The organism is Streptomyces sp. NPDC053474, assembly GCF_044544845.1.
GTDB lineage: Bacteria > Actinomycetota > Actinomycetes > Streptomycetales > Streptomycetaceae > Streptomyces.
Map to the genome: position 1 here is coordinate 111,467 of NZ_JBITXV010000002.1, position 57,671 is coordinate 169,137.

At 73.3% G+C, this 57,671-nt stretch carries 44 protein-coding genes, 1 tRNA gene and 1 pseudogene (1 of these 46 cut by a window edge); 17 read left to right on the forward strand and 29 right to left on the reverse strand.

Annotation, left to right across the window (positions count from 1 at the left end):
- Positions 1 to 2,349, reverse strand: the 5' portion of a protein-coding gene (locus ACIG3E_RS04135; RefSeq protein WP_399610991.1) for a BTAD domain-containing putative transcriptional regulator. Its footprint begins 1,461 nt before the window's first position; only the first 2,349 of its 3,810 coding nucleotides appear in the window; its start codon is at positions 2,347 to 2,349; the stop codon falls past the left edge of the window.
- Positions 2,350 to 2,469: 120 nt separating this feature from the next.
- Between ACIG3E_RS04135 and ACIG3E_RS04140 the strand changes: the two genes are divergently transcribed.
- The 4 genes from ACIG3E_RS04140 (at position 2,470) to ACIG3E_RS04155 (ending at position 6,975) form a co-directional block, all read left to right on the forward strand.
- Entirely contained in the window at positions 2,470 to 3,405 is a 936-nt protein-coding gene (locus tag ACIG3E_RS04140) for an alpha/beta fold hydrolase (RefSeq protein ID WP_399610994.1), read from the forward strand.
- A gap of 99 nt (positions 3,406 to 3,504) precedes the next feature.
- Positions 3,505 to 4,758: a histidine kinase gene (locus ACIG3E_RS04145; RefSeq protein ID WP_399610997.1), complete on the forward strand. Its 1,254-nt coding sequence runs from the start codon at positions 3,505 to 3,507 to the stop codon at positions 4,756 to 4,758.
- On the forward strand, positions 4,722 to 5,366 hold the full coding sequence (locus ACIG3E_RS04150) for a LuxR C-terminal-related transcriptional regulator (RefSeq protein ID WP_399611000.1): 645 nt from the start codon (positions 4,722 to 4,724) through the stop codon (positions 5,364 to 5,366). The genes ACIG3E_RS04145 and ACIG3E_RS04150 overlap by 37 nt, the downstream gene beginning before the upstream one ends.
- A gap of 394 nt (positions 5,367 to 5,760) precedes the next feature.
- Positions 5,761 to 6,975 (forward strand): RICIN domain-containing protein, encoded by a 1,215-nt coding sequence (locus ACIG3E_RS04155; protein ID WP_399611001.1) that lies wholly within the window; start codon positions 5,761 to 5,763, stop codon positions 6,973 to 6,975.
- Here ACIG3E_RS04155 and ACIG3E_RS04160 read toward each other — a convergent pair.
- Both ACIG3E_RS04160 and ACIG3E_RS04165 read right to left on the reverse strand, forming a co-directional pair.
- Positions 6,945 to 7,649, reverse strand: coding sequence for a methyltransferase domain-containing protein (locus tag ACIG3E_RS04160; protein ID WP_399611004.1), 705 nt, complete (start codon positions 7,647 to 7,649; stop codon positions 6,945 to 6,947). The genes ACIG3E_RS04155 and ACIG3E_RS04160 overlap by 31 nt on opposite strands.
- Before the next feature lie 56 nt (positions 7,650 to 7,705).
- A complete protein-coding gene (locus ACIG3E_RS04165; protein WP_399611006.1) occupies positions 7,706 to 8,470 on the reverse strand; it encodes a hypothetical protein in 765 nt (254 codons plus the stop codon).
- Between the two features lie 130 nt (positions 8,471 to 8,600).
- On the opposite strand from ACIG3E_RS04165, the gene ACIG3E_RS04170 reads away from it, so the two are divergent.
- Positions 8,601 to 9,392: a TetR/AcrR family transcriptional regulator gene (locus ACIG3E_RS04170; protein WP_399611008.1), complete on the forward strand. Its 792-nt coding sequence runs from the start codon at positions 8,601 to 8,603 to the stop codon at positions 9,390 to 9,392.
- Between the two features lie 13 nt (positions 9,393 to 9,405).
- Here the strand turns inward: ACIG3E_RS04170 and ACIG3E_RS04175 are convergent, their stop codons facing one another.
- The 9 genes from ACIG3E_RS04175 to ACIG3E_RS04215 all read right to left on the reverse strand — a co-directional run bounded on the left by ACIG3E_RS04175 (position 9,406) and on the right by ACIG3E_RS04215 (position 23,861).
- Positions 9,406 to 10,977 (reverse strand): AMP-binding protein, encoded by a 1,572-nt coding sequence (locus ACIG3E_RS04175; RefSeq protein WP_399611010.1) that lies wholly within the window; start codon positions 10,975 to 10,977, stop codon positions 9,406 to 9,408.
- A gap of 195 nt (positions 10,978 to 11,172) precedes the next feature.
- Positions 11,173 to 11,249 (reverse strand) — tRNA-Thr (locus tag ACIG3E_RS04180).
- A 109-nt stretch (positions 11,250 to 11,358) separates the two neighbouring features.
- Positions 11,359 to 12,966 (reverse strand): alpha/beta hydrolase, encoded by a 1,608-nt coding sequence (locus ACIG3E_RS04185; protein ID WP_399611012.1) that lies wholly within the window; start codon positions 12,964 to 12,966, stop codon positions 11,359 to 11,361.
- 119 nt (positions 12,967 to 13,085) lie between these two features.
- Complete coding sequence (locus ACIG3E_RS04190; protein ID WP_399611015.1) at positions 13,086 to 14,291, reverse strand: DNA polymerase III subunit delta'; 1,206 nt, start codon at positions 14,289 to 14,291, stop codon at positions 13,086 to 13,088.
- Between the two features lie 172 nt (positions 14,292 to 14,463).
- Positions 14,464 to 17,727 carry a dTMP kinase gene (gene tmk, locus ACIG3E_RS04195; protein ID WP_399611018.1) on the reverse strand — a complete coding sequence of 1,088 codons (3,264 nt, stop codon included), beginning with the start codon at positions 17,725 to 17,727 and terminating at the stop codon, positions 14,464 to 14,466.
- Between the two features lie 290 nt (positions 17,728 to 18,017).
- Positions 18,018 to 20,855, reverse strand: coding sequence for a type I DNA topoisomerase (topA, locus tag ACIG3E_RS04200; RefSeq protein WP_399611021.1), 2,838 nt, complete (start codon positions 20,853 to 20,855; stop codon positions 18,018 to 18,020).
- Positions 20,856 to 21,236: 381 nt separating this feature from the next.
- Positions 21,237 to 21,434, reverse strand: a complete 198-nt coding sequence (locus ACIG3E_RS04205; protein ID WP_242720461.1) for a hypothetical protein — start codon at positions 21,432 to 21,434, stop codon at positions 21,237 to 21,239.
- Between the two features lie 286 nt (positions 21,435 to 21,720).
- Positions 21,721 to 23,229 (reverse strand): methyltransferase, encoded by a 1,509-nt coding sequence (locus ACIG3E_RS04210; protein WP_399612156.1) that lies wholly within the window; start codon positions 23,227 to 23,229, stop codon positions 21,721 to 21,723.
- A gap of 32 nt (positions 23,230 to 23,261) precedes the next feature.
- A complete protein-coding gene (locus ACIG3E_RS04215; protein WP_399611024.1) occupies positions 23,262 to 23,861 on the reverse strand; it encodes a TetR/AcrR family transcriptional regulator in 600 nt (199 codons plus the stop codon).
- A gap of 100 nt (positions 23,862 to 23,961) precedes the next feature.
- Here ACIG3E_RS04215 and ACIG3E_RS04220 point away from each other — a divergent pair, with 100 nt between their 5' ends.
- Positions 23,962 to 24,789: a class I SAM-dependent methyltransferase gene (locus ACIG3E_RS04220; protein WP_399611027.1), complete on the forward strand. Its 828-nt coding sequence runs from the start codon at positions 23,962 to 23,964 to the stop codon at positions 24,787 to 24,789.
- A gap of 76 nt (positions 24,790 to 24,865) precedes the next feature.
- Here the strand turns inward: ACIG3E_RS04220 and ACIG3E_RS04225 are convergent, their stop codons facing one another.
- From ACIG3E_RS04225 to bldG, 4 genes are all read right to left on the reverse strand, one after another.
- Positions 24,866 to 25,450 (reverse strand): small secreted protein, encoded by a 585-nt coding sequence (locus ACIG3E_RS04225; RefSeq protein ID WP_366792187.1) that lies wholly within the window; start codon positions 25,448 to 25,450, stop codon positions 24,866 to 24,868.
- Positions 25,451 to 25,658: 208 nt separating this feature from the next.
- Positions 25,659 to 28,061: a sodium-translocating pyrophosphatase gene (locus ACIG3E_RS04230; RefSeq protein WP_242720455.1), complete on the reverse strand. Its 2,403-nt coding sequence runs from the start codon at positions 28,059 to 28,061 to the stop codon at positions 25,659 to 25,661.
- A 638-nt stretch (positions 28,062 to 28,699) separates the two neighbouring features.
- Positions 28,700 to 29,119: an ATP-binding protein gene (locus ACIG3E_RS04235; RefSeq protein WP_242720453.1), complete on the reverse strand. Its 420-nt coding sequence runs from the start codon at positions 29,117 to 29,119 to the stop codon at positions 28,700 to 28,702.
- Between the two features lie 118 nt (positions 29,120 to 29,237).
- Entirely contained in the window at positions 29,238 to 29,579 is a 342-nt protein-coding gene (gene bldG, locus ACIG3E_RS04240; RefSeq protein ID WP_030677886.1) for an anti-sigma factor antagonist BldG, read from the reverse strand.
- 81 nt (positions 29,580 to 29,660) lie between these two features.
- Between bldG and ACIG3E_RS04245 the strand changes: the two genes are divergently transcribed.
- Entirely contained in the window at positions 29,661 to 32,114 is a 2,454-nt protein-coding gene (locus ACIG3E_RS04245) for a DEAD/DEAH box helicase (protein WP_399611030.1), read from the forward strand.
- A gap of 357 nt (positions 32,115 to 32,471) precedes the next feature.
- On the opposite strand, the pseudogene ACIG3E_RS04250 reads toward ACIG3E_RS04245, so the two are convergent.
- From ACIG3E_RS04250 to ssd, 7 genes and pseudogenes are all read right to left on the reverse strand, one after another.
- Positions 32,472 to 32,858, reverse strand: a pseudogene (locus ACIG3E_RS04250) (Rv3654c family TadE-like protein); the annotation flags it as partial.
- Entirely contained in the window at positions 32,855 to 33,205 is a 351-nt protein-coding gene (locus ACIG3E_RS04255; RefSeq protein ID WP_399611032.1) for a TadE family type IV pilus minor pilin, read from the reverse strand. The gene ACIG3E_RS04255 and the pseudogene ACIG3E_RS04250, both read right to left, overlap by 4 nt.
- A 100-nt stretch (positions 33,206 to 33,305) precedes the next feature.
- Positions 33,306 to 33,443 carry a DUF4244 domain-containing protein gene (locus ACIG3E_RS04260; protein WP_249401845.1) on the reverse strand — a complete coding sequence of 46 codons (138 nt, stop codon included), beginning with the start codon at positions 33,441 to 33,443 and terminating at the stop codon, positions 33,306 to 33,308.
- 256 nt (positions 33,444 to 33,699) lie between these two features.
- Positions 33,700 to 34,515 (reverse strand): type II secretion system F family protein, encoded by an 816-nt coding sequence (locus ACIG3E_RS04265; protein WP_399611035.1) that lies wholly within the window; start codon positions 34,513 to 34,515, stop codon positions 33,700 to 33,702.
- Positions 34,515 to 35,426: a type II secretion system F family protein gene (locus ACIG3E_RS04270; protein ID WP_399612158.1), complete on the reverse strand. Its 912-nt coding sequence runs from the start codon at positions 35,424 to 35,426 to the stop codon at positions 34,515 to 34,517. The genes ACIG3E_RS04265 and ACIG3E_RS04270 overlap by 1 nt, the downstream gene beginning before the upstream one ends.
- Before the next feature lie 8 nt (positions 35,427 to 35,434).
- Positions 35,435 to 36,604: a TadA family conjugal transfer-associated ATPase gene (locus ACIG3E_RS04275; RefSeq protein ID WP_399611038.1), complete on the reverse strand. Its 1,170-nt coding sequence runs from the start codon at positions 36,602 to 36,604 to the stop codon at positions 35,435 to 35,437.
- Positions 36,601 to 37,743: a septum site-determining protein Ssd gene (gene ssd, locus ACIG3E_RS04280; RefSeq protein WP_399611040.1), complete on the reverse strand. Its 1,143-nt coding sequence runs from the start codon at positions 37,741 to 37,743 to the stop codon at positions 36,601 to 36,603. Before ssd ends, ACIG3E_RS04275 begins: the two co-directional genes overlap by 4 nt.
- Before the next feature lie 525 nt (positions 37,744 to 38,268).
- On the opposite strand from ssd, the gene ACIG3E_RS04285 reads away from it, so the two are divergent.
- Complete coding sequence (locus ACIG3E_RS04285; protein WP_399611043.1) at positions 38,269 to 39,096, forward strand: HAD family hydrolase; 828 nt, start codon at positions 38,269 to 38,271, stop codon at positions 39,094 to 39,096.
- Between the two features lie 389 nt (positions 39,097 to 39,485).
- Here ACIG3E_RS04285 and ACIG3E_RS04290 read toward each other — a convergent pair whose 3' ends face one another.
- Entirely contained in the window at positions 39,486 to 40,313 is an 828-nt protein-coding gene (locus ACIG3E_RS04290) for an oxidoreductase (RefSeq protein WP_399611045.1), read from the reverse strand.
- Between the two features lie 101 nt (positions 40,314 to 40,414).
- Here ACIG3E_RS04290 and ACIG3E_RS04295 point away from each other — a divergent pair, with 101 nt between their 5' ends.
- Complete coding sequence (locus ACIG3E_RS04295; RefSeq protein ID WP_399611047.1) at positions 40,415 to 41,395, forward strand: ATP-binding protein; 981 nt, start codon at positions 40,415 to 40,417, stop codon at positions 41,393 to 41,395.
- A gap of 66 nt (positions 41,396 to 41,461) precedes the next feature.
- On the opposite strand, the gene ACIG3E_RS04300 is transcribed toward ACIG3E_RS04295, so the two are convergent.
- On the reverse strand, positions 41,462 to 42,751 hold the full coding sequence (locus ACIG3E_RS04300; protein ID WP_399611049.1) for a hypothetical protein: 1,290 nt from the start codon (positions 42,749 to 42,751) through the stop codon (positions 41,462 to 41,464).
- A 294-nt stretch (positions 42,752 to 43,045) separates the two neighbouring features.
- Here ACIG3E_RS04300 and ACIG3E_RS04305 point away from each other — a divergent pair, with 294 nt between their 5' ends.
- From ACIG3E_RS04305 to ACIG3E_RS04330, 6 genes are all read left to right on the forward strand, one after another.
- Positions 43,046 to 45,478, forward strand: coding sequence for a bifunctional SulP family inorganic anion transporter/carbonic anhydrase (locus tag ACIG3E_RS04305; RefSeq protein WP_399611051.1), 2,433 nt, complete (start codon positions 43,046 to 43,048; stop codon positions 45,476 to 45,478).
- A gap of 194 nt (positions 45,479 to 45,672) precedes the next feature.
- On the forward strand, positions 45,673 to 47,673 hold the full coding sequence (gene acs / locus ACIG3E_RS04310) for an acetate--CoA ligase (protein WP_399611053.1): 2,001 nt from the start codon (positions 45,673 to 45,675) through the stop codon (positions 47,671 to 47,673).
- Positions 47,674 to 47,944: 271 nt separating this feature from the next.
- Positions 47,945 to 49,342, forward strand: coding sequence for a Na+/H+ antiporter NhaA (gene nhaA / locus ACIG3E_RS04315; protein WP_399611056.1), 1,398 nt, complete (start codon positions 47,945 to 47,947; stop codon positions 49,340 to 49,342).
- 87 nt (positions 49,343 to 49,429) lie between these two features.
- Entirely contained in the window at positions 49,430 to 49,930 is a 501-nt protein-coding gene (locus tag ACIG3E_RS04320) for a phage holin family protein (protein ID WP_138961037.1), read from the forward strand.
- Complete coding sequence (locus ACIG3E_RS04325) at positions 49,927 to 50,874, forward strand: alpha/beta fold hydrolase (protein ID WP_399611060.1); 948 nt, start codon at positions 49,927 to 49,929, stop codon at positions 50,872 to 50,874. The genes ACIG3E_RS04320 and ACIG3E_RS04325 overlap by 4 nt, the downstream gene beginning before the upstream one ends.
- Positions 50,875 to 51,005: 131 nt before the next feature.
- Positions 51,006 to 51,206 carry a hypothetical protein gene (locus ACIG3E_RS04330; protein ID WP_399611062.1) on the forward strand — a complete coding sequence of 67 codons (201 nt, stop codon included), beginning with the start codon at positions 51,006 to 51,008 and terminating at the stop codon, positions 51,204 to 51,206.
- Positions 51,207 to 51,224: 18 nt separating this feature from the next.
- On the opposite strand, the gene ACIG3E_RS04335 is transcribed toward ACIG3E_RS04330, so the two are convergent.
- From ACIG3E_RS04335 to nth, 3 genes are all read right to left on the reverse strand, one after another.
- On the reverse strand, positions 51,225 to 52,427 hold the full coding sequence (locus tag ACIG3E_RS04335) for a MarP family serine protease (RefSeq protein ID WP_399611065.1): 1,203 nt from the start codon (positions 52,425 to 52,427) through the stop codon (positions 51,225 to 51,227).
- 108 nt (positions 52,428 to 52,535) lie between these two features.
- Positions 52,536 to 53,177 (reverse strand): NUDIX hydrolase, encoded by a 642-nt coding sequence (locus ACIG3E_RS04340; protein ID WP_399612160.1) that lies wholly within the window; start codon positions 53,175 to 53,177, stop codon positions 52,536 to 52,538.
- 393 nt (positions 53,178 to 53,570) lie between these two features.
- On the reverse strand, positions 53,571 to 54,773 hold the full coding sequence (nth, locus tag ACIG3E_RS04345; RefSeq protein WP_399611066.1) for an endonuclease III: 1,203 nt from the start codon (positions 54,771 to 54,773) through the stop codon (positions 53,571 to 53,573).
- A gap of 440 nt (positions 54,774 to 55,213) precedes the next feature.
- Between nth and ACIG3E_RS04350 the strand changes: the two genes are divergently transcribed.
- Positions 55,214 to 55,888: a Crp/Fnr family transcriptional regulator gene (locus ACIG3E_RS04350; protein ID WP_006382668.1), complete on the forward strand. Its 675-nt coding sequence runs from the start codon at positions 55,214 to 55,216 to the stop codon at positions 55,886 to 55,888.
- 118 nt (positions 55,889 to 56,006) lie between these two features.
- Positions 56,007 to 56,831: a nucleotidyltransferase domain-containing protein gene (locus tag ACIG3E_RS04355; RefSeq protein ID WP_399611069.1), complete on the forward strand. Its 825-nt coding sequence runs from the start codon at positions 56,007 to 56,009 to the stop codon at positions 56,829 to 56,831.
- Here ACIG3E_RS04355 and ACIG3E_RS04360 read toward each other — a convergent pair.
- Positions 56,828 to 57,658, reverse strand: a complete 831-nt coding sequence (locus ACIG3E_RS04360) for an MBL fold metallo-hydrolase (RefSeq protein WP_399611072.1) — start codon at positions 57,656 to 57,658, stop codon at positions 56,828 to 56,830. The genes ACIG3E_RS04355 and ACIG3E_RS04360 overlap by 4 nt on opposite strands.
- Positions 57,659 to 57,671 lie beyond the last annotated feature (13 nt).

Consider the following 57,671-nt stretch of genomic DNA (forward strand, 5'->3'; position numbering starts at 1 on the left):
CCGCACCTGTTCGGCGGCCTCTTCGGGCGCGGCGAGGAACCCGGCCGCGGCCGCCGCCTCCACCGCGTCCAGGACGAGCTCCTCGTCACCGGTGAGCGCGCACAGCACGTCCAGGTCGGCCTCGGCCCCGACGACGGCGGCGAGCCGCAGCACCGTGCGCGCCTCCTGCGGAAGCGTGCCGAGGCGGGCGCGGACGACGTCCCGTACGCCGACGGGGACTCCGGAGAGGGCCGCGGCGCCGTCGGCGGCGTAGAGCCGGGCCAGTTCGCGGACGAAGAAGGGGTTGCCGCCGCTGCGGCGGCGCACGGCGCGGGCGGTCGCGGCGTCGACGTCCCGCCCGGAGACGGCCGCCACCAGGTCCCGTACGGGGCCTTCGGCGAGGCCGCCCACGCGCACCCGCACCGGCTCGGCGCGCGCCGCACGCCCCAGGAACTCGCCGAGCGCGGGCGGGACTTCGGTGTCGCGGTAGGTGCCGACGGCGAGCACGGGCGCGGCGGGCGGCGCCGTCGCGAGCCCGGCGAGGAGGTCGAGGGACTCCTCGTCGGCCCAGTGCAGATCGTCGAGGACGAGCAGCAGCGGCCGCCCGCGCGCGGCCAGGGAGGCGAGCCGCTCGCCCACCCACCGGCGCCGCCGCAGCCGCGGCGCGACGGGGTCGCCGCCCCCGGGCCGGGCGAACTCCCCTACCGGAAGGCCGAGTTCCGTCAGCGCCTCCGTCCAGGGCCACCCCGCCGGGACGGCCTCCCCTTCCGGCACCCGCCCCCAGGCCACTGTCCAGCCCGCCGCGCCGAGGCGTCCCGCGAGCTCCCCCGCCAGCGCGGTCTTGCCCGCGCCCGCCTCGCCGGAGAGCAGGGCGAGGGTGAACCGGCCCGCGCGCAGGGCGGCGTGCGCGGCGGCTTCGAGGACAGCGGTCTCGGCACCCCGACCGAACAGCCCGGCGACGCCCGCCGCACCCGGAGCCGCCGCGCCGCGGGCGTCCGGGGCCGCCGCGTCCCGGGCGTCCGGGGCCGCCGCTTCCCGCGCGACCGGGGTCGTCGCGCCCCGTACGGCTGGGACCGCAGGGTCCCGCACGACCGGAGCCGCTGCGTCTACGGCTGGGACCTCAGCGTCCCGCGCGACCGGAGCGACCGCGCCCGGCACGGCGGCGGACGACGCGTCGTGGGATCCGCCGGGGACCGCCCCGTCCCCCACGCCGGAGACCGCCGCGCCCCGCGCGACTGGGGCCGCCGCGTCCCGCGCGCCCGGGGCCATCGCTTCCCGCGAGACCGAGGCCGCCGCACCCCGTACGGCTGGCACCTCAGCATCCCGTACAGCTGGCACCTCAGCATCCCGCGCGCCCGGAGCGACCACGCCCGGCACGGCGGCAGACGGCACAGCGGCGGACGACGTGTCGGCGGACAGCACGGCGGCGGACGGCACGGCGGGCCCGCCTGCGACCGCCCCGTCCTCGGACCCGCCGGGGACCGCCCCGTCCCCCACGCCGGGGAGCGCCGCAGTGCCCGGGACCTCCCCGGAGCCGCCCTCCCCTGGCCCAGGCACCGCCTGGGCCAGGATTTCCGCCTCCGCGCGCCGCAGCCCCTCCCCCGGGTCCACGCCCAGCTCCCCCGCGAGGGTCGCGCGTGCCCGGCGCAGCACGGTGAGGGCGTCCCCCTGGCGTCCCGCCCGGTACAGGGCGCGGGCGAGCAGTTCCCACGCCTCCTCCCGCCAGGGGTGGGCCTCGGCGTGGGACTCCAGGTCCAGGACCGCCTCGGCGGCCCGGCCGACGGCGAGGGCGAGGCGGGCGCGGCGCTCGACGGCGAGCAGGCGAAGGCCGTCCAGGCGGGCCACCTCCGCGCGGGCCCAGTCGGCGTCGGCCCACTCGGCGTAGGCGGGGCCGCGCCACAGGGCGAGCGCGTCGTCCAGGGCGGCGAGCGCGGCCAGGGGCACCGGGCCGCCGCCGTCGAGGAGCCGCCCCGCGTCCCGTACGGCCGACTCGAACCGCCACGCGTCCACCGCGTCCGGCGCGGCGAGCAGCGCGTAGCCCGGTCCCGCCGTCACCAGGAGGCGGGCGGGCGCCCGCTTGGCCCGCCCCGGTTCGAGGGCCTTGCGCAGGGCCCCCACGAACGTGCGGATCGTGCCGACGGCGGTCGGCGGCGGCTCGTCCCACAGGTCGTCGACGAGCCAGCTCACGGGCACGGTCCTGCGCCGGGCGACGATCAGCCGGGCGAGCACGGCGCGGTGCCGCGGGCCCTTCAGGCCGAGGGCGCGCCCCTGGCCGTCACGGGCGCCGAACGGCCCGAGCACCTGGAACGCCACGGCGTCGGGCACGGGCCCCGGCACCGCCTCCGACGTCGCCTTTTCCTCCTCCGGCACCCCTTCAACGTACCCGCAGGAACCCGGTGGCTCAGCGCGCACCGGCACACCCCCAGAGCCAGGCCCCTCGCCGGATCCCTCGCTGATCCAGTGCTGATTCGCGCCCCGCACGCTGGCCGCATGACATCCAGCACCCGCGACACGCACCGCGACCACGCATCCACCGCCCCCGGGCCCCGCATCGAAGGCTTCGCCGAGCACCGCGTACCGGTCGCCGACGGCGTCCACCTGAGCGTGGCCGTCGGCGGCGACCCGGCAGGACCGGCCGTCGTCCTCCTGCACGGCTTCCCGCAGACCCGCCTCATGTGGCGCCACGTGGCGGCGGACCTCGCGGCCGACCACGCCGTCATCGTCCCCGACCTGCGCGGCTACGGCGCCAGCGACAAACCGGCCGAGGCCGCCGACGGACAGACGTACGCCAAGCGCACCATGGCGGCGGACGTCGTGGCGCTGGCCCGGGCGCTCGGGCACGAGCGGTTCGCGCTCGCGGGCCACGACCGGGGCGCCCTCGTGGCGATCCGGGCGGGGCTCGACCACCCGGAGGCGGTCACGCACCTCGCGTCCCTGGACGTGCTGCCGACGCTCGACATGTGGGACGTGCTGCGCGGCACGAGCGCGGCCGTCGGCTTCCACCTGTATCTGATGGCGCAGCCGCCGGGGCTTCCGGAGCGGATGATCGCGGCGGACCCGGACGGGTTCTTCGGGCACTTCCTCGACCTGTGGGCCAAGGACCCGGACGCGCTCCCCGCCGACGCACGGGCCGCGTATCTGGCGGCGTGCCGAGAGGCCGTCCCCTCCATCGTGGCCGACTTCCGGGCGTCGTCCTTCGCGGACGTCGAGCACGACGCGGCCGACCGCGCCGCCGGGCGGCGGCTGCGGATGCCGGTGACGGTCCTCCAGCAGGACTGGGGCGCGGCGCTCGGCTTCGACGCGGCGGGCCGATGGCGCGCGTGGGCGCCGGACCTCGTGCACCGAACGGTGCCCTGCGGCCACTTCATGGCGGAGGAGTCCCCGGCGACGGTCACGGAGGCGATCCGCGCCCTGCTACGACGCTGACCTCCACCCACGGCCGCCCTCCACCCCTGTGACGTACGGCCCGAAGAGGGGAGTTTTCACCACCGACTCCGGGCCGCCCGGCCTTCGATAATGGCCGCCATGACCCCGATAGGCCTCACCGGCTTCCGCCGCTCCCTGACCCTCTGGCGCCTGTCGCTGCGCGCCTTCTGGCTGTCGCTGTGGCTCGGCTTCGTGTACGCCACGCTCACCACCGGGCTCGGCGCGCGGCTGCTCCCCGGCGCCGTGCGCGCCACCCGCGCGCTCGCCGACCGCCAGCGCGCGCTGGCGAAGGAGTGGTCGGACGTCGACGTCCCCGTGGCGTACGCGCGGGCCGAGACCGCCGCGGACCTGCGCGCCCAACTGCTCGACCGGGGCAGCCAGGTCCGCCGGGACTGGCGCTGGGTCACCGTCGACCCGTACGTCGGCGGGGTGTTGGCCTTCGTGCCGACGCTGTTCCTGCTCAGCGGGGTGTGGGGGATGTGCACCGCCGTGTTCGGACCGCGTCTCGCCGACGACTGGGGCAGCCTCTGGTACCTCTTCATCCCCGTCTACGACACGGCCACGGCGGTCCTCGCGGGCGTGCTGGCCGCGCTCGCCTTCCCCCTGGCCCTGTTCTGGGCGGGCCCGCGGGTCGTCCGGCAGCACGCCCGCTATCTGCGCGTGCTGCTCGCGCCCGACGAGGCCGCGCTGCTCGCGGCCCGCGTCGAGCACCTGCGGACGACCCGGTCCGACGCCGCCGACACACAGCTCGCCGAGATCCGCCGCATCGAACGGGACCTCCACGACGGCGCGCAGGCCCGCCTGGTCGCGATGGGCATGACCCTCGACGCCGCCGAGCACCTCCTGGAGTCCGACCCCGACGCCGTGCGCGACCTGCTCGCGGAGGCCCGGCAGTCCTCCACGGCCGCCCTCAAGGAGCTGCGCGACCTGGTCAAGGGCATCCACCCGCCGGTCCTCGCCGACCGGGGCCTCGCCGATGCCGTACGCTCCCTGGCGATGATCAGCCCGTTGCGGACCGAGGTGGTGACCGGCCTGCCCGCCCGCCCCGAGCCCCCGGTCGAGTCCGCCGTCTACTTCGCGGTCTCCGAGCTGCTCGCCAACGCCGCCAAGCACGCGGGGGCCGAGCGCGCCTGGATCGACCTGCGGCACGAGGACGGCTCCCTGCGGGTCACGGTCACCGACGACGGCCGCGGCGGCGCGGACCCCGCCCGCGGCACCGGCCTGCGCGGCATCGAGCGCCGCCTCGCCCACTTCGACGGCGTCCTCGCCGTGAGCAGCCCCGTCGGCGGCCCCACCCTGATGACCCTGGAGGTCCCGTGCGCGTTGTCCTCGCCGAAGACCACTTCCTGCTGAGGGACGGCGTCGCCCGGCTCCTGCGGGCCTTCGGCCACGAGGTCGTCGCCGCCGTCGACAACGGCCCCGACCTGCTCGGCGCGCTCACCGGGCTGCGGCCCGACGTGGCGGTGGTGGACGTCCGCCTCCCGCCCACGTTCTCCGACGAGGGCCTGCGGGCCGCCGTCGCCGCCCGCACCGAGGTCCCGGGCCTGCCGGTGCTGCTCCTCTCCCAGTACGTGGAGCCTTTGTACGCCCACGAGTTGCTGACGACGGGCTCCGAAGGGGTCGGCTACATCCTCAAGGAACGGGTCTCCAACGGCGCCGAGTTCGTCGCCACGATCGAGCGCGTCGCGGGCGGCGGCACCGCGATGGACCCCGAGGTCGTCGCCGAGCTCGTCACGGGCAGGTCCCGCGACGAGCCCTTCGGCACGCTCACCCCGCGCGAACGCGAGGTCCTGGAAAACCTGGCCCAGGGCCTGTCCAACGCGGGCATCGCGGAGGCCCTGTTCATCACGGAGAAGGCCGTCGCCAAACACATCGGCAACATCTTCACCAAGCTGACCCTGCCCCCCTCAGAAACAGCCAACCGCCGCGTCCTGGCCGTCCTGGCCTACCTGAACCGCTGACGCGGAGCCTCGCCGTTCATCGCGCTGGCGCGCTCGTCCTCAAACGCCGGACGGGCTGGATGGTGCCGGTGCGGACCGTATCTCGTCTGCGGACCCGCGGAATGTATCCGGCCCGCACCGGAGACTTTCAGCCCGTCGAGGGGGTACCCCCTGCTCCTTAAGAGCTTGGGGGAGTTTGAGGACGAGGCGCGGAGCGCCGACAAACGGGGGCACGGGGGCGGAGCCCCCGGATCGGGAAGGGGCGGGTCTGGGGCGCACCCGCGAGGGACGAGGGTCGCCTCGTTGCAGGGTCAATAACGTCCGAAACCCTGCCGTATCGGGATCACGGCCCCCACTCCTAGGCTGACCCCCGCACCCTGCCCGACCCACCAGCCCTACGTACCAGGAGGCCGACGTGGCAGCGTTATCCGAGGGCATCTACCTCATCAGGAACGAGGCGAGCGGGATGTACGCGACCGTGCAGCCCGGCGCCGGGGCGAAGCAGAGCGCCAAGGTCGTACTGGAGGACCTGCACGGCGAAGGCGCGGCACGGCACGGCCAGCTGTGGCACGCGCGGCCGCACAGCGCGCGCGAGGGCGCGTGGACGCTGCGGAACGTGCACAGCACGTACTTGATGGACGTCATGGCGGGCCGCGGCCGCGCGGGCGCGGCGGTGCAGCAGTGCGCCGCGGAGTCGCGCGACGACCTGCTGGCCTCACAGCTGTGGCGCCCCCGGAAGCTCGACGAGGACGTGTACACGCTGACGAACGGCTACAGCGACAAGGCGCTCGCCGTGAAGGGCGGGAGCCACGAGGCGAACGCGCCCCTGGAGCAGGCGGACCCGGCCCTCGGCGAGGACCTCGGCACCCAGGCGTGGCGCCTGGAACGGGTGCCCGCGCGCGGCGAGTCGAAGGGCTTCGACGCCCTGACCGCGTCGGTCGTCTCCGGCCACGGCGGCCCCATCGGCGCCACCCTCAGCGGCCTTACGGGACTAGCCAAGGGCGTCCTGGACGCGGGCGGCGGCGTCTTCGAGACGATGGCGAAGGTCGTGACCGACCCCAAGGCGCCGTACCTGCGGTTCGACGGCTTCCGCGGGGACGAGTTCATCCGCTTCTCGCAGCGCCACGGCATCGAGGCGGGCCCGAAGAAGATCAGCGAGCAGTTCACCCGGCCGCCCCGGGGCTTCCGCGCCGACTACGAGGACGTCCTGACCGCGCGCAGGGGCAGCGGCCACACCCACGCGGCCCTCATCCGCGACGAACTCCTGGAGTTCTCCGAGCGGTCGGCCAGCGACACGCCGCGGATCCTGCCGCGGGAGCTGCGCGAGCAGCTGCCGGTGAAGGCGGCCACCGTCGCCGACGCCAAGGGCGAGACGGTGGCGTTCTTCACCGGCGGGGCCATCGTGGTCACCGACGGCTCGCTGCGCCCCACCGGCGAACTCCGCCTGCCGCACGCCCCTGACGCCTTCCGGACGGACCTCGACACCGCCACCGCCGTCTCCGTCGACGACGAGATGCACTACTTCCTCGTCAGGGGCGAGGAGTTCGTCATCGTGAGCGAGGGCAAGCTGGTGCAGGGCCCGGCCAGGCTGACCGACGCCTACCCCTTCCTGACCGGGGTGTGGATGTAGGGCTCGCGGGCGGCGAGCACGTACGCCTGCGGGGTCCGCTCCCCCTCGTACGGTTCGCGGACCAGCTGCCCGGTCGCGACGAGACCGGCCTCCCCCAGCTGGTCCGCGATCCTCTCGGGCCGCCAGCGATGGAAGTCGAGGTCCACCGCGTGCCCGAACGCCTCGTCGTAGTGGCGGGGTTCGTCACCGACCTGGAAGCCGAGCAGGAGCGGGGCGCCCGGGGCGAGCACGCGGTGGAACTCGGCGAAGACGCCGGGCAGGTCGCGCGGCGGCACGTGGATCGTCGAGTACCACGCGACCACCCCGCCCGCCGCCCCGTCCGGCAGGTCGAGCGCGGTCATCGAGCCCTCGTCGAACCGCAGGTGGGGGTAGGTGGCGCGGGCGAGCGCCAGCATGCCCGGCGACAGGTCGATGCCCCGCGTCGCCACCCCCAGGCCGTCCAGGTACGCGCTCACCTTCCCGGTCCCGCACCCCACGTCGAGGACCTCCCCCTTCGCCAGCTCCGCGAACGCGGTGAGCATGGCCCGGGACAGCGGACAGGAGTCCAGCGCGTCGCGCCACTCCTCGTGGACGACGCCCGCGATGGCGTCGTAGGAGGTACGGGTCCTGTCGAGGTACGCGGCTTCGGTCGTCTCGGTCACGGCGGCTTCGGTCGTGTCAGTCACATGGGTCACGGGAACGGACCGTAGCCGCCCCCACTGACAACGCGGGCCCTCGCCGGGACCGGCGCTCACACCTCCTGCGGAGCCACCGTCGGCAGCGGCAGCGGCGGCGACATCGGGTACGCCGAGGGCGCGCCGCCCGCGCGCCGCGACCTCGGCAGCCACAGCGAGAGGAGCGCGCTGGTCCGGTCGAAGACGGGCTCGGTCCGCAGCGCGGCGGGCAGCAGCGGGGCGAGCCAGGAGGCGCCCGCGAGCTCGTCGGCCGCCGCGGCGATCGTGTGCAGGCCGATCAGCCGGTGCTCCGGCTGGTGCAGGAGCCAGGCGCCGCCCAGGCCCCGCGCCTCGGCCTCGTCGCGCACGCGCCCCCAGGCGCGGTCGAGCGCGGCCTCGGCGTCGCCCTCGTACCGCAGCCGCTCGAAGCGGCTGACGCGGTGCGCGTCGAGCGGCGTGAAGTGGTGGGCCCCGGCGACCCGCCATATGTACCGCTCGACGTTCAGGAAGAACGGGCGGCTCCAGAACTTCACCCCCGGCTCGAACTCCAGCTCCTGGCTGGTGAAGCGCTCGTAGTCGAGCACGTCGGCCCACGTCTCGAAGAGGTAGCGGCCACCGGTGTGGTGCCGCCCGCCGAAGGCGTCGAACCGGCTCGGCATGTACTTCGCGTACATGCCGGGCCGCGCGTCCATCACACGCCGTTCGATCTCCTGCTTGTCGACGATCTCCTGTACGCCGACGCCGTCCGCGAGCGGGAAGTCCGAGGTGAACGCGGCCTCCATGGGGAGGGGGCCGACGTCGTAGCCCTTGATCGGGCCGGATCCATACGCATGCGTGGTCATGACATTCCTCGGAGCAGGGGTGGGTGGCGCCCGGCGCGGGTCGCGCCGCCGCCGTACGCCACGACCGTATGTCGAACACCGACCAAACTCCAAACAGTGTTCAATCTTTGCCCGCCGTACCATGGTGCGTATGACCAGCCCGAAGGAAGGCGCGAGCAGACGCGCGCGCCACCGCGCCCAGACCACCGCCGAGATCAAGGCCACCGCGCTGAAACACCTGGTGGAGGGCGGTACCGACGCCGTCGCGCTGCGCGGGATCGCGCGGGACATGGGCATGGCGCCCGGCACCTTCTACAGCTACTTCGACACCCGCGAGGCCCTCCTCGCGGCACTCGCGGCCGACGCGTACCGCGCCCTCGCCGCACATCTGCGCACGGCCCGCGACGGCGCGCGGGAGCCCGCGGACCGCGCCCTGGAACACGGCCTCGCCTACCGCGCGTGGGCCCTCGCGCACCCGCAGGAGTTCCGCCTGCTCTTCAGCGGCCGCAGCCCGCACGCACGGACGCCGGACAGCACCGAGGCGGAGTACGAACTGTGCCTGGGCATAGTGGAGATCGCGGCGACGGCGCCGCGACCGGGTGCGGGATCCACGAGGGAGCGGCCCGACGCCGGATCCACGAGGGCGCGACCTGACGCCGGATCTACGAGGGGGCGGCCCGACGCCGGATCCACGACGGGGCGGCCGGGCGACGAATCCCCGTACTCCTGGGGGGACTTCGACGCGGCCTTCACGGAGGTGGCGCGCGCGGCCTTCCCGGCGCTCACCCCCGCGACGCTCGCCCGCTCCCTGCGCCTGTGGGGACGGCTGCACGGCCTGGTCACCCTGGAGATCGACGGCCTGCTCCGCCCCCAGATCGCGGATCCGGAACGGCTGTACCGCGACGAACTCGCGGACGTCACCGCGTGGTTGAGGGTCTCCTGACCCCGATCCGGGGCTACGCGCCCGTGATGCGGATCTCCCGCCGCAGCACCTTCCCGGCCTCCGACCGGGGCACCTCCGCGCGCAGCTCGATCACGCGCGGCACCTTGAACCCCGCGAGCGCGCCCCGGCAGTGCGCGACGAGCCGCTCCACGAGCCCGTCGGCGGCGTCCGCGCCCGCCTCGGGCCGCACGACGGCGCCGACCCGCTGCCCCCACTCCTCGTCCGGCACACCCACGACGGCCGCGTCGGCGACCTCGGGGTGCGCGAGGAGCACGGCCTCGACCTCGGCCGGGTACACGTTCACGCCCCCGGAGACGATGAGGTCGGTGCGCCGGTCACGCAGGAAGAGCCAGCCGTCGGCGTCGAGATACCCGTGGTCGCCAGCGGTGAAGTACCCGTCACACATGGCCCGTCGGGTCTTCTCGACGTCTTGGTGGTACTCAAAGGGAATCACCGGCCGGAAGAACACCGCACCGGTCTCGCCCGGGGGCAGCGGCCGCCCGTCCTCGTCGAGGACGCGGACGGCGACCTCGGCCAGCGGCAGGCCGACCGTGCCGGGCCTGGCCAGCCAGTCCGCGCTGTCCACGGCGGTCACCCCGCCCTCCGTGGCCGCATAGAACTCGTACAGGACGGGCCCGAACCAGTCGATGGCGCGCCGCTTCACGTCCGGTGGGCACGGCGCGGCCCCGTGCACGACGGCGCGCAGGCTCGACGTGTCGTAGCGCGCGCGGACCTCGGCGGGCAGGCGCAGCAGCCGGTGCAGGACGGTGGGCACGGTGAACAGGAAATCGACGGCGTGCTGGTCGACGAGGTGCAGCCAGTCCTCCGTGCGCGGGCGCTCCGCGAGGACGACGGTGTGACCGAGCTGGAGCGCCATGTTCGCGAACAGGCCGGGGGCCGCGTGGTAGAGCGGCGCCGCGCACAACTGGGTGAAGGGCCCAGGCCCGACGCCGCACCGGGCCATGAAGTCCAGCTCGTACGGGCTCGGCCCGGGGGGCGCCGCAGGCAGCCGCCTGCGGACGGCCTTGGGCCGCCCGGTCGTACCGGAGGTGTAGAGCATGACACCGCCCGCGCGCGGTTCGGCCGGTGGCGTGGCGGGCTCGGCGGCGAGCAGTTCCTCGTACGCCACCCAGCCGGGCGCGCCGCCGCCCCACACGACCCGCCGCTCGACCGGCACCCCCGCGGCATCGAGCGCGGGCCCGGCGACCTCGACGAGCCCCACGTCCACCACGACGACCCGGGCCCCGCTGTCAACGAGCACGTGCTCCACCTCGGGCGGGGTGAAGTGGTGGCTGAAGGGTGTGAAGTACAGCCCCGCCTGCCCGGTGGCCAGCCGCAGTTCGAAGAAGGCCCGGCTGTTGGGAAGCATGGCGGCCACGCACTCCCCCGGCCGCACCCCGAGCCGCGCGAGCGCCCGCGTCAGCCGATGAACCCGCCCCGCCAGCTCCCCATACGTCACCTCACCCCCATCCCCCTCAACCACCGCAACCCGCCCCGGCCAGACCCCAGCCACAGCCCCAAACCCAACGGGCTCCCCCTCCCCCCGCCCGACGGACTCCCTCTCCCCAAACCCACCCACACCCATCCGCACACCCCTCTCACCGTCCACGCATCGTAGGCAGCCCCCCACCAACCCCGTACATAACGCCTCAGCACGAGGATCCCCCCACGAATCTGTGCACCACCCACAGCCCACCGCACCCCCCACCTGCAGTAGGGCCCGCGCCCCTGGAGACACAGAAAGACCCCAGGCCGTGATCTACACGACCTGGGGTCCCAGTGGAGCCGCCTTCGGGATTCGAACCCGAGACCTACGCATTACGAGTGCGTTGCTCTGGCCATCTGAGCTAAGGCGGCGCGCGTCCCGCACCTATGGTGCGATCAGCAACGTCAGCAAGTCTACACAGTTTCCGGGGGTGCTCCGTACACCCCTCCGCGCGGGCGCGCGGAGGGGTGTGAGCTGGGGTTACGCGCAGCGCTTGGTCGTGCGGGGGGCGCGGCCCTCCAGGAGGTAGGTGTTGATCGTGTCGTCGACGCAGCGGCTGCCCCGGCCGTACGCCGTGTGGCCGTCGCCCTCGTAGGTGAGGAGGCGGCCCGAGGAGAGCTGGGAGGCGAGGGCCTTGGCCCAGCGGTAGGGGGTGGCGGGGTCGCGGGTGGTGCCGACGACGAGGATCGGGGCGGCGCCCTTGGCCTCGATGCGGTGGGGCTCTCCGGTGGCCTTCACGGGCCAGTACGCGCAGTTCAGGGCCGACCACGCGAGGCCCTCGCCGAAGACGGGCGAGGCCTTCCTGAAGGCGGGGAGCGCGGCCTTCACGTCTTGGGGGGAGGCGAAGGACGGGGGGAGGTCCAGACAGTTCACGGCGGCGTTGGCGTACATCAGGTTCGAGTACGCGCCGTCGCCGTCCCGCTCGTAGTAGCTGTCGGAGAGCGCCAGCAGGGCCGAGCCGTCGCGATCGCGCATCGCCGCGTCCAGGGCGTCGCGCAGCTGGGGCCACGCCGACTCGTCGTACATCGCGGCGATCACGCCCGTGGTGGCGAGCGCCTCGCCGAGCGCGCGGCCACCGGCCGGGCCCGGGTCGCCCGCGGGGATCGGGGCGCGGTCCAGGTCCGTGAAGAAGGCCTTCAGGCGGCGGCCCGCGTCCGCGGGGCTCTTGCGGCCGAGGGGGCAGTCCGCCCGCCGCACGCAGTCCTTCGCGAACGACTGGAAGGCCGTCTCGAAGCCCGCCGTCTGGTCCTCGTTCATCCGGCGGGCCGAAAGGGAGGGGTCCATCGCGCCGTCCAGGACCAGGCGCCCCACCCGGTCGGGGAAGAGCCCGGCGTACGTCGCGCCGAGGAACGTGCCGTACGACGCCCCGACGTACGTCAGCTTCTTGTCGCCGAGGGCCGCCCGCAGGACGTCCATGTCCCGGGCCGTCTCGACGGTGGAGACGTGCTTCAGGAGGCCCCCCGCACGCCGCTCGCAGCCCGCCGTGAACTTCCGGTAGGACGCGGTGAGTCCCTTCGTCTCGGCCGCGTCGTCGGGTGTCACGTCCGTCTGCGTGTACGTGTCCATCTCGCGGTCGTTCAGGCACGTGACGGGCTCGCTGCGGGCCACGCCGCGCGGGTCGACGGCCACCATGTCGTAGCGGGCGCGGATCTTGCCGGGGTAGCCGAGCGCCGCGTACGACTGGAGGTAGTCGATCGCCGAGCCGCCGGGGCCGCCCGGGTTGACCAGGAGCGAGCCCAGGCGGTCGCTCGCCTTGCCCGTCGCCTTCTTGCGGGACACGGCGAGGCGCAGGTCACCCGCGTCCGGGGCGGCGTAGTCGCGCGGCACGCGCAGCGTCGCGCACTCGAAGTCGGGCACTCCGCAGGCCCGCCAGCGCGGCTTCTGGTCGTAGTACGGCGTCAGGTGTTCCGGCGTGGCCCGGGGCAGCGCGGCCAGCGCGACGTTCGCCGAGGGATCTTCCGAACCGCCCGACGAGCAGCCGGGGATGAGCAGCGCGGCGGCCAGCAGCGCGAGGACGCCCCGGCGGGGGCGGGACGCCCTGGGGCGGCCTGGGGGGCGGGGGCGTCGGGCGCGGCTGGTGGTTCCCATCCGGCGAGAGTAACCCTCCGGCGTCACACGATCACCATGCGTGCCCTTTTGGGTGACCTGCCGTTCGCATCGCCGCGCGCCGGTGGCCCGTCAGTGACCCGGGCCGGTGGCCCCCGCGCTCACCCCGCCCGCAGCGCCACCGTCATCGCCTCCACCGCGAGCAGCGGTGCCACATTGCGGTCCAGCGCCGTGCGGCAGGCGCCGATCGCCTCGATGCGGCGCAGCGTGGACTCCGGTGACGTGCCGCGCGCCAGGCGCTCCAGCATGTCCTGCACCTCCGTGTTGGCCAGTTGCACGCGGGAGCCCAACTGGAGCGCGAGGACGTCCCGGTAGACCCCGGTCAGGTCGATCAGGGCCAGGTCGAGGCTGTCGCGCTGCGTACGGGTTTTGCGGCGCTTCTGCTTGTCCTCCAGCTCCTTCATCGCGCCTGCCGTGCCACGCGGCATCCGGCCGCCCTGCGCCGCGCCGAGCGCCGCCTTCAGCTCCTCGGTCTCCTTGGCGCCGACGTCCTCGGCGACCTGCTTGGCCTCCTCGGCGGCCGTGTCGATCAGCTCCTGCGCGGCCCGCAGGCAGCCGCCGACGTCGTCGACCCGCAGCGGCAGCTTGAGCACGGCGGCCCTGCGCTGCCGCGCGCGCTCGTCCGTCGCCAGGCGGCGGGCCCGGCCGATGTGCCCCTGGGTGGCGCGGGCGGCGGCCGCGGCGGCGGCGGGCTCGACGCCGTCGCGGCGTACGAGCATGTCGGCGACCGCGTCCACCGACGGCGTACGCAGCGTCAGGTGGCGGCAGCGGGAGCGGATGGTGGGCAGCACGTCCTCCAGGGAGGGCGCGCAGAGCAGCCACACCGTGCGGGGGGCGGGCTCCTCCACGGCCTTCAGGAGGACGTTGCCCGCGCCTTCGGTGAGGCGGTCGGCGTCCTCCAGGACGATGACCTGCCAGCGGCCCACGGCGGGCGAGAGCTGGGCGCGGCGGACCAGGTCGCGGGTCTCCTTGACGCCGATGGACAGGAGGTCGGTGCGGATGACCTCCACGTCCGCGTGGGTGCCGATCAGGCTCGTGTGGCAGCCGTCGCAGAAGCCGCAGCCGGGCTCGCCACCGAGCGCGCGGTCGGGGCTCACGCACTGCAGGGCGGCGGCGAAGGCGCGCGCGGCGTCGGCGCGGCCGGAGCCGGGCGGCCCCGTGAACAGCCAGGCGTGCGTCATCTTCGAGGCCTCGGGCGCGGGCGCCCCGGTGGCGGCCGCGGTGACCAGGGTGTCGGCGTCACGCGCGGCGGCCGCGAGCTGGACGCTCACCTTCTCCTGGCCCACCAGGTCGTCCCATACCGGCACGGGTCACCACCTTCGCCTAGCTGTCGTACGGACGCCACCGTCACCACGCACGTCGCACCACGCACGTCGCGCCTCGCAGCACCACGTCGCACTGTCGGAATTCATTGTGGAGCACAGCACTGACAACCCCGACCGTATGCCCGCTGACCTGCGCTTTCGTGCCGTCGTACGGTCAACGGCGGCGGCGCCTGCCCCGGTCCTCCGGCTCGTCCTCGTGCGACCCGAGGAGTTCGTCCGCGAGCGACGGCAGGTCGTCCATCGGCGTCTCCTCCGCCCACTCGGAGCGCTGGCGGCGCGGGGTGCCGGTCTCGTCGACCTGCGGCAGCTCGCGCGTCCGGTCGTTCGGGCCGAGGTCGTCGTGCGCGGCGGGCTGGGCCCGCTCGTCGCGGAAGTAGCCGGGCGGCACCCGGTCCGCCACGTCGTCCCGTACGGCCGGAAGGACGGTCGTCTCGTCCGCCGAGCCGTCCACGCTCACCTGCGGAAGGACGGTCGTCTCGTCCGCCGAGCCGTCCACGCTCACCTGCGGAAGGACGGTGGTCTCGTCGGCGGCGCCGTCCACGGTCACCTTCGGGAGCACGGTCGTCTCGTCGGCCGCGCTCTTCGTGGCCTGCGGCAGCTCCGCCGTCTCGTCGGCGGCGCCGAGCGCCTTCGGGTCCACGACCGGCGTCGTCACGGTGGTCTCGTTGTCCGGCGAGGTCGGCCGGTCGTCGGACGAGGGCTGCTCGGCCGAAGGCTGCCCGGCCGAGGGCGAGGGGGCCTCCTCCGCCGAAGCCTGGGACGGGGCCCGGCCCGGAGCGGGCGGCGCCTCCGACGGCGAGGCCGTCACCGCAGCGGACGCCGCCGCCTCCGCGAGCCGCCGCGCCTCCTCGGCGCGCCGCAGCGCCTCCTCCGCCTTGCGCTGCTTCTCCAGGCGCCTGGCCTCCGCCTCGGCGCGCAGCCTGGCCTCTTCCTCGGCCTTGCGCCGGGCCTCCTCCTCGGCGCGCCGCCGCGCTTCCTCCTCGGCCTTGCGGGCCGCTTCCTCCTCGGCGCGCCGCCGGGCCTCCTCCTCGGCCTTGCGGCGGGCCTCCTCGGCGCGCTGCCGGGCCTCCTCCGCCTGGCGTTCGGCCTCGCGGCGCTGGGCCTCCTCCAGCTCGCGCCGCTTGCGCTCCTCCTCCTCGGCGCGCAGCTTGGCGAGCTGCTCCTGGCGCTCGCGCTCCTTGCGCTCCTCCTCGGCCTTGCGGGCCGCCTCTTCCTCGGCGCGCCGCCGGGCCTCCTCCTCGGCCTTGCGGCGGGCCTCCTCCTGGGCCTTGACCTCGGCTTCGGAGAGCGGCAGGACGACGTCGAGGCGGTGCCGGATGACCGTCGTGACGGCCTCCGGCTCCTGGGCGGCGTCGACGACCAGATAGCGGCCGGGGTCGGCGGCGGCCAGCGTGAGGAAGCCGGACCGCACGCGCGCGTGGAACTCGGCGGGCTCGGACTCCAGGCGGTCGGGCGCCTCGGTGAAGCGCTCGCGCGCGGCCTCGGGCGCCACGTCGAGCAGGACGGTGAGGTGCGGGACGAGGCCGCCGGTCGCCCAGCGGTTGATGCGGGCCACCTCGGTCGGGGACAGGTCGCGGCCCGCGCCCTGGTAGGCCACGGACGAGTCGATGTACCGGTCGGAGATCACCACGGCTCCGCGCGCGAGGGCGGGCCGTACGACGGTGTCGACGTGCTCGGCGCGGTCGGCGGCGTACAGGAGCGCCTCGGCACGGTGCGAGAGACCGGCCGACGACACGTCGAGCAGGATCGACCGCAGCCGCTTGCCGACGGGCGTGGCGCCCGGCTCGCGCGTGACGACGACCTCGTGGCCCTTGGCCCGGATCCAGTCGGCGAGCGCCTCGGCCTGGGTGGACTTCCCGGCGCCGTCGCCGCCCTCCAGGGCGATGAAGAAGCCGGAGTCGGCGGGCGTCTGCACCGGGTCGTCCCCGCCGCGCAGCGCGTCCCGCAGGTCGTGCCGGAGCGGTACGCCCTGCCGGTCGTCGGCCTTGGCGAGGACGAGCGCGGCCACCGGCAGGAGCAGCGCGCCGACCAGCATCAGCGTGAAGGAGGCGCCCCCGTGGTCGAACACGAACTTGCCGTTGACCATGCGGTGCGGCCCGATGACGGCGGCGAGCAGCGGCGCCACGAGCACGGCGAGCGCCACGAAGAGGCGGACGGCCGCCTGGAGGTGCTCGGTGGTGCGGGCCCTGCGGTAGTCCTCGACCTCCTGGTCGAGGAGCGCGTGCCCGGTGTTGGCGGCGACGCCCGCGGCGACGCCCGCGAGCAGCAGGATCAGCAGGACGCTCGTCAGGTCCGGCACGAGCCCGGCCGCGAGGAGCGCGACGCCGGTCACGGCGATGGCGAGGGCGAAGAGGCGGCGACGCGACAGCGAGGGCAGCAGCGCGGGCGCCAGGCGGATGCCCGCGACCGTGCCGCCGGTCAGCGCGAAGACGAACAGGCCGTACGTGACGGGCCCGCCCTGGAGGTCCTTGGCGTGCAGCACGGCGACCGCGACGGCCGCGGCGACGGCCCCGGCGACGGCGGTGCAGGCGGCGACGAGCAGCGGGATGGCGCCGGTGCGGCCCTTGTCGGTGCCGCTTCCGGTACGGGGCCTGCGCAGGCCCTCCAGGGGGCTGCGCGGGCGCGGCGTCTGCGTGCCGGGCAGCCGGATGGCGTACACGACGGAGGCGGACGCGGCGAAGAGCCCGGCGGCGACGAACGAGGCGAGCCCCGCCTGGTGCCGCTCGAACCAGTCGACGCCCGAGCCGAGCACGTTGCTGACGAGCCCGACCGCGACGAGCCCGACGGCGGCCAGGGGCAGCGCCACGAATCCCGTACGCAGCGACAGGCGGCGCAGCGCGTCCAGGTGGTCGGGCAGCGGGCGCACGGCGGCGCCCTCCGGCGGCGGGTTGGGCAGCAGGGCGGGCGCGGCGCTCTCGCGGGCGACGGTCCAGAAGCGCTCGCTGACGCCGACGACGAAGGACGTGACCAGGATCAGCGCGAGCGCGTTGTCCGGCGTCCAGACGCTCCACAGGGGCGCGCAGACGAGGAGCGCGGCCCGCACGCCGTCGGCGCCGATCATGGTCCAGCGGCGGTCGAGGGGCCCGTCGGGCGAGGTGAGGGTCGTCAGCGGGCCGAGCAGGACCGCCCCGAAGAGCAGCGTCGCCAGGACGCGGGCCCCGAAGACGGCGGTCACGGCGATCGCGACTCCGCGGTAGCCGCCGCCGAAGGCCCCTTCGGCGATGGCCGACTGGAGCCCGAGGACGACGAGGACGAGCAGCGCCAGGCCGTCGCCGACGCTCCCGACGAGGTGCGCGCTCCACAACCGCTTCAGCTGCGGTACGCGCAGCAGGGCACGCACCGCGCGCTCGCGGGAATCCGCGGCCAGGGAGTCGTCGGGAACCGTGGTCATGGCGGGCTGCTGTTCGGCACGCGTCATCCGTCCAGCCTATCTGGAGGCACGCCCTCACAGCGGCGACGCCCGAACATACGGGCGTCGCCCGCGGGGAGTACCGGAAGGGCGCCGGGGCGCTCGCTACGACGCGAGCCCCTGGCCGTGAACGGTCAGGGGCTCGGCAGGAGTGGACCGCCGGTCAACCGGGAAGGGGCTCCCGCTCAGCCGGTGGCCTCCCGGTCAGTCGGCAGGGCACCGGTCGGGCGGTGGGGCACCAGTCGATCGGCAGGGCTCCGGTGAGTCGGTAGGGCACCGGTCGATCGGCAGGGCACCGGTCAGTCGGTGGTCTCCGCGGCGGCCGTCTTCTTGGCAACGGCCTTCTTCGTAGTCGTCGTCTTCTTGGCGGCCGTCTTCTTAGCCGTCGTTTTCTTGGCAGCGGTCTTCTTGGCCGCCGTCTTCTTGGCGGGGGCCTTCTTCGCGGGGGCCTTCTTCGCGGCCTTCTTGGCGGTCTTCTTCGCGGGGCCCTTCGCCCGCTTCTCCGCGAGCAGCTCGAAGCCGCGCTCGGGGGTGATGTCCTCCACGGAGTCGGCCGCCCGCAGCGTCGCGTTGGTCTCGCCGTCCGTCACGTACGGACCGAAACGGCCGTCCTTGACGACGACCGGCTTGCCGCTGACCGGGTCCTCGCCGAGCTCCTTGAGCGGCGGCTTCGCGGCGGCGCGGCCGCGCTGCTTGGGCTTGGAGTAGATCTCCAGGGCCTCGTCGAGGGTGATGGTGAAGAGCTGGTCCTCGGTCTCCAGGGAGCGCGAGTCGGTGCCCTTCTTCAGATACGGGCCGTAGCGGCCGTTCTGCGCGGTGATCTCGACGCCCTCGGCGTCGGTGCCGACGACGCGCGGCAGCGACATCAGCTTGAGCGCGTCGGCGAGCGTCACCGTGTCCAGGGACATCGTCTTGAAGAGCGAGGCCGTGCGCGGCTTGACCGCGTTCTTGCCGGTCTTCGGGGTGCCCTCGGGGAGCACCTCGGTGACGTACGGGCCGTAGCGGCCGTCCTTGGCGACGATCTCGCGGCCCGTCTCCGGGTCGGTGCCGAGCTGGAAGTCGCCGCTCGGCTTGGCGAGCAGCTCCTCCGCGTACTCGACGGTGAGCTCGTCGGGCGCCAGGTCGTCCGGGATGTCGGCGCGCTGGTGGTTCTCGGAGTCCTTCTCGCCGCGCTCGATGTACGGGCCGTAGCGGCCGACGCGCAGCACGATGCCGTTGTCGACGGGGAAGGACGACACCTCGCGGGCGTCGATCGCGCCCAGGTCGGTGACGAGCTCCTTGAGGCCGCCGAGGTGGTCCCCGTCGCCGTTCCCGGCGTCCGCGGCGCCGCCGGTGCCCTCGCCCTCGCCGAAGTAGAACCGGCGCAGCCACGGCACGGCCTGCGCCTCGCCGCGCGCGATGCGGTCGAGGTCGTCCTCCATGCGGGCGGTGAAGTCGTAGTCGACGAGCCGCCCGAAGTGCTTCTCCAGGAGGTTCACCACGGCGAAGGACAGGAAGGACGGCACCAGGGCCGTGCCCTTCTTGAAGACGTAGCCGCGGTCGAGGATCGTGCCGATGATCGACGCGTACGTCGACGGGCGGCCGATCTCGCGCTCTTCGAGCTCCTTGACCAGGGAGGCCTCGGTGTAGCGGGCCGGGGGCTTGGTGGCGTGGCCGTCGACGGACATGTCGTCGGCGGACAGCGCGTCGCCTTCGGAGACCTGCGGCAGGCGGCGCTCGCGGTCGTCCAGCTCGGCGTTCGGGTCGTCGGCGCCCTCGACGTACGCCTTGAGGAAGCCGTGGAAGGTGATGGTCTTGCCGGACGCGCTGAACTCGGCGTCGCGGCCGTCGGCGGCCCGGCCGCCGATCTTCACGGTGACCGAGTTGCCCGTCGCGTCCTTCATCTGGGAGGCGACGGTCCGCTTCCAGATCAGCTCGTAGAGCCGGAACTGGTCGCCGGTCAGGCCGGTCTCGGCGGGGGTGCGGAAACGATCACCCGACGGGCGGATCGCCTCGTGCGCCTCCTGCGCGTTCTTGACCTTCCCGGCGTACGTGCGCGGCTTGTCCGGCAGGTAGTCGCCGCCGTACAGCTGCGTGACCTGTGCGCGGGCCGCCGTGACCGCCGTGTCGGACAGGGTCGTGGAGTCCGTACGCATATAGGTGATGAAGCCGTTCTCGTACAGCTTCTGGGCCACCTGCATGGTGGCCTTCGCGCCGAAGCCGAGCTTGCGCGAGGCCTCCTGCTGCATCGTCGTCGTACGGAACGGGGCGTACGGGGAGCGGCGGTAGGGCTTGGACTCGACGGAGCGGACCGCGAAGTCCGTGTTCTCCAGGGCGGCGGCGAGGGCGCGGGCGCCTGCCTCGTCCAGGTGGAGCGTGTTCTGGCTCTTCAACTGGCCGAGGGAGTCGAAGTCGCGGCCCTGGGCGACGCGCTTGCCGTCGACCGTCGTCAGCCGGGCGACCAGCTGCGAGGGGTCGCTCGGGTCGCCGGCGCGGCCGGTGCCGAAGGTGCCGGTCAGGTCCCAGTACTCGGCGGAGCGGAAGGCGATGCGCTCGCGCTCGCGCTCGACGACGAGCCGGGTCGCCACGGACTGCACGCGGCCCGCGGAGAGCCGCGGCATGACCTTCTTCCAGAGCACCGGCGAGACCTCGTAGCCGTACAGGCGGTCGAGGATGCGGCGGGTCTCCTGGGCGTCGACCATGCGCTGGTTGAGCTCGCGCGGGTTGCGGACGGCGCCCTGGATCGCGTCCTTGGTGATCTCGTGGAACACCATGCGCTTGACCGGGACCTTGGGCTTCAGGACCTCGAGGAGGTGCCACGCGATGGCTTCGCCCTCGCGGTCCTCATCGGTGGCGAGGAAGAGTTCGTCGGACTCCTTGAGGAGGTCCTTGAGCTTCTTGACCTGGGCCTTCTTGTCGGCGTTGACGACATAGATGGGCTGGAAGTCGTGCTCGACGTCCACGCCGAGGCGGCGGACCTCGCCCGTGTACTTCTCGGGGACCTCCGCGGCGCCGTTGGGAAGGTCACGGATGTGCCCGACGCTCGCCTCGACGGTGTAGCCGGGGCCGAGGTAGCCCTTGATCGTCTTCGCCTTGGCAGGCGACTCGACGATGACGAGTCGGCGGCCGCCCTGTGCGGTCTCGCTGGTCGGGGACAACTTCGCTCTTCTCTCCGGTCGACGCTCGGTGGGCAATGCGGTGCCCGGCGCCCCCTAGGGGGTCGCCGCGACTGCGCTTGCGGTTGCGCTGTCGCTGCGGAGTGTGACGGTACATCCCGCCCCCGTGTCAAACGGGAAAAGCCCGCAACGGCCACTCGAACGGTAACCCGACTACCGCCATTTCTGCCGCCTGGGCTGGCCTCAGGCCGTGCGCCGTGCTCTGTGCCGGGTCTCGCCGGGTCCCTCGGCTGCCCGGCTCTCCGCGGCGGTCGTAGGCCGGTGGCCGTCCGTGGCGCCGCACGCCCGGCCGAAGGCCGGCGGGGGCCGGGCACCAGGGGCGCGGCTCCCGGTTCCGGGCCCGGGGCGCGCCCCGGGCGGGCCTCACACGCGTGTGAAGGACCACACCGCCAAGGCCAGGGCGCCGAGGCCCGCGACGGCGGCGAGGGTCGCGGCGGCCGTCTGCTGCACGCCGTGCGCCACCGGGGCGCGGTGGGCGACGCGGGTGCCGGTCCACAGCAGCAGCGCCGCGCCGAACAGCGCGAACACCGCCCCGGCGAAGATCGCTGGTCCGCTCTCCATGCCCTGGCCTCCCCGTGCCGTCCCGTACGTGACACCTGATGGATGCCCCGGCTGCGGACGCTGGCACGCCCAGGCGGCGGAACCACGAAATCCGGGTGAACGAGGGGCGGCGGACCGGGGCGACAATGGCCGGTTCCCTACGCGGAAGGGCCGACTCCGGGTAGGTACGGGGGTCGGCTCCTCGTGGTGGCAGGGACTCGTCACGTTGCGTACGGACGTCGCTCACGCCACGTACGTGACCGATCGGGGCCGGTGCGCGCCGCGGCCCCGATCGGCACCACCGTCCCTACTGCCCCACCGGCTCCAGGAACCCCTGCTCCACCAGGAGCCGGATCTGGGCGGGGGTGCGGTCCCGGAGCGCCACCGGGTCCTCGCCCATCAGCTGGGCGATGGCGTCCAGGATGCGGCCCGCGCCGAGCGTGCCGTCGCACACACCGGCGAAGCCCGCGCCCACCGTGTCCACGCGGGTGGCCCGCCGCATGCCGCGGTGCTGGCGCAGCACGACGTGCTCCGGGTCCTCAGCGCCGGGCATGCCGACCTGCTCCTGCACCACTTCGGCGGCGAGCTTGAAGTGGTCTCCGAGCAGCGCGGCGTCGTCGTGGGCGCGCAGATAGTCCTGGCGGGCGAAGTGGGCCCGGACCGTGTCGCCGAGGGGCTGCTCGACGGGGTGCGGCCACTCCTCGATGGTCACGGACGGCTCCGCGGCACCGGACTTGCGCAGCGTGACCCAGCCGAAGCCGACGCCCTTGGTCCTGCGGGCCTCGAACTCGTCGAGCCAGGCGTCGTACAGCGCCGAGTACTCCGCCGGGTCGGTGCGGTGGTCCCCAGCGTCGCGGAGCCACAGCTCCGCGTACTGCGTGATGTCCTGCACCTCGCGCTGCACGATCCACGCGTCACAGCCGCGCGGCACCCAGGAGCGGACGCGCTCGGTCCACTCCTCGCCGTCCACGTGCTGCCAGTTGGCGAGGAACTGGGCGTACCCCCCGTCGTTCAGCCTGTCCCCCGCCTGCTGAACGATCGAGCGGCACAGATCGTCCCCGCCCATGCCGCCGTCGCGGTACGTGAGCCGCGCGCCCGGCGAGATCACGAACGGCGGGTTGGACACGATCAGGTCGTACGTCTCGCCCTCGACCGGCTGATACAGCGAGCCCTCCCGCAGGTCCGCTTCCGGCGCCCCGGAGAGCGCGAGCGTGAGCCGGGTGATGTGCAGGGCACGGGGGTTGAGGTCGGTCGCGGTGACCCGGGTGGCGTGCTGGGCTGCGTGCAGCGCCTGGATGCCGGAGCCCGTACCGACGTCGAGGGCGCTGGCCACGGGCGTGCGCACGGTGATCCCGGCGAGCGTCGTGGAGGCCCCGCCGACGCCGAGCACCACGCCCTCGTCGCGGCTGCCGATGCCCCCGGCCCCGCCGACCGCGCACCCGAGGTCCGAGACGATGAACCAGTCCTCGCCGTCGGGCCCCCCGTACGGGCGTACGTCGACGGTGGCCTTGAGGCCGCCGCCCTCGCCCGCCGCGCGGTCCTCCGTGAGCCAACCGCTCTCCAGGAGAGGGCCGACGGGCAGCACACGCTCCACGCGCGCGTGCGGCACGGAACGCTGCAACAGGAAGAGCCGTACGAGCGTCTCCAGGTCACCGTCGCCCCGGGTGGCCCGCAGCGCGGGCACGGTCTCGCTGCGCGCGAGCGCGGCGTACGCGGACGCCCCCAGGAGTTCGAGGAGTCCGTCCGCGGTGAAGTCGGCCCCCAGGAGGGCCTCCCTCAGGCGCGGGGTGACATCGGAACGGTCGGTCAAAGGCAGGCCATAACTCACGCCCACATTGTGACCCGTCCTCAGGCCAGAGGTCCGCGCACAACGCCCGCGACGACCGTCCGCACGACCTTCACGACGGCCTCGGTCTCCGGCGGGGTGCCCTTCCTGTCGGCGAACAGCAGGTGTCCCGCGCCGATCAGCGTGGGTGCGAGCGTGTCGACGTCGGCGTAGGCCGCGAGACGGCCGCGTTCGCGCTCGGCGCAGAGGTACGCGGCGACCATGGCGGTGGCCTCCGCGAGCACCGGTACCCCGGTGGGACGCGTCCGCCGCAGCCGGGCGCGCAGCTCGTCGCGCGAGGTGACGAGGCCGACCACCGCCACGGCGACCGATCCGAACAGCTCCGTCAGGGCGTCGGCGAGGTTGCCGACGACGGTGCCGGTCCCGGCGGAGGCGCGCAGCACCGCGGCCTGCCGGTCCACCCGGGCGACGCGGTCCAGGACCAGGTCGGCGAGGAAGGCGTCGAAGTCGGCGAAGTGCCGGTGCAGCACGCCCTTGGCGCAGCCCGCCTCCGTGGTGACGGCCCGGCTGGTCAGCGCGCTCGGCCCGTCCCGGAGCAGGACGCGCTCGGCGGCGTCGAAGAGCTGCTCGCGGGCGTCGCGGATGGCTACTCCTGTGGGCACCGGGGCGCTCTCCTCTCTTTCTGTGGCGGTCGGCGGGCCTGTTGACGAGTGGGTGACGGGCCCGTTGACGAGTGGGCGATCGCCCACTCATAGTGGGCGTATGCCCACTTTACCGTCGGGGCCGCCGGAACAGGGCCCTCCCCGTGAGCCCACGCCCCATCAACACCGTGACGTGGCCGAGTCGTTCGGCGTCGACGCCGCCCGCTACGACCGGGCCCGGCCCCGCTACCCCCAGGCCCTGGTGGACCGCGTCGTCGCCGCGAGCCCGGGGCCGGACGTCGTCGACGTAGGCACGGGGACCGGCATCGCGGCCCGCCAGTTCCAGGCGGCCGGTTGCCGGGTGCTCGGGGTCGAGGTGGACCCGCGGATGGCGGCCCTGGCGCGGCGGCGCGGCCTCACGGTGGAGGTGGCGGCCTTCGAGGAGTGGGACCCGGCGGGGCGGGCCTTCGACGCGGTCGTCTCCGGCCAGACGTGGCACTGGGTGGACCCGGTCGCGGGCGCGGCGCGCGCGGCGCGGGCGCTGCGGCCCGGCGGCCGCCTCGCCGTGTTCTGGAACGCGGGCGAGCCCCCGGCCGACCTGGTGCGGGCCTTCGCCGAGGTCTACCAGCGGTTGCTGCCCGACTCGCTCGCCGCCCGCCAGTGGGCGATGCCCGCCGGGGAGGCGTACGCGGCCCTCGCGCTGAGGGCCGTCGACGGGATGCGGGCGGCGGGCGCGTTCGGCACGCCGGAGCGCTGGCGCTTCGCCTGGGAGCGGGACTACAGCCGCGACGAGTGGCTGGACCAGGTGCCCACGACCGGCGGCCACACCGGCCTCCCGGCGGCCCTCCTGGAGGAGGTCCTTCAGGGCGTCGGAGCCGCCGTGGACGCGGCCGGGGGCGGCTTCACGATGCGGTACACGACGGTGGCGGCCACGGCGGCACGCGCGTAGGGCCCACCGGGGCACGCGAGAGGGGTGCCTCCTGTCGGGAGGCACCCCTTCATCACGGATCCGGCCGCCGGGCCCGTCAGGAGGACGAGGGCGAGCTGCCCGCCTTGCAGCTGTCCTGCTCGCGCATGGCCTTGCCGACGTCCCCGGCCTCCAGCTGCTTCTGGGCCGTGTTCTCGCTCTTGCTGAGCTTGCCGAGGCCCTCGGCGACCTTCGCGAGGTCGTCCGCGAAGGCCGACTGGTTCTTCGTGTCGAGCTTGTCGGTCTGCGCCTTGAGGTCCGCGTACGACTTGGAGAGGCCGTCCAGCTCCTTCACGGCGGCGTTCAGCTTCTTCTCGCCGTCGTCGACCGGCGGCGCGCCCGCCTTCTTCAGGGCGGCGCTACGCTCCTTGTAGGCGTCGGAGATGTCCTGGAACGCCTGCGAGTCGGTCTTCTTCACTTCCTCCGGCGAGCTGTTGTCCGCGGTCTGCTTCTTGATCGCCGCGTTGGCGTCCGCGATCTTCTTCGACTGTGCCTGTACGGCCGTGTCGCAGACCTTCTTGGCCCAGTCGTCCAGCTTCTTGTTGCCGTCGTCGTCCGAGCACCCCGACAGCGCCAGTACCAGTACCGCACCGCCGGACACTGCGGCCGCGAGCTTCTTGTTCACCGGATTGGTCCCTTCCATGGCTCTCGGCCCCGGAACTTACACGCCGACCGGGCCGGGACCCCACGCCGGGCATCCCCTATCGCCGCTATTGCAGCCATTTGCACCAAGGGGCGCGGGGCGAGAGAAGGCTCACGACACGCGCCGTGGCCCCCCCGCCGACACGCACGAGGGGCGGGCGGCGCCTCAAGAAGCGCCACCCGCCCCCGTGTTGGGACGGCGGGACCGGCTACGAGACGACCGCGGGGTCGGCCGAGCTGGCGACCTTCCCCGAGTTCTCCTCGTCACCGACGGCGATGCCGCGCCGCTTGGAGACGTACACCGCGCCGACGATGACCGCGATGGACAGGACCGCGATCAGGACGCGCATCCCGACGCTCTTGTCCTCTCCGTAGCTGAACTTGACGACGGCGGGCGCGATGAGCAGCGCCACCAGGTTCATCACCTTCAGGAGCGGGTTGATCGCCGGGCCCGCGGTGTCCTTGAACGGGTCGCCGACCGTGTCGCCGATCACCGTCGCGGCGTGGGCCTCGCTGCCCTTGCCGCCGTGGTGACCGTCCTCGACGAGCTTCTTCGCGTTGTCCCACGCGCCACCGGAGTTGGCGAGGAAGACCGCCATCAGCGTGCCCGTGCCGATCGCGCCCGCGAGGAACGCGCCGAGCGCGCCCACGCCGAACGTGAAGCCGACCGCGATCGGCGTGAGCACGGCGATCAGTCCGGGCGTGGCCAGCTCGCGCAGCGCGTCCTTGGTGCAGATGTCGACGACGCGCCCGTACTCGGGCTGCTCCGTGTAGTCCATGATCCCGGGACGCTCGCGGAACTGCCGCCGCACCTCGTACACCACGGCCCCGGCCGACCGCGACACGGCGTTGATCGCGAGCCCCGAGAAGAGGAACACGACCGCGGCACCGAGCACGAGGCCCACCAGGTTGTTGGGCTGTGAGATGTCCATCACCAGGTTCATCGGAGCGCCGTCGCCGAGCTTCTGGCCGACGTCGTCGGCCGCCTCGGCGATCGCGTCGCGGTACGAGCCGAACAGCGCCGAGGCCGCGAGGACGGCCGTGGCGATGGCGATGCCCTTGGTGATGGCCTTGGTGGTGTTGCCCACGGCGTCCAGGTCGGTGAGCACCTGCGCGCCCGCGCCCTGGACGTCGCCGGACATCTCGGCGATGCCCTGCGCGTTGTCGGAGACCGGACCGAAGGTGTCCATGGCGACGATGACGCCGACCGTGGTGAGCAGGCCGGTCCCGGCGAGCGCCACCGCGAACAGGGCGAGCATGATCGACGTACCGCCGAGCAGGAACGCCCCGTACACGCCGAGGCCGATCAACAGCGCCGTGTAGACGGCCGATTCCAGACCCACGGAGATGCCCGCGAGGACGACCGTGGCCGGGCCCGTGAGCGAGGTCTTGCCGATGTCCCTGACGGGCCGTCGGGTGGTCTCGGTGAAGTAGCCGGTCAGCTGCTGGATCAACGCGGCCAGGACGATGCCGATGGCGACCGCCACGACCGCGAGGACCCGCGGGTCGCCGCTCTTGGCCAGGATCGCCGCGTCCTCGACCCCGTCCAAGTCCGCGTACGAGGACGGCAGGTAGACGAAGACGGCCACCGCGACGAGGGCGAGCGAGATGAACGCCGAGATGAAGAAGCCGCGGTTGATGGCGGTCATCCCGCTGCGGTCGGAGCGCCGGGGCGCCACCGCGAAGATGCCGATCATCGCGGTGATCACGCCGATCGCGGGCACGATCAGCGGGAAGGCGAGCCCGGAGTCACCGAACGCGGCCTTGCCGAGGATCAGCGCGGCCACGAGCGTGACGGCGTACGACTCGAAGAGGTCGGCGGCCATCCCTGCGCAGTCGCCGACGTTGTCGCCCACGTTGTCGGCGATGGTCGCGGCATTGCGCGGATCGTCCTCCGGAATGCCCTGTTCGACCTTGCCGACCAGGTCGGCGCCGACGTCGGCGGCCTTGGTGAAGATGCCGCCTCCGACACGCATGAACATCGCGATCAGCGCGGCTCCGAGGCCGAAGCCTTCGAGCACCTTCGGTGCGTCCGCCGCGTAGACGAGCACGACACAGGAGGCGCCGAGCAGACCGAGCCCCACCGTGAACATGCCGACGACGCCGCCCGTACGGAAAGCGATCTTCATCGCTTTGTGCGAGACGGCGGTGAGATCCTTTTCCGGCTCGCCTTCCGCCGGTGTCGCTTCCCGGGCCGCGGCGGCCACGCGCACATTGCTGCGCACGGCGAGCCACATACCGATATAGCCGGTGGTGGCCGAGAAGGCCGCACCGATCAGGAAGAACACCGACCGGCCGATGCGCTGATTCCAGTCGTCCGCGGGCAGCAGCATGAGCAGGAAGAACACCACGACGGCGAAAACGCCGAGGGTCCGCAACTGCCGCCACAGATAGGCATTCGCGCCTTCCTGCACCGCCGCGGCGATCTTCTTCATGCTGTCGGTGCCCTCGCCGGCCGCGAGCACCTGGCGCACGAGCACCCAGGCGACCGCCAGGGCCGCGATCGCGACGGCCGCGATGACCATCACGATGAGGCGGTTGTCGTCGGTCAGTACCGGACCCGCGAGGATTGAGGGGTGGTCAAGCTGATGAGGGGTAGAAAGCCCCGCCATTCGTCCTCCTTGACGCTTGGGCTGAGCTCAAGATGTGGACGGATTGTAGGGAGCCGGACCTGATCAAAACAGAGCGCCGCAAACGGAATTGGCGCACAGGTGCGTATCTTCAAAAGATCGCGCCTGTCGATTGACCCCGAAAGCGGTAATGCCTCAAAACCATTGACGCCGGAGTTGACCAAGGCTTCCCCGCCTCCACCTCCATTGATCACCGCTCCCTCGCTCACCAATTTCCTCACTTGTCACATAAACGAAAACCGTGCGCAGGCATACGGCGAACAGATTTCTGTAACGAGGGAGACGGTGGGAGGCCGGTTCGGCGGGGTGGGGCGAGGCGGGTGCGCCGCGCTGGGCGGGGCGCACGGCCCGCAGGCCGCCTGGGGCTCGGCCGGAAAGCTCGCTGCGGCCCGCGTGGGGCTCGGCTGGGAGGTCTCGCTGCGGCCCTCGTGGGGGGGGCATCGCCGGATCCCGCGTGCAAGGCGCGAGTGGGAGGCATCGCGGGTGGAGCCCGCCGCGTGGGAAGCCCGCTGGGAACCCCCGCTGGAACCTCGGCGGGGAGCCCCCGCTGGGGTGTCTCTCGATGCGCGGCTCGGCAAAGCGTTGGCCCGCGTTGGCCGGGGGGCGCGGCCGGGGTGTCGCTAGGGCGTCGTGGGCCAGCTCATGCGGATCAGGCCGCCGCCCTCGTCCGCCGTGACCTCCACGTCGTCGACGAGCCCGCTGATCACCGCGAGGCCCATCTCGTCCTCGCCCTCGGCCTCCGGGTCCTCCGCGCCGGGCCGACCGCCCGACGCGGCCGCGGGCACGACGCGCGGCGCCTCGTCACCGACCTCGATGGAGAACTGCTTCTCCTCCTCGACCAGCGCGACGCGCACGGGCGCGGTGATCCCGGCGGCCTGATGCAGCCCCACGGCACGAGTGCAGGCCTCGCCAACCGCGAGCCTGACCTCGTCGAGGACGGCCTCGTCCACTCCGGACCGTCGCGCCACCGCGGCCGCCACCAGTCGGGCGGTCCTGACGTGCTCGGGCAGCGCGCTGAAGCGGAGTTCAACGGTGGCCATGCATCCCCCTCGGACATACACGCGTGCTGTCGAAGGGCCGGGCCGTCGGCCCGGCCCCCCGCCGTACTGCCACTCCGGGACGGAGCCCGGAAACCCCGGACCTGCCGGGGCGTCCGGCTCAGTCGGTGGCCGCGACCGCTTCGTCGACCGAGGTGTGGATCGGGAACACCTTGGTCAGGCCGGTGATGCGGAAGATCTTGAGAATGCGCTCCTGGTTGCACACCAGGCGCAGCGAGCCCTCGTGGGCCCGCACGCGCTTCAGGCCGCCGACCAGCACGCCGAGTCCGGTGGAGTCGAGGAAGTCCACGCGCTCCATGTCGACGACCAGATGGAAACTGCCGTCGTTCACCAACTCGACCAACTGCTCGCGCAGCTTGGGCGCGGTATAAACATCGATTTCGCCACCGACCTCGACGACCGTACGATCGCCGACGGTACGGGTCGACAGAGACAGGTCCACGGATCCTCCAGCACCTTGCTATCGAGCGGTCGCCCCTCGGGACACCTCGGCCCACGCCCCCGGGACGGATCGCCAGCCGCGATGGCATTCAATCACTTACGGGCAGGCGTGCACGACGCCTTCGGACCATTGTCCATCCCGCCAGTGACACACTCGATGCCGATGGCCAACTTTTCCCCTTCCGGAAGACCCTCGGCGGACACCCCGGCACACGTCTCCCCGCAGACGGTCCTGGACCGTCTGACCACGGGGCCGAGCCGGGCTGCGCGCGTCACTCATACGGAGCACCTGCCCCCGAGGGCGGCCCGCTATGCCGTCTGGCCCGATCGCATCCGCTCCGAGGTCGTCGCCGCCGTCCAGAAGGCCGGAATCGAGCACCCCTGGGCCCACCAGGCACGGGCCGCCGAACACGCGCTTGACGGCACGTCCGTCGTCGTCGCCACCGGCACCGCGTCCGGCAAGTCCTTGGCATATCTCACACCGGTGCTCTCCGCCCTCCTGGACGGCGCCGAGGCCGCGAACGGGCGCGGCACCACCGCCCTGTACCTGGCCCCCACGAAGGCCCTCGCAGCCGACCAACGCCGCGCCGTGCGCGCCCTGGCCGAACCGCTCGGCCCGGCCGTCAGGGCCGCCGTGTACGACGGCGACACCCCCGTCGAGGAACGCGAGTGGGTGCGCCAGTACGCCAACTACGTCCTGACCAACCCCGACATGCTGCACCGCGGGATCCTCCCGTCCCACCCCCGCTGGTCCTCCTTCCTGCGGGCCCTGCGCTACGTCGTCATCGACGAGTGCCACACCTACCGCGGCGTCTTCGGCTCGCACGTCGCCCAAGTCCTCCGCCGCCTGCGCCGCTTGTGCGCCCGCTACGGCTCCGATCCCGTATTCCTCCTCGCCTCCGCCACGGCCGCGGAGCCTGCCGTGGCCGCGCGGCGCCTGACCGGCCTGCCCGTCACCGAGGTCGCCGACGACGGCTCGCCCCGGGGCGAGGTCGTCTTCGCCCTCTGGGAGCCGCCGCTCACCGAGCTCCACGGCGAGAAGGGCGCCCCGGTGCGCCGCACCGCCACCGCCGAGACCGCCGACCTGCTCACCGACCTGACGGTGCAGGGCGTCCGCTCCGTCGCCTTCGTACGCTCCCGGCGCGGCGCCGAGCTGATCTCCGTGATCGCCCAGGAGCGCCTCAGCGAGGTCGACCGCTCCCTGGCCCGCCGCGTCGCCGCCTACCGGGGCGGCTATCTCCCCGAGGAACGCCGCGCCCTGGAACAGGCCCTGCACTCCGGCGAACTCCTCGGCCTCGCCGCCACCACCGCCCTCGAACTCGGCGTGGACGTGTCCGGCCTGGACGCCGTCCTCATCGCGGGCTATCCGGGGACGCGGGCCTCGCTGTGGCAGCAGGCGGGCCGCGCCGGGCGCTCCGGGCAGGGCTCCCTGGCGGTGCTCGTGGCCCGCGACGATCCCCTGGACACGTATCTCGTCCACCATCCCGAGGCGTTGTTCCACCAGCCCGTCGAGTCGACCGTTCTCGATCCCGACAATCCGTACGTCCTCGCGCCCCACCTGTGTGCCGCCGCCGCGGAACTGCCCCTCACCGAGGAGGACTTCCCGCTCTTCGGACCGACCGCCGAGGAGCTGATGCCGCAGCTGGAGGCCGCGAAGCTGCTGCGCCGCCGCACGAAGGCCTGGCACTGGACCCGCCGCGAGCGCGCCGCCGACCTCACGGACATCCGCGGCGAGGGCGGCCGCCCCGTTCAGGTCGTCGAGGAGGGCACGGGGCGGTTGCTCGGCACCGTCGACGCCTCCGCCGCGCACACGACCGTCCACGAGGGCGCGGTCCACCTCCATCAGGGCCGTACGTACCTCGTGCGCCACTTGGACCTGGAGGACTCCGTCGCGCTCGTCGAGGAGGCCGTCCCGCCCTATTCGACGACCGCCCGCGACACCACCGCCATCTCCGTCCTCGACACCGACACCGAGATCCCCTGGGGGCCCGGCCGCCTCTGCTACGGATCCGTCGAAGTCACCAACCAGGTCGTCTCCTTCCTGCGTCGCAAGCTCATCACCGGCGAGGTGCTCGGCGAGACCAAGCTGGACCTGCCGCCGCGCACCCTGCGCACCCGGGCGGTGTGGTGGACGGTCACCGAGGACCAGCTCGACGCGGCCCGGATCAACCCGGAGATCCTCGGCGGCGCCCTGCACGCCGCCGAGCACGCCTCCATCGGCATGCTGCCGCTCTTCGCCACGTGCGACCGCTGGGACATCGGCGGCGTCTCCGTGCCGCTGCACCCGGACACGCTCCTCCCGACGGTCTTCGTGTACGACGGTCATCCGGGCGGCGCCGGGTTCGCCGAGCGCGCCTTCCACACCGCCCGCGCCTGGCTCACCGCCACCCGCGAGGCCATCGCGTCCTGCGAGTGCGAGGCCGGGTGCCCGTCGTGCATCCAGTCCCCCAAGTGCGGCAACGGCAACGAGCCCCTGCACAAACGCGGCGCGGTCCGCCTGCTCACCACCCTCCTGAAGGACGCGCCGGTGGACTGAGCCCTGGCTGGGGGCGCCGACCGAGCCCTTCGCGCGGGTGCCGACCGGCTCCTGCGCGGGAGCGCCGACTGGCTCCTGCGCGGGAGCGCCAACCGGGCCCCGCGCTGGAGCGCCGACCCGGCCCCACTCAGGGGTGCCGTCCGGGCCTTGTGCGCGAGTGCCGATCGGCTCCGGCCCCACAGCGCCAGCCAGGCCCCCTCCAGGGGCGCCGCCTGGGCCCCGCCCGGGATTTCCGCGAGGCTTCACCGGTCCAGGGCTCGTCACGAGGCCCCCAGGCTCCATGCGACTCCTTGGCACCCTGGGCCCCATGTGACCTGAAAGCCCCGCAGGACCCGTCGGCATCGCGGGCCCCGCCCGTGATCTGACCTCCGCCGTGAACGGTCCGAGCTCCGCCGCCGCCGTCACGTCCGACACCTGGCCCCGGACCTCGCACCGCACGATCCGCGTGCCCTGCGCCCGCGCCACCCGGACCGCCCGCGCGCAGGCCTCGTCGGGCCCGGCCGTCCAGTGGTCCGCCGCCGCGAGCGCCGCCAGATCCGCGGCGCCGCCCGCTCGGTGCCGGGCGACCGTCACCTGCGCCATCGCCAGGACGGCGCCGGTGGCCACGCAGAGCACGGCCAGGACGACCACCACCCACACCGTGGCGGCACCCCTGTCGACCTGGGCGGCGCTCCGGCCCACCTGGGCACCACCCGGGCCCACTGGGGCAGCGCTCCGGTCCGCCCGCGACCCGGCCCGTCTCACGTGCCCACCCCCGCCGCGCCCGCCCCCACCGCGTCCTCCGCCAACGCCACGGCCTCCGCGCGCAGCCGCACGCCGAGCCCCAAGGGCCGCGGGCCCGGTGACGGTGCCACCACCTCGACCCGCACCAGGTCCCCGTCCCGGCGTACGGCGACGTGCGCGCCGCGCGGGGCCGCCTGCAGGGCCGCCGCCACGGCCGTGTCCTGCGGGTCCTGACGGGCCATCGCCCGAGCCCCCGCCCTGGCCGCGTCCACGCACTGGATCTGCGCGGACGCGGTCATGAGGACCCACAGGAGCCCCATCGTGAACAGCACCAGGGTCGGCAGGACCACGGCCGCCTCCGCCGTCACGAACCCGGCGTCGCCCCGCCTCCCGGACCCGCCCGGTCCGACCCCTCCAGCAACTCTGTCCCTGGCCTGCCCGGAGGCGCCCTCTCCGGCCGCCCACGCCTCAGAACTGCACATGGAGCGCCCTCTCCACCACCGCCTGCAACCCGGCGTGGACGGGCCCGCTCGTCACCACCTTGTAGAGCAGCCCGGCGAAACCCACGGCCGCGATCAGTCCCATGGCGTACTCGGACGTTGCCATTCCGGCATCTCGTGCGCTGGTGCGCGTCCCCGCCCATCGGCGGGTCACCCAGGCCCGCGCCGAGCCGTACCCGCACCCGTGCCCGTTCTCCTGGACCCGTCCCTGTCCCGACATGCCAACCCCCATGAGATGTCCCCTCGTTGAGATTCGAGATTTCCTGTCCTTGCTCACAGCCCTCTTCCTTCCGGGCTCGCAGCCACTCCGCTTTCTTCTCGGCTCGCAGCCGCTCCTCCTCCGCGCGGCCGACGGCGCCCCTTCAGCGCGCGCTCAGCAGCGCTCCCCCGAGGCCCATGACCACCGGCACCACCCCGAGCGCGATGAACGCGGGCAGGAAGCACAGCCCCACCGGCGCCGTCATCGCGACCGCGGCCCGACGCGCTCGGGCGGTCGCCTCGCGGGCTCTCTCCGCCCGGCAGTCCGCGGCGAGGCGGGCCACGGGGGCGGCCGCGGGCGCGCCGGACTCCCCCGCCCGCTCCAGGAGCCGGGCCAGCGCCCCGGCGCCCGGCACGGCGCCCAACTGCCGCCAGGCGTCCGCGGGCTCACCGCCGAGCCGCACCTGTGCCGCGCCCCACGCGAGCCGCTCACCGACCGGCCCGCGCAGCGACTCCCCGACGGCCTGGGCCGCCACGACCGGCCCGGCCCCGGCAGCCACGCACGCCGCCACCAGGTCGGCAGCCAAGGGAAGTTGCCGCGCCGCCTCAGCCGTGTCGAACTCCGCCTCCTCGACGGAGCCCCGCCCCATCCGCGCCACGGCACAGCCGAGCCCCACACCGACCACAAGGCCCGTCACCCCGCCGAGCAGCGCCCACCCGGCGGCGACCGCACCGACCACGGCGAGCCGCACGCGGAGCACGTCCCGCCGCCCGGACAGGCCGCCACGCCACCGCCCGCGCCACTCCGGCGTCCACGGCCAGGAGCGATCCGCCCGCCCCTGCCCGCCCAGAGCGGTCACCACGCGTCGGCCCAGGGCCCGTTCACGCCGGGCCGCCGTCGCCACGAGGACCAGCCACAGCACCGCCACCGCCGACCACACAGCCACCCCCAGCCTGTGGAAAACCTCGGCCCCGCTCATCACCCCTCCGCCTTTCGCATGATCCGCAGCGCCCACCAGGCACCCGCGCCCTCCAAGAGCCCGCCCACGAGGAGGCAGCCGAAGCCCGCTCCCGTGTGCAGCAGCACCCGCAGCGGCCGGGCGCCGAGCGCGCTGCCCATCAGCAGGCCGAGTGCGGGAAGCCCGGCGAGCAGCACGGCCGTCGACCGGGCGCCCGCCAACTGCGCCCGCAGGTCGGATCGTTGGTCCCGCTCGGCCCGCAGGGCGCCCTCCAGCCGCTCCAGGCCCGTCGCGAGCCCCGCGCCCCGGTCGACGGCCACCCGCCAACAGGCCGCGAGCCCCAGGAGCCCCTCGGCACCGGGCTCCCGGGCGGCCTCGCGCAGCGCCCCCGGCACATCCCCGCCGAACCGCGCCGCCGCGAGCACCCCGGCCCACTCCCCACCGAGCCCCTGCCTCAGAGACCCACCGGAGAGCGTCGGCCCTGTGGCCCTCGGATCGGCCCGGCCCGCCGTGGGGCCTTCCGTGGCCGTCCGCAGTGCCTCGCCCGGCTGGCGCCCCGCGCGCACCTCGCCCGCGAGCGCCCCGCACAGGGCGATCACCGCGTCCGTCCGCCGCTCCCGCTCCCTGCGGGCCTCCCGGGCCCTGCGCAGCCGCCCGGCCAGGGGCACGCCGACCGCCCCCGCGACGAGCGGCACCATCGATTCACCCAGGACCGCGATGGCCAAGCCGCCCACCAGGACCCGCACTTCGGGCCCCACACGGCCACCGAGCCGGTCGCGCGCCCCCGCGACCGCCCGGTGCCACAAGGGCCCGGGGCCCGCCGTCCCGGGCACCGCGAGCGCCAGCCTGGCCCGCCGCAGCTCCCGGACCCGGGCGCGCCCTCCCAGAAGCCACACCGAACCGCCCGCGCACAGCGCCGCGCCCCATGCCATCGCCGCGCTCACGCGGTCTCACCCCGGCTTCCGAGCAGGGTGCTCAACCGACGCCAGCCACGCTCCTGGACGAAGCCGCGCTCGCCCCACCGCAGCGCGGGCACCGTCGTCACGAGCCCGGTGGCGTCCCGCTCCAGGACGTGCACCTCGGCCACACGGCGGCGCCCTGCCCGGTCCCGGGCGAGATGGATGACCACCGAGAGCGCGGCCGCGACCTGGCTGTGGAGGGCCGCGCGGTCGAGCCCCGCGGCCGTACCCAGGGCCTCCAGGCGGGCCGGGACGTCCGCCGCGGCGTTCGCGTGCAGGGTGCCGCAGCCGCCCTCGTGGCCCGTGTTGAGCGCGGCCAGGAGATGCACGACCTCCGCGCCCCGGACCTCGCCCACGACGAGCCGGTCAGGCCGCATCCGCAGGGCCTGGCGCACCAGGTCGTCGAGGCCGACGAACCCCGCGCCCTCCTGGTTCGCCGGCCGGGTCTCCAGGCGCACCACGTGCGGGTGCTCGGGGCGCAGCTCGGCGGAGTCCTCGGCGAGCACGATCCGCTCCCCCGGACCGACCAGGCCGAGCAGGGTGCTCAGGAGTGTCGTCTTGCCGCTGCCCGTGCCGCCGCTGATCACGTACGACAGACGGGCGTCGAGCAGGGCGCGCAGGACGCGCTCGCCGCCGGGCGGCACCGTGCCCGCGGCCGTCAGCTCCGCGAGGGTGAAGGCCCGCGGCCGCACGACCCGCAGCGACAGGCAGGCCGAGCCGACGGCGACCGGGGGCAGGACGGCGTGCAGCCGGGTGCCGTCCGGAAGGCGGGCGTCCACCCAGGGCCGCGCGTCGTCCAGGCGCCGCCCCGCGACCGCCGCGAGCCGCTGGGCGAGCCGCCGCACGGCAGCCGCGTCCCGGAACGCCACCTCCGTGAGCTCCAGGCCGCCGCCGCGGTCCACCCACACCCGGTCCGGCGCGGACACCAGCACATCGGTCACCGAAGGGTCCGCGAGCAGGGGTTCGAGCGGGCCCGCGCCCACGAGCTCGGAGCGCAACTGCTCTGCCGCCCCGAGGACTTCGGCGTCCCCCAGGACGCCTGCTTGCGCCCGCAGGGCTTCGGCGACCCGGGCCGGGGTCGGCTCCGTGCCGTTCGCGGCGAGCCACTGGCGTACGCCGTCCAGCATGCGGGCGCCCACGACCGCGTTCATACGCGCCCTCCAGTGGCGTCGGCCGGAAGCTGCTCCCAGAAGGCGGCGCAGAACCGGGCGAGCGGTCCGCGCGCCAGGCCACCGGGTGGCTGCCCCCCGTCCTGGGCCGTCACGAGGCCGTGCTCCCAGGGCAGTTCGCCGATGAGGGGCAGCTGGAGGAGGCGCGCGACCTCGCCCGCGTCGAGCCCGTCACCGCCGTCGAGCGCGCCGCGCCCGGACCGGCCGGGGGTGGCCACGACCCGCAGGTCCCGCAGCACCATGCCCGCGGCCGACGCGACCCGGCGCGCCCCTGCCACCGCGCGCAGCTCGCGCGGCACCACCAGGAGGCCCAGGTCGAGCTGGGCGAGCGCCTCGCCCACTGTCTCGTCCACCCGGCGCGGCAGGTCCACGACGACCACGCCGCCGCGCCTGCGGGCCGCGGCGAGGACGGCCCGCATCGCCTGTGGGGCGACGGCGACGGTGTCGCCGCGGTCCCAGCTGAGCACCCGCAGGTCGTGCAACTGGGGCAGCGACTCCTCCAGGGCGCCGCCGCCGACCCGGCCGCGCGACTGGGCGAAGGCGGGCCAGCGCAGCCCGTCCGCGGTCTCTCCGCCGAGCAGGACGTCGAGCCCACCGCCCAGCGGGTCGGCGTCGATGAGCATGGTGCGCCGCCGGGCGCGCGCCGCCGTGACGGCGAGCGCGCAGGCCAGGGTGGAGGCCCCGGCGCCGCCCCGGCCGCCGATGACGCCGAGGGTGAGGGCGGGCCGCCCCACGCCCTCGGCCACGTCGGCGATGCGGTCCACCAGCCACTGCTCGCCGTCCGGCAGGACGAGGACCTGCTCGGCGCCGATCTCCACCGCGCGCCGCCATACGTCGGAATCGTCCTGATCCCGCCCAACCAGTACGACCCCGCGCCGCCGCGCGGCTCCGCGCACCCGGTCCACCGCGTCGTCCCCGACCAGGACGAGCGGGGCCGACGCCCAGGTGTCCCTGCCGCCCTCGCGCTCCGGCACCCCGTGGTGCACCTCGGGTCGCGCACCCGCCGCGGCGCACAGCCGCAGCAGGTCATCCAGCAGGTCCGCGTCCTCGGTGACGATCAGTGGTGCGCCCGGCCGCCCGTCGGACGGCGGCGACGCGTCGCCCGCAATGACTCCGCCCACGATCTCCAGCCCCCTCTCGCTGCAAGTCCTTCGAATGCGCGCCTGTGCGCATCCGGATCCGAGCCCGCGGAGACCGGCCAATGGAATCCGGCCATGAACTTCACGAGCGGAATCAGCGTGCTGCGCTCCCGGAAATCGTGTGGATCTTGGTCAATAACTGTGGAGAAGACGGGGGCTGTGAATATCTCCGTCACCCATACCGGTGAGGACCCGAACGACTTCCGCAGCGCAGCGCCGCGACTACACACAGTGATGAATCTTGGGCAGGGCTCAGCACCGCCAAAGCGGCCCACGAGGGCGCTCAGCGAGCATTTAAGATCAGAAACCGGGGGTGAAAACCCATCCGGACATGCGACGACCCCCGCCGGGGGGGAGAGCGGGGGTCGTCCCCTCGGTCCGACTCGGGGGGGGGAGGAGCCAGACCGGGTTAGCACGGTCGCGAACGATCCGTGACTTCCATGGTGTACCCGAGAGCCTTCTCAGGCAAACCCACGCGCCTCAGCTTACGCCGAATGGTGGGCGCCTATGCTCGGGCTCGTGGAAAACCACTCCTTGCCTCGCACGGCCGCCTTCTTTGACCTGGACAAGACGGTCATTGCGAAGTCGAGCACCCTCACCTTCAGCAAGTCGTTCTACCAAGGCGGCCTGATCAACCGCCGAGCGGTACTGCGGACCGCGTACGCCCAGTTCGTGTTCCTCGCCGGCGGCGCCGACCACGACCAGATGGAGCGGATGCGCGCGTACCTGTCCGCGCTCTGCCGGGGGTGGAACGTGCAGCAGGTCAAGGAGATCGTCGCCGAGACCCTGCACGACCTGATCGACCCGCTCATCTACGACGAGGCCGCCTCGCTCATCGAGCAGCACCACACCGCCGGGCGGGACGTCGTCATCGTCTCCACCTCGGGCGCTGAGGTGGTCGAACCGATCGGTGAACTGCTCGGCGCGGACCGGGTGGTGGCCACCCGGATGGTCGTCGGCCCCGACGGCTGCTTCACGGGTGAGGTGGAGTACTACGCGTACGGCCCGACGAAGGCGGAGGCGATCAAGGAGCTCGCCGAGTCGGAGGGGTACGACCTGGAGCGCTGCTACGCCTACAGCGACTCGTTCACCGACATGCCGATGCTCGAGGCCGTGGGCCACCCGCACGCCGTCAACCCCGACCGGGCGCTGCGCCGCGAGGCCCTCGCGCGCGAGTGGCCGATCCTGGACTTCCACCGCCCGGTGCGGCTCAAGCAGCGGCTGCCCGCGCCGCCGCGCCCGGCGCTCGTCGCCGCGGCGGCGGTGGGGGCCGCGGCGGCCACCGCGGGCCTGGTCTGGCTCGCCACCCGACGCCGCGCCGCGGCAGCGAGCTGACACGCGCGCGTGGGGATGCACCCAGGCTTCGAGGGGCGACCGGAAAGCCCCGTCCGATTCACCCTTGTTTGAACCTAAAAGTAAAGAAGTGCGGCCAGGGCTTCCGCTTCCCCCAGGACAGTAGTACAAAGGAGTCAACGGCCCGCGAGACCAAGGACATCCGAGAGGATTACCTTCAACCGCAGAATTGGCCCCACGGACCGAAGCATGAACACCGAGCACCCACGCGACGTCGACCCGTCGATTACGGGCCAGCCGCACCAGGTGACGGGCAAAGTTCCCGACCTGATGGGCACATGATTCGAGGACGCTTGGTAACCCGGTGGACATGCCAGCGGCGGTACGACATCTCGTACCGCCGCAACCCTGTTCAGGGCCGGTCGCACACCTCAGGCAGCGCCCCGCTGCAGCGCCTCGCACACCGCCGTCGACTCCCTGGCACCCAGCTCAACGGCCTTGCCGCAGTGGGCGATCCAGGCGGCGACCCCCTCCGGCGTCCCGGACGCGTAGCCCGCGAGCGCCGCCGCGTAGGCGTCGCGCCCCAGCTCCGCGTGGCCTGCCTCGGCCGGGCAGACCGACTTCGGATCGAGCCCGCTGCCCACCAGGACCACGCGCTCGGCCGCACGCGCGACCAGACCGTTGTGCGAGCCGAAGGGCCGCAGCACCGCCAGTTCCCCGTGCACGACGGACGCCGTCACCAGGGCGGGTGCCGAACTGCCCGCGACGACGATGCGCGAGAGCCCCTCCAGGCGCCCCGCCACCTCGTCGGCGTCCGGCAGCGCCAGCGCGGCCACGGGCCCGTCCAGGGGCTCGTCGACCGGCTCGCCCGGGAGGCGTGGACGGCCAGCCGCCTCGTCCGAGTCGGCCGCCGCGACCAGATGCAGCCGCGCGAGGACCCGTAGCGGCGACTGGCGCCAGATCGAGAGCAGCTGCCCCGCCTCGGCCGTGAGCCGCAGCGCGGCGCCCACGACGCGCGCCTCGGCGTCACCGCTGAAGTCGCTGCGCCTGCGCACCTCTTCGAGCGCCCACGCGGCACCGGACAGCGCGGCGGAACCACGGGCTCCGCGCAGCGCGGCCTCCGAGGTGATCTCGTTGCTGCGGCGGCGCATGATCCGGTGTCCGTAGACGCGGTCCACGGCCTTGCGCACGGAGTCCACGGCCTCCGGGACGCCGGGCAGGGCGCCCAGGGGAGCCAGCGGATCAGGTGTCGTACTCATGAGTACGACCCTACGCACTCGGGGCCGCCGCCCCACGAAGGAGTGGTCTTCTTCACTCAAGGACCGGTGTGCCGCAGGGCTCGCCACTACGCTAACCGACCATGAAAATCGCTTTCGTGGGGAAGGGTGGCAGCGGCAAGACCACGCTGTCCTCGCTCTTCATCCGACACCTCGCCGCCACCGGCGCACCCGTCGTCGCGGTGGACGCCGACATCAACCAGCACCTCGGCGCCGCGCTCGGCCTCGATGACGAGCAGGCCGCCGAGCTGCCCGCCATGGGCGCGCGGCTGCCGCTCATCAAGGACTATCTGCGGGGTGCCAACCCGCGCATCGCCTCCGCCGAGACGATGATCAAGACGACACCGCCCGGTGACGGCTCCCGGCTGCTGCGGCTCCGCGAGCAGAACCCGGTGTACGACGCGTGCGCGCGGCCGGTGGAACTCGACGGCGGCGCCGTGCGTTTGATGGTCACCGGGCCGTTCACCGAATCCGACCTCGGTGTCGCCTGCTACCACTCCAAGACCGGAGCGGTGGAGCTGTGTCTGAACCACCTGGTCGACGGCCGTGACGAGTACGCCGTCGTCGACATGACCGCCGGATCGGACTCCTTCGCCTCCGGAATGTTCACCCGCTTCGACATGACGTTCCTCGTCGCCGAGCCGACCCGGAAGGGGGTCTCCGTCTACCGCCAGTACCGGGACTACGCACTGGACTTCGGCGTCGCCCTGAAGGTCGTGGGCAACAAGGTCCAGGGCCAGGACGACATCGACTTCCTCCGCGAGCAGGTCGGCGAGGACCTCCTGGTGACCGTCGGGCACTCGGACTGGGTGCGCTCCATGGAGAAGGGCCGCCCGCCCCGGTTCGCCCTCCTGGAGGACACCACCCGCGCCGCCCTGCGGACGCTCCAGGACGCCGTCGACGCCACGTACGAGCACCGCGACTGGGAGCGGTACACGCGCCAGATGGTGCACTTCCACCTGAAGAACGCGCAGAGCTGGGGCAACGCCAGGACCGGAGCCGACCTGGCGTCCCAGGTCGACCCCGACTTCGTCCTGCGCGAGGAAGCGGTCGCCACGGCTTGAGAGGCCCCGCCGGAGGCGCCCCCGCCGGGGCCCACAGGCGGGCGGTCCCCCACGGGCGGCTCGCCGCTACCTCTTGGCCGGTTCGGCCCCCGGGACCCCCTTGGGCGCCGGGGCCGGGCGGGCCGAGAGGAAGGCGGGCCAGCCCTCCTTGGGGGCCTTGCCGACGCCGAGCTTGGTCAGTTTGGCGAGGACCTGCGGGTCCTGGGCGTCCAGCCAGTCGGCGAGCTGCCGGAAGGACACGCACCGCACGTCCCTCTTGGTGCAGACCCGCTCGATGGTCTCCTCGATGGCGCGCATGTACGTGCCGCCGTTCCAGGACTCGAAGTGGTTGCCGATGATCAGGGGCGCGCGGTTGCCGTAGTAGGCGCGGTCGAAGCCCTTGAGGAGGCCGTCGCGCATCTGGTCGCCCCAGTACTCATGCCGGGACGGATCGCCCTGGGAGGTCGAACCGGACTGGTTCACCATGAAGTTGTAGTCCATGGTGAGCGTCTCGAAGCCGCGCCCGGGGACGGGGACGAGCTGCATCGACAGGTCCCACAGGCCCTCCTTCTTCTCGGGCCAGAGCTGGTTGTTCACCCCGCTGGTGTCGTAGCGGAAGCCGAGTTCGCGCGCCGCCCGCATGAAGTTCTTCCGGCCTTCGAGGCAGGGGGTGCGGGCGCCGATGAGCTCCTTGTCGTAGTCGAAGGGCAGCGGCAGGGCGCTCTTCATGCCCGCGTTCGTCTTCCAGGCCTTCACAAAGGACTTGGCCTGCTGGATCTCGCTCTTCCAGTCGTCGACGGACCACTCGTCGACGCCCCGGCCCGCGCCGCAGAAGTGGCCGTTGAAGTGCGTGCCGATCTCGTTGCCCTCGAGCCAGGCGCCGCGGAGCTGGTCCACGGTGTCCTTGATTCCCTCGCGGTCGTTGAAGCCGATGTCCGAGCTGCCTGCCAGGTGCTGCGGCGGCTTGTAGAGCCCGCGCTTCTCCTGCGGAAGCATGTACACGCCGCTGAGGAAGTAGGTCATCGTGGCGTTGTTGCGCTTGGCGACCTTGCGGAAGTGCGAGAAGAGCTTCTGCCCGTCCTCGCCCGCGCCGTCCCAGGAGAAGACCACGAACTGTGGTGGCTTCTGACCCGGTCCGAGGCGTTCCGGCCGGGGCAGTAGCGGTTGCTTGCCGGTGAAGGCCGTGGAGCCGTCGCCGATCAGCCGGACCGGCGACTTGGGCGCGGCGGCACCAGCCGGCTTCTTCGCGCCGTGCGCGCCCTCGCGCGCACTCTTCTTCGTGTCGGACGCGCCACTCCCGCACCCGGCCAGGGCCGCGACGCAGACCACGAGGGCGGCGAGCCCGGCCGCGGCGGCAGTCCTCTGGTTGGCGGCCATCCGCCCACCTACTTCCGTACGAATCGGGACAGAACCCGAGCAACTTCGCACAGAGGTACGGGAGCCCCATTACGACAAGCCGATGAATAGGCTTAATCACTCGTTGAGGTGATCGCTTGCCCCATTTGCGCCGAAAATCCTGCCGTGACCTTTACTCTGCATTACGATTCGTTTACCGAGAGTTGAGTCGTCCCGCCGCTGCAACGCCGTGACCCACGGCCGCGACCCGCCCTCCGGCAGCCCGTCGGAGGCCCACCTGTTCCGCGACCGCGCCGCCCCGGAGGAGTCGGGAAAATGTCTGCCAGCGTCCCCTCACGCGCCACCGACTCGGCCCCGGCCGCAAGCGCCCGGCAGCCGCACGCGCCACCGCCGCGCCGCGCCTTCCGCATCGCGGGCGCCGACCTCTCCGCGTCGATCGCCGTGTTCCTCATCGCCCTGCCCCTGTCCCTGGGCATCGCCCTGGCCACCGGAGCGCCCCTCCAGGCGGGCCTCGTCGCCGCGGCCGTCGGCGGCGTCGTCGGGGGCCGTCTCGCCGGGTCCCCGCTCCAGGTCAGCGGCCCCGCCGCCGGGCTCACCGTCGTCACCGCCGACCTCATCCAGCGCTACGGCTGGCGCACCACCTGCGCGATCACCGTCCTCGCCGGGCTCACCCAGGTGGGCCTCGGCTGTCTGCGCGTGGCCCGCACGGCCCTCGCCGTCAGCCCCGCCGTCGTACACGGCATGCTCGCCGGGATCGGCGTCACCATCGCGGTCGCCCAGTTGCACATCGTGCTCGGCGGCACCCCGCAGAGCTCCGTGATCGCCAACCTCCGCGCGCTGCCCGCCCAGTTGGCCGAGGTGCGCCCGGCCGCCCTGTCGATCAGCCTCCTGACCCTCCTCCTGCTGCTCGTCTGGCCGCGGCTGCCCGGGCGCGCGGGCCGCGCCGCGCGCGTCCTGCCCGCGCCCCTGGTAGCCGTCGCCGCCGCCACGGCGCTCGCGGGCTTCGCCGCGCTCCGTCTGGACAAGGTCGACCTGCCGTCCTGGCGCAGCCACGCGCTCGCCGGACTGCCCGAAGGGCCCGCGCTCGGCCTGGTGGCGGCCGTGCTCACGATCACGCTGGTGTGCAGCGTGCAGTCGCTGCTCGGCGCGGTCGCCATCGACAAGCTCACGTCCGGCCGCCCGGGCCCGCCCCCCGGAGTGGGCCGTTCCGATCTCGACCGCGAGCTGCGCGGCCAAGGCGTGTCGAACATCGTCTCCGGCCTGCTCGGCGGCCTCCCCGTCGCCGGAGTCGCGGTGCGCAGCGTGGCGAATGTCCGGGCGGGTGCCGTCAGCAGGAACTCCACGATGCTGCACGGCGTTTGGGTAGTAGTAGCCGCCCTGCTGCTCGTGCCCGTCCTGGAGCTGATCCCGCTCGCCGCCCTTGCCGCCCTCGTCATGGCCGTCGGCATCCAGATGGTCAGCCTGAACCACATCCGTACCGTCACCCGGCACCGCGAGATCCTGGTCTACGCGGTCACCACCCTCGGCGTGGTCGTGCTCGGCGTCCTCGAAGGGGTGGCGCTCGGCGTCGCCGCCGCCGTGGCCGTGGCCCTGCACCGCCTCGCCCGCACCCGCATCACCTGCGACGAAGACCCGGAAGGAGTCCATCATGTGCACGTCCGAGGCCAGTTGACGTTCCTCGCCGTGCCCCGCCTCAGCCGCTGTCTGCACCACATCCCGCACCGGGCGCACGCCGTCGTGGAGCTGGACGGCTCCTTCATGGACCACGCGGCGTACGAGACGCTGCAGAGCTGGCAGGACGCGCACGCCGCGCACGGCGGCACGGCCGAGATCACCGGCCGTGGCGGCCAGCGGATCGCCGAGCCCGCCAGGATCGCCCACTGCAGCTGCCGCCCCTGGACGCCGTGGCGCAACCACAACTGCGAGGCGCCCCCGCAGCACTCCCCCGACGCCCCCCACGACCACCCCCACCACCAGCACGAACTGGCCCAGGGCATCAGCGCCTTCCAGCAGCACACGGCCCCCCGGGTGCGAGGAGAGCTGGCCCGGCTCGCCCGCGAGGGGCAGCGGCCCGTGCAGCTGTTCCTGACGTGTGCCGACTCCCGGGTCGTCACCTCCATGATCACGTCCAGCGGCCCGGGCGACCTCTTCGTCGTGCGGAACGTGGGCAATCTGGTGCCGCTGCCCGGCGCCGAGAGCGGCGACGACTCGGTCGCCGCCGCGATCGAGTACGCGGTGGACGTCCTGGAGGTCAAGTCCATCACCGTGTGCGGGCATTCGGGGTGCGGGGCGATGCAGGCGCTGCTCAGCTCGCCGCCGTCCGGGGCGCAGACGCCGCTCAAGCGGTGGCTGCGGCACGGTCTGCCGAGCCTGGAGCGGATGGCCGCGTCCAGCACCGCCGAGCCCTCCGGCGGGATCGCCCCGCGGCTCGCCGGGCGGGCGCCCGCGGACGCGGTGGAGCAGCTGTGCCTGACCAACGTGGTCCAGCAGCTGGAGCATCTGCGGGCCCACGAGGCGGTCGCGCGACGCCTCGCCGAGGGGTCCTTGGAGCTGCACGGGATGTACTTCCACGTCGGCGAGGCCCAGGCCTATCTGCTGTCCGAGGGTCCCGGCGGCGCGCCCGGCACGCGCTGCGGCTCCCCCGGCGACCGGCCCCTGCCGCACGAGGTGTTCAGCCAGGTGCGGCCTTCGCCCCGACCAGACCAGGTGCGGCCCTCGCCCCGCGCGGAGGCCACGCCGACGGGCTGAAACGCGCCGACCGGCCGACAGCGGTGGGTCTCCCCTGCGGGAGGCCCACCGCTCCGCGCTCCGGGGGGGGGCACGCAAGATCGCGCACGCTCCGGCGCGCCGCCTATGTCGACCGCCCCCTACCTGCCACCCTTTACAGGTCTAAACCAATTTCCGGCAAGCCCTTGTCACCAGGGCCGGGTGTCTGATGAGCTGTGGCTTGGGACACAACGGACACCCTGAGAAAGGGAGATGTCGTGAGTAACGAAAGCCTGGCCAACCTCTTGAAGGAGGAGCGTCGCTTCGCGCCGCCGGCCGATCTGGCCGCGCGGGCCAACGTCAGCGCGGACGCGTACGAGCAGGCCAAGGCTGACAGGCTCGGCTTCTGGGCCGAGCAGGCCCGTCGGCTGACCTGGGCCACCGAACCGACCAAGACGCTCGACTGGTCGAACCCGCCGTTCGCGAAGTGGTTCGAGGACGGCAAGCTCAACGTCGCGTACAACTGCGTGGACCGCCACGTCGAGGCGGGCCACGGCGACCGGGTGGCCATCCACTTCGAGGGCGAGCCCGGCGACAGCCGTGCCATCACCTACGCCGAGTTGAAGGACGAGGTGAGCCGTGCCGCCAACGCCCTGACGGAGCTGGGCGTCGGCAAGGGCGACCGGGTCGCCGTCTATCTGCCGATGATCCCCGAGGCGGTCGTGGCGATGCTGGCGTGCGCCCGCATCGGCGCCGCGCACTCGGTGGTCTTCGGCGGCTTCTCCGCCGACGCGATCGCCGCCCGCATCAAGGACGCCGACGCCAAGCTCGTCATCACCGCCGACGGCGGCTACCGCCGGGGCAAGCCGTCCGCGCTCAAGCCCGCGGTCGACGAGGCCCTGAGCCGGGTGGAGGGCGTCGACAAGGTCCTCGTCGTACGGCGCACGGAGCAGGAGGTGGCCTGGACCGAGGGCCGCGACCTGTGGTGGCACGACGTGGTCGGGCGGCAGTCGGCCGAGCACTCCCCGGAGGCGTTCGAGGCCGAGCAGCCGCTGTTCATCCTGTACACGTCGGGCACCACGGGGAAGCCCAAGGGCATCCTGCACACGTCGGGCGGCTATCTGACCCAGGCGTCGTACACCCACCACGCCGTCTTCGACCTCAAGCCGGAGACCGACGTCTACTGGTGCACGGCCGACATCGGCTGGGTGACGGGCCACTCGTACATCACGTACGGACCGCTGTCGAACGGCGCGACGCAGGTGATCTACGAGGGCACGCCGGACACCCCGCACCAGGGCCGCTTCTGGGAGATCGTGCAGAAGTACGGGGTGACGATCCTGTACACGGCGCCCACGGCGATCCGTACGTTCATGAAGTGGGGCGACGACATCCCCGCGAAGTTCGACCTCAGCAGCCTGCGGGTGCTCGGCTCTGTGGGCGAGCCGATCAACCCCGAGGCGTGGGTCTGGTACCGCAAGCACATCGGCGGTGACAACTGCCCGATCGTGGACACCTGGTGGCAGACCGAGACCGGCGCGATGATGATCTCGCCGCTGCCCGGCGTGACCGAGACCAAGCCGGGCTCCGCCCAGCGCGCGCTGCCGGGCATCGCCGCGACCGTCGTCGACGACGAGGCGAACGAGGTGCCCGACGGCGGCGGTGGCTATCTGGTCCTCACCGAGCCGTGGCCGTCGATGCTGCGCACCATCTGGGGCGACGACCAGCGGTTCATCGACACGTACTGGTCGCGCTTCGAGGGCAAGTACTTCGCCGGGGACGGCGCCAAGAAGGACGAGGACGGCGACATCTGGCTGCTCGGCCGGGTCGACGACGTGATGCTCGTGTCCGGGCACAACATCTCCACCACCGAGGTGGAGTCGGCGCTCGTCTCGCACCCGTCGGTCGCCGAGGCGGCGGTCGTGGGCGCGGCGGACGAGACCACCGGCCAGGCCATCGTCGCCTTCGTGATCCTGCGGGGCACGGCGAACGCCGAGGACGAGGGGCTCGTCGCGGACCTGCGCAACCACGTGGGCGCGACGCTCGGCCCGATCGCCAAGCCCAAGCGGATCCTGCCGGTGGCCGAGCTGCCGAAGACCCGTTCCGGGAAGATCATGCGGCGGCTGCTGCGGGATGTCGCGGAGAACCGCCAGCTCGGTGACGTCACCACGCTGACCGACTCCTCCGTGATGGACCTCATCCAGTCCAAGCTTCCGGCTGCGCCGAGCGAGGACTGATCCCCTCATCGGTCGGCTGCGGGTTCTCCGTGGCTGATCGCGCAGTTCCCCGCGCCCCCTAGGGGCGCCCCGAGGCACCCGGCGCCCCGCGCGCCGGGTGTCTTCTTTTGTCCTTAAGGTGGCTTTTGCCGGACACCCCCGCCGCAGCCAGCCCCAAGCGATTAGATAAGCTAAGGATCAACGTCAACAACGCGACAAGAATCATCAGGTGCGCCGGGAAGTCTGGTCGGCATGTGCTCAGCCCTGCCTACCCGACCGGAGGTCGACTCCTGTGGCCGCGCCCACCCCCACCAACCGCAAGTTCCTCGGACGCCTCTCCCTGCCCGAGCGCACCTTCGTGGCGAACGCGCTGCGCACCGAGACGGTCGGTGGCGTCCTGCTGCTCATCGCCGCCGTAGCGGCCCTGATCTGGGCGAACACCCCGCTCAAGGAGAGCTACGAGAGCGTTCGGGACTTCCATCTGGGCCCCGGCTCGCTCGGCCTCGACCTGTCCGTGCAGCACTGGGCCGCGGACGGGCTGCTCGCGGTCTTCTTCTTCGTCGCCGGGATCGAGCTCAAGCGCGAGCTGGTCGCGGGCGACCTGCGCGACCCCAAGGCGGCCGCGCTGCCCGTCATCGCCGCGATCTGCGGCATGGCCGTCCCGGCGCTCGTCTACACGCTGGTCAACACGGTCGGCGGCGGCTCCACGGACGGGTGGGCCGTGCCCACCGCGACCGACATCGCCTTCGCGCTCGCGGTGCTCGCGGTCATCGGCACCTCCCTGCCGTCGGCGCTGCGCGCCTTCCTGCTCACGCTCGCCGTCGTCGACGACCTCTTCGCGATCATGATCATCGCGATCTTCTTCACCAGTGACCTGAACTTCGCCGCGCTCGCCGGTGCCGTCATCGGCCTCGCCGTCTTCTGGCTGCTTCTGCGCAAGGGCGTCCGCGGCTGGTACGTCTACGTGCCGCTCGCCCTGGTCATCTGGGGCCTGATGTACAACAGCGGCGTCCACGCCACCATCGCCGGTGTCGCCATGGGCCTGATGCTGCGCTGCCACCGCGAGGAGGGCGAGCCGCACTCCCCCGGCGAGCACATCGAGCACCTCGTACGCCCCCTCTCCGCGGGCCTCGCGGTACCGCTGTTCGCCCTGTTCAGCGCCGGGGTCGCGGTCTCCGGCGGCGCGCTCGGCGATGTCTTCACGCGGCCCGAGACGCTCGGCGTGGTCCTCGGCCTGGTCGTCGGCAAGGCGGTCGGCATCTTCGGCGGCACCTGGCTCGCCGCCCGCTTCACCCGGGCCGAGCTGAACGACGACCTGGCCTGGCCGGACGTCTTCGCGGTCGCCTCGCTCGCGGGCATCGGCTTCACCGTCTCGCTGCTCATCGGCGAGCTGGCCTTCAGCGACGACCCGGCCCTCACCGACGAGGTCAAGGCGGCGGTCCTCGTCGGCTCCCTGATCGCGGCCGTGCTCGCCACCGTCCTGCTGAAGCTCCGCAACCGCAAGTACCGCGTGATGTGCGACGACGAGGAGCGCGACGAGGACCTCGACGGCATCCCGGACATCTACGAGCAGGACAATCCGGATTACCACTTGCGGATGGCGGAGATCTACGAGAAGAAGGCCGCCGAGCACCGCAGGCGGGCGGAAACGTCAGCCGGGTCGGGCGATCCGGACCACGGTCCGGCATGATCTGTCCAGAACCTTCCGCGCGGCGCCGGTCCCGGGGCGGCAGGATTGCGCACGCCGACCGGCAGACAGAGAAATGAGGAGTACGCGATGAGCGCACCCGACGGTCCCGTCGGCACCGAACGCAGCCTCGGCCAGCTCGTCTCCGCGGCGAGCAAAGAGATGTCGGAGCTGGTGCACGACGAGATCGCGCTGGTCAAGGCCCAGCTGACGCAGGACGTCAAGCGCGGTGCGATCGGCAGCGCCGCGTTCATCGCGGCCGTCGCCGTCCTCATCTTCTCGCTGCCGATGCTGAGCTTCGCCCTGGCCTACGGCATCCGCACCTGGAGCGGCTGGAACCTCGCGATCTGCTTCGTGCTGTCCTTCGCGGCGAACGTCCTGGTGGCGGGCGTGCTCGCCTGGATCGGCGTGATCTTCGCCAAGAAGGCCGCCAAGGGCAAGGGCCCGCAGAAGGCCGCGGCCGCGGCCAAGGAGACGGCTGCCGTACTGCAGAACGTCAAGCCGCATCCGCGCCCCGTGACCCCTGCGACGAGCGCCCTTGAGCTGGAGAAGGGTGAGCGGGCCGACGCTGTGGCACGCTCGACTGCATGACGGACCCCGCCAATACCCCCCAGCACGCCTCCGCGACCGCGTCGGCCGTACGCGTCGAAGGACCCTGGACGCACCGGGACGTCGCCGCCAACGGCGCCCGCTTCCACATCGCGGAGCTCGGTGACGGGCCGCTGGTGCTGCTGCTCCACGGCTTCCCGCAGTTCTGGTGGGCCTGGCGGCACCAGCTCGTCTCGCTCGCCGACGCGGGCTTCCGCGCGGTGGCCATGGACCTGCGGGGCGTCGGCGGCAGCGACCGCACCCCGCGCGGCTACGACCCGGCCAATCTGGCCCTGGACATCACCGGCGTGGTGCGCTCCCTCGGGGAGCCCGACGCCGCGCTCGTCGGCCACGACCTGGGCGGCTACCTCGCCTGGACCGCCGCCGTGATGCGGCCCAAGCTGGTGCGCCGCCTCGCCGTCACCTCCATGCCGCACCCCCGGCGCTGGCGCTCGGCGATGCTGCGGGACACGAAGCAGACCGCCGCCGGGTCCTACGTGTGGGGCTTCCAGCGGCCGTGGATCCCGGAGCGTCAGCTCGTCGCGGACGACGGCGCCCTGGTCGGCCGGCTGCTGCGGGACTGGTCGGGGCCGCGCCTCCCGGACGACGAGGCCGTGGAGACGTACCGGCGCGCGATGTGCATCCCCTCGACGGCGCACTGCTCGATCGAGCCGTACCGCTGGATGGTGCGGTCCATGGCGCGCCCCGACGGGATCCAGTTCAACCGGCGCATGAAGCGCCCGGTGCGCGTGCCCACGCTCCATGTGCACGGGTCCCTCGACCCGGTGATGCGCACCCGCAGCTCGGCCGGTTCCGGCGAGTACGTCGAAGCGCCGTACCGCTGGCGGCTGTTCGACGGCCTGGGGCACTTCCCGCACGAGGAGGACCCGGTGGCCTTCTCCAACGAGCTGGTGAGCTGGCTGAAGGACCCCGAGCCCGACCGCTGACGCCTCCCGCCGCCGCGGCGTCACCCGAATGCGGGAACGTCAGTCCTACGAACGCCAATTGCCTGGCGCATAGGCCAATTGGGGCCCCTGTGCGCGGTTACCGACCTTGAGGCACGGGCACACGTCCGGGTATGGGCTGGACGCACGACTACAGTGACGTAGCACGCAAGCGCCGGGCGGCCACCGTGGTGAACGGCCACGAGAGGGGCGGCGGCCCGCGCGAACAGGGCTACCCGGAGCATTCGGCATCCGCACAGGCCATCGGCATCCCGCGCATCCTGCGGCGCCGCGCGCGCTGGGTGTCGGCGCGGTTGCGGCACACACGCGACTGACCCGCTTCCCGTACGCCGCTACAGCGCGCACCCCTGGCTGTCGACCTCCTGGTTGGCGGTGCGGCCCCGCTCGATGTCCTCGCGGATCTCGTCCGCCGTCAGGGCGTAGCCGGTGTCGGGGTCGTCAAGCGACTTGGCGAACACGACGCCGTAGACCTCGCCCTTCGGGGTGAGCAGCGGGCCGCCGGAGTTGCCCTGGCGGACCGTGGCGTACAGCGAGTACACATCGCGGCGGACCGTGCCCCGGTGGTAGATGTCCGGGCCCTTGGCCGTGATGCGGCCGCGCACGCGCGCGGGGCGGACGGTGTACGGGCCGTCCTCCGGGAAGCCCGCCACGATCGCGCCGTTGCCGCTCACGGCGTCGCCCGAGGCGAACTTCAGGGCGGGGGCGGGCAGCGAGGGCACGTCGAGCACGGCGATGTCGCGCTCCCAGTCGTAGAGCACGACCTTCGCGTCGTACTTCTCGGCCTCACCGCCTATCTGCACGCGGGGCTCGTCCACCCCGCCGACCACGTGCGCGTTCGTCATGACGCGGCGCGGGGCGAAGACGAAGCCGGTGCCTTCGAGGGCCTTGCCGCAGCTGTGCGCGTCACCACTGACCTTCACGATGGAGCGCTTGGCGGTGACGGCGACCTGGCTGCGGGCCAGCTTCGAGTCGGGCGGCGGGACCTCCTTGATCGGCTCGTTCGAGAACGGGCTGAAGACCTGCGGGAAGCCGTTCCTCGCGAGGACCGAGGTGAAGTCCGTGAACCAGGTGTCGGCCTGCCCGGGCAGGGCGCGGTCGATGCCGAGCAGCACCTTGGAGTTGCGGACCTCCTTGCCGAAGGTCGGCAGCGTCGTGCCCGCGAGGAGGGAGCCGATCAGCCAGGCGACCAGGAGCATCGCGACCACGTTGACCAGGGCGCCGCCGGTGGCGTCCAGGGCTCTGGCGGGCTGCCAGGTGATGTACCGGCGCAGCTTGTTGCCCAGGTGGGTGGTGAAGGCCTGGCCGACGGAGGCGCAGACGATCACCACGACGACGGCGATGACCGCCGCGGTCGTCGTCACCTTCGCGCCCTCGTCGGTCATGGCGTCCCAGACGACGGGGAGCAGATACACCGCGACGAGACCGCCGCCGAGGAAGCCGATCACGGACAGGATGCCGACGACGAAGCCCTGGCGGTAGCCGACGATCGCGAACCACACCGCGGCGAGCAGCAGCAGGATGTCCAGCACGTTCACCGATTCAGTCCTCGCCTCGCATGAGTCCCCGCCCAGCGCTCGCCGGTACGCGCCACGCCTCGCGGGCGCGCCGCCCTCGGCCCCGGTGGCCTCGGTCCCGCAACCTTGTCATGAGCCCCAGTCGAGCGGGACGCGGCGGTCCCTGTCCCACGGGCGCTCCCACCCGGCGAAGTGCAGGATCCTGTCGATGACCCCGGCGGTGAACCCCCAGACCAGGGCGGACTCCACGAGGAAGGCGGGGCCCTGGTGCCCGCGCGGGTGCACGGCCATCGCGCGGTTCGCCGGGTCCGTGAGGTCCGCCACGGGGACGGTGAAGACCCGGGCGGTCTCGGCCGGGTCGACGACGCCCACCGGGCTCGGCGCGCGCCACCAGCCGAGGACGGGCGTCACGACGAAATCGCTCACGGGGATGAACAGGCTCGGCAGCACCCCGAAGAGCTGGACGCCGCGCGGGTCGAGCCCGGTCTCCTCCTCGGCCTCCCTGAGGGCCGCGCGCAGCGGCCCCTCGCCCTGCGGGTCCCCGTCCTCCGGGTCCAGGGCGCCGCCGGGGAACGAGGGCTGCCCCGCGTGCGAGCGCAGCGAGCCCGCCCGCTCCATGAGGAGCAGCTCGGGCCCCCGCTCGCCCTCGCCGAAGAGGACGAGCACGGCGGACTGGCGCCCGCCGCCGCCCTCCGGCGGCAGGAACCTGCTGAGCTGGTCGGGCCGGACGGTGGCGGCCGCCCGCACGACGGGGGCGAGCCAGGAGGGCAGGCCTTCGGTGGTGAGGAGGGTCCGCTCGGGGTGCGGAAGGGCGGGGGTGTCCGGGGCCGGGGTGTCCCGGGGGGCGGTGGCGCCCTGCGCGCGGGAGGCGCCGACGGTCTGCGTGCGGGGAGCGTGCGGCTGCCGCGCCCGGGGGGCGCCCGGGGCGGGGTGGGCCTGGGCGCCGCCCGGCGGGTGGGGCCTGGCTCCGCCCGGGGTCTCGTGGGTGTGGGGGCCCCGCGCCCCGTGGGAGTCCGTGCCGTGCTTCTCGCCGTCGTCGCTCATGTCCCTGCCGCCTGTGTGCGTGTCACTCGCGTGCGTCATCGGAACCCCGGTCCCCCCGCGGTCCCCCGTCCGCCCCTCCATCTCTCCACAACGCCACCGGCCCCGCGGATGGTTCCTCGATCACCCCGTGGCGCCGAGCGGCGGCGCGGCCCTGCCCGGATAGTCCGGCGGGGGCTTGAGGCGCTGGCCCGGAAGACCGCCCTTCTCGTACTTCAGGAGCTTCTCGGCCTTCTCCGGGTCCGTCTCGCCCTCTCCGTACGACGGGCAGAGGGGGGCGATCGGGCAGGCGCCGCACGCGGGCTTGCGGGCGTGGCAGATGCGGCGGCCGTGGAAGATCACGCGGTGCGACAGCATCGTCCAGTCGCTCTTGGGGAAGAGGCCGCCGACGACGGCCTCGACCTTGTCCGGGTCGGTCTGATCCGTCCACTTCCAGCGGCGCACCAGACGGCCGAAGTGGGTGTCCACGGTGATGCCGGGGACGCCGAAGGCGTTGCCCAGGACGACGAAGGCGGTCTTGCGGCCCACGCCGGGCAGCTTGACCAGGTCTTCGAGGCGGCCGGGCACCTCGCCGCCGAAGTCGTCCCGCAGGGCGGCGGAGAGGCCCATGATCGACCGGGTCTTGGCGCGGAAGAACCCGGTCGGCCGGATCAGCTCCTCGACCTCCTCCGGATTCGCCGCGGCGAGGTCCTCCGGGGTCGGGTACTTGGCGAAGAGGGCCGGTGTCGTCTGATTGACCCGCAGGTCCGTCGTCTGCGCGGAGAGGACGGTCGCCACGAGCAATTGGAACGGGTTTTCGAAGTCGAGCTCCGGGTGCGCGTACGGGTACACGTCGGCGAGCTCGCGGTTGATGCGGCGGGCCTGGCGGACGAGGGCCGTGTGCGACTTGGGCGCGGCGGGGGCCTTCACGCCCTGAACGGCACCCTTCACACCTCCGGCGGGGGCCTTCGCGGGGGCGGCCTTCTTGGCCGGGGCCTTCTGCGCAGGAGCCTTTTTCGCCGGGACCTTCGCGGCGGATGCCTTCGTAGCCGGAGCCTTCTTCGCCGGGGCCTTCGCGGCGGATACCTCCTTGGCCGGAGCCTTCCTCGCAGGGGCGGCCTTCCTCGCAGGGGCGGCCTTCCTCGCAGGGGCGGTCTTCCTGGCAGGGGCCTTCGCGGCCAGAGCCTTCGCGGCGGATGCCTTCGTAGCCGGATCCTTCTTCGCAGGGGCCTTCTTCGCCGGAGCCTTCGCGGGCCCCTCCGCGGCCTCCGCCGCCCCGGCCGACGCCGCCCCGGCCGTCGGCTCCGCAGTGGGCCGAGCGGCCCGTGAAGCGCCTTGATTCGCCATGCGGCCAGCGTACGGGCCCGCACTGACACCGACGGCGGAGATGCGCCGTTGTCACCGCGGAGGGCATCGGCGCCGGGCGCGCGCCGGAGCGCGCCCTCCTCCGCGCACCCCCCACGCCCTCACCGACGCGCGTCGCACGAGGACCGTTTTGTCCGGATTTCCAGGAGTGGCGGAAGCGTGTTCGCCCACAGCAGAATTGTCCTGCGTGCCCGCGCGCCGCGCCGCCGTGGCCTGTGCTCTCACGGGCCCGTAGGCGGGTGTCCGGCTTCCGGCCGGGCGGCCGCATCCGGCGCCGATCCCCCGGATCAGCCCCCAATTGGCCCCCTTCCGCATTGCCTCCGTCACAAGTGCGGCAGACTTGAGTGACTGATCACACTGTTTGAACCGTCCGGCAAACTGGGGCACCCGTCCCCTGATGCAGGTCGACAAGGAGAGAACTCGTGGACGACGTTCTGCGGCGCGCCCCGCTCTTCGCGGCGCTCGATGACGAGCAGGCCGCGGAGCTCCGCGCCTCCATGAGTGAGGTGACGCTCGCACGCGGGGACGCGCTCTTCCATGAGGGCGACCCCGGAGACCGCCTGTACGTGGTCACCGAAGGCAAGGTGAAGCTCCACCGCACCTCCCCCGACGGCCGCGAGAACATGCTCGCCGTCCTCGGCCCCGGCGAGCTCATCGGTGAGCTCTCGCTCTTCGACCCGGGCCCCCGCACCGCCACCGCCACCGCCCTCACCGAGGTCAAGCTGCTCGGCCTCGGCCACGGCGACCTCCAGCCGTGGCTCAACGCGCGCCCGGAGGTGGCCGCCGCCCTGCTGCGCGCCGTCGCCCGGCGCCTGCGCAAGACCAACGACCAGATGTCGGACCTCGTGTTCTCCGACGTCCCCGGCCGCGTGGCCCGCGCCCTGCTCGACCTGTCCCGCCGCTTCGGCGTGCAGTCCGAAGAGGGCATCCACGTGGTGCACGACCTCACGCAGGAAGAGCTCGCCCAGCTGGTCGGCGCCTCCCGCGAGACGGTCAACAAGGCCCTGGCGGACTTCGCGGGCCGCGGCTGGCTCCGCCTGGAGGCCCGCGCCGTGATCCTCCTGGACGTCGAGCGCCTGGCCAAGCGGTCCCGCTGACCCGTACGCCGTACCGAACGCACCGCGCCCACCGGGCCCGGTGCGTTCGGCGTACGCCCCGACGTGCCGCCCCGGAAAAGTGCGTGCCCCAGGGGCGCCCACCCTGCACAGTGGCCCCATGACTACCGTCAGCCGTGGGCTCGACAGCCAGGGGTACATCGAGCGCGAGGGCTCCCTGGGACGGATCCCGGACGCCTTCCGGCCCGTGGTCGCCGCCGCGCGCGACCGGGTCGCGGACGTCTTCGGCAAGCGGCTCGACAGCGCCTATCTGTACGGCTCGGTGCCGCGCGGCACCGCCCGCGTCCACCGCTCCGACCTGGACCTCCTGCTCGTCCTGCGCGAGGAGCCGAACGACAGCGACCGCGCCGACGCGCGTGCCGTGTCCGCCGCCGTCGACAAGGAGTTCACGGAGGTCGACGGCGTCGGCATCCTGCTCCTGAGCCGCGCACGCGTCCTGAGCGAGCACGAGACGTACGACCACGGCTGGTTCCTCGCCTGCCTCTGTACGCCGCTGCTCGGGGCGGACCTGGCCGAATTCCTGCCCCGCTACCGGCCCGACGGCCGACTCGCCCGGGAGACCAACGGCGATCTGGCCGCGCTGCTCCCGACCTGGCGCGAGCGCCTCGACGCCGCCGCGGCCGCGGGCGACGACGCGGCCCTGCGGGCCGTGTGCCGGACGGTCTCCCGGCGCCTGGTCCGCACCGGCTTCACGCTCGTCATGCCCCGCTGGCGCGGCTGGAACGGCGAACTCTCCGAGATGGCGGAGGTGTTCGGCCGCTACTACCCCGAGTGGGCCGACCGGATGCGGACGGCCGCCGCCGTGGCCTACGAGCCCGTGGCCGACCCCGGCGTGCCGCGCGAGCTCACGGACACGCTCGGGCCGTGGCTCGCGGCGGAGTACACCGCACGGCACGGCGTGAAGACACCGGGGCCCTGGGGTTAGATCAGGCCGTGTTCCTTGAGGTACTCCAGTTGCGCGTGCACCGACAGCTCCGCGGCGGGCCACAGGGAGCGGTCCACGTCCGCGTACACGTGCGCCACGACATCGGGCGCCGTCGCGTAGCCGTTCTCGACGGCCGTCTCCACCTGTGCGAGGCGGCTGGCGCGGTGTGCCAGATAGAACTCGACCGCCCCCTGGGCGTCCTCCAGGACCGGCCCGTGACCGGGCAGGACCGTGTGCACTCCGTCGTCGACGGTCAGCGAGCGCAGCCTGCGCAGCGAGTCCAGATAGTCGCCGAGCCGACCGTCGGGGTGGGCGACCATCGTGGTGCCGCGCCCCAGGATCGTGTCGCCCGTCAGGACGGCCCGGTCGGCGGGGAGGTGGAAGCAGAGCGAGTCGGCCGTGTGGCCCGGCGTCGGTACGACGCGCAGCTCCAGGCCCCCGGTGGTGATCACGTCACCGGCGGCGAGGCCCTCGCCGCCCAGGCGCAGCTCCGGGTCGAGGGCGCGGACCTTACTGCCCGTCAGCTCGGCGAAGCGGGCGGCGCCCTCGGCGTGGTCGGGGTGGCCGTGCGTGAGGAGGGTGAGCGCGACCCGCTTCCCGGCGCGCTCGGCGGTCGCCACGACCTCGGCGAGGTGTCCCTCGTGCAGGGGGCCCGGGTCGATGACGACCGCGAGGTCGGAGTCCGGTTCGGCGACGACCCAGGTGTTGGTGCCGTCCAGGGTCATCGCGGACGGGTTGGGGGCGAGGACGTTGACGGCGCGGGCGGTGGCGGGGCCGCTGAGCACCCCGCCACGTGGCTGGCCCGGCAGGGCCGCTGCTTCGGTCATGCGGGGATGGCTC

Excerpts from the sequence above, each read along its gene's own strand:
- ACIG3E_RS04235 (WP_242720453.1), bottom strand. The coding sequence starts at position 29,119 with ATGGCCACCGTTGAACTCCGCTTCAGCGCGCTGCCCGAGCACGTCAGG.
- ACIG3E_RS04300 (WP_399611049.1), bottom strand. The coding sequence starts at position 42,751 with ATGGCCGCCAACCAGAGGACTGCCGCCGCGGCCGGGCTCGCCGCCCTC.
- ACIG3E_RS04275 (WP_399611038.1), bottom strand. The coding sequence starts at position 36,604 with ATGAACGCGGTCGTGGGCGCCCGCATGCTGGACGGCGTACGCCAGTGG.
- ACIG3E_RS04260 (WP_249401845.1), bottom strand. The coding sequence starts at position 33,443 with ATGGCAACGTCCGAGTACGCCATGGGACTGATCGCGGCCGTGGGTTTC.
- ACIG3E_RS04330 (WP_399611062.1), top strand. The coding sequence starts at position 51,006 with ATGGGCTGGACGCACGACTACAGTGACGTAGCACGCAAGCGCCGGGCG.
- ACIG3E_RS04245 (WP_399611030.1), top strand. The coding sequence starts at position 29,661 with ATGGCATTCAATCACTTACGGGCAGGCGTGCACGACGCCTTCGGACCA.
- ACIG3E_RS04175 (WP_399611010.1), bottom strand. The coding sequence starts at position 10,977 with ATGGGTGTGGGTGGGTTTGGGGAGAGGGAGTCCGTCGGGCGGGGGGAG.
- ACIG3E_RS04145 (WP_399610997.1), top strand. The coding sequence starts at position 3,505 with ATGACCCCGATAGGCCTCACCGGCTTCCGCCGCTCCCTGACCCTCTGG.
- ACIG3E_RS04265 (WP_399611035.1), bottom strand. The coding sequence starts at position 34,515 with ATGAGCGGGGCCGAGGTTTTCCACAGGCTGGGGGTGGCTGTGTGGTCG.
- ACIG3E_RS04295 (WP_399611047.1), top strand. The coding sequence starts at position 40,415 with ATGAAAATCGCTTTCGTGGGGAAGGGTGGCAGCGGCAAGACCACGCTG.
- ACIG3E_RS04185 (WP_399611012.1), bottom strand. The coding sequence starts at position 12,966 with ATGGGAACCACCAGCCGCGCCCGACGCCCCCGCCCCCCAGGCCGCCCC.
- ACIG3E_RS04165 (WP_399611006.1), bottom strand. The coding sequence starts at position 8,470 with ATGACCACGCATGCGTATGGATCCGGCCCGATCAAGGGCTACGACGTC.
- tmk (WP_399611018.1), bottom strand. The coding sequence starts at position 17,727 with ATGACGCGTGCCGAACAGCAGCCCGCCATGACCACGGTTCCCGACGAC.
- ACIG3E_RS04290 (WP_399611045.1), bottom strand. The coding sequence starts at position 40,313 with ATGAGTACGACACCTGATCCGCTGGCTCCCCTGGGCGCCCTGCCCGGC.
- ACIG3E_RS04140 (WP_399610994.1), top strand. The coding sequence starts at position 2,470 with ATGACATCCAGCACCCGCGACACGCACCGCGACCACGCATCCACCGCC.
- ACIG3E_RS04285 (WP_399611043.1), top strand. The coding sequence starts at position 38,269 with ATGCTCGGGCTCGTGGAAAACCACTCCTTGCCTCGCACGGCCGCCTTC.
- ACIG3E_RS04170 (WP_399611008.1), top strand. The coding sequence starts at position 8,601 with ATGACCAGCCCGAAGGAAGGCGCGAGCAGACGCGCGCGCCACCGCGCC.
- ACIG3E_RS04220 (WP_399611027.1), top strand. The coding sequence starts at position 23,962 with ATGCCCACTTTACCGTCGGGGCCGCCGGAACAGGGCCCTCCCCGTGAG.
- ACIG3E_RS04225 (WP_366792187.1), bottom strand. The coding sequence starts at position 25,450 with ATGGAAGGGACCAATCCGGTGAACAAGAAGCTCGCGGCCGCAGTGTCC.
- ACIG3E_RS04270 (WP_399612158.1), bottom strand. The coding sequence starts at position 35,426 with ATGGCATGGGGCGCGGCGCTGTGCGCGGGCGGTTCGGTGTGGCTTCTG.
- ACIG3E_RS04230 (WP_242720455.1), bottom strand. The coding sequence starts at position 28,061 with ATGGCGGGGCTTTCTACCCCTCATCAGCTTGACCACCCCTCAATCCTC.
- ACIG3E_RS04205 (WP_242720461.1), bottom strand. The coding sequence starts at position 21,434 with ATGGAGAGCGGACCAGCGATCTTCGCCGGGGCGGTGTTCGCGCTGTTC.
- ACIG3E_RS04360 (WP_399611072.1), bottom strand. The coding sequence starts at position 57,658 with ATGACCGAAGCAGCGGCCCTGCCGGGCCAGCCACGTGGCGGGGTGCTC.
- nth (WP_399611066.1), bottom strand. The coding sequence starts at position 54,773 with ATGGCGAATCAAGGCGCTTCACGGGCCGCTCGGCCCACTGCGGAGCCG.
- ACIG3E_RS04320 (WP_138961037.1), top strand. The coding sequence starts at position 49,430 with ATGAGCGCACCCGACGGTCCCGTCGGCACCGAACGCAGCCTCGGCCAG.
- ACIG3E_RS04325 (WP_399611060.1), top strand. The coding sequence starts at position 49,927 with ATGACGGACCCCGCCAATACCCCCCAGCACGCCTCCGCGACCGCGTCG.
- ACIG3E_RS04305 (WP_399611051.1), top strand. The coding sequence starts at position 43,046 with ATGTCTGCCAGCGTCCCCTCACGCGCCACCGACTCGGCCCCGGCCGCA.
- ACIG3E_RS04355 (WP_399611069.1), top strand. The coding sequence starts at position 56,007 with ATGACTACCGTCAGCCGTGGGCTCGACAGCCAGGGGTACATCGAGCGC.